Source organism: Gardnerella pickettii (genome assembly GCF_029226345.1).
Lineage (GTDB): Bacteria > Actinomycetota > Actinomycetes > Actinomycetales > Bifidobacteriaceae > Bifidobacterium > Bifidobacterium piotii.
On record NZ_JAKNCU010000001.1, the window covers coordinates 576,715 to 634,385 of the forward strand.

Annotated in this window: 43 protein-coding genes and 2 pseudogenes (2 of these 45 only partly in view); 14 read left to right on the plus strand and 31 right to left on the minus strand. The window is 39.0% G+C overall.

Translation table 11 applies throughout. From position 1 onward, the window contains the following. The 7 genes from MAF46_RS02230 to uvrA form a co-directional block, all read right to left on the minus strand. Positions 1 to 1,213, minus strand: partial view of a tetratricopeptide repeat protein gene (locus tag MAF46_RS02230; protein WP_060785970.1) — the 5' portion only. It extends 2,084 nt beyond the left edge of the window; 1,213 of the gene's 3,297 nt are visible here — the first part of the coding sequence; its start codon is at positions 1,211 to 1,213; the stop codon falls past the left edge of the window. A 219-nt stretch (positions 1,214 to 1,432) separates the two neighbouring features. Continuing rightward, a complete protein-coding gene (locus tag MAF46_RS02235; RefSeq protein WP_004130897.1) occupies positions 1,433 to 2,335 on the minus strand; it encodes a LysR substrate-binding domain-containing protein in 903 nt (300 codons plus the stop codon). 78 nt (positions 2,336 to 2,413) lie between these two features. Then, entirely contained in the window at positions 2,414 to 4,051 is a 1,638-nt protein-coding gene (gene ahpF, locus MAF46_RS02240; RefSeq protein WP_004130899.1) for an alkyl hydroperoxide reductase subunit F, read from the minus strand. Between the two features lie 101 nt (positions 4,052 to 4,152). Further along, a complete protein-coding gene (gene ahpC, locus MAF46_RS02245) occupies positions 4,153 to 4,716 on the minus strand; it encodes an alkyl hydroperoxide reductase subunit C (protein WP_004130901.1) in 564 nt (187 codons plus the stop codon). 426 nt (positions 4,717 to 5,142) lie between these two features. Next, positions 5,143 to 6,273, minus strand: coding sequence for a GuaB3 family IMP dehydrogenase-related protein (locus MAF46_RS02250; protein WP_004130903.1), 1,131 nt, complete (start codon positions 6,271 to 6,273; stop codon positions 5,143 to 5,145). Positions 6,274 to 6,330: 57 nt separating this feature from the next. Next, positions 6,331 to 8,625: an excinuclease ABC subunit UvrC gene (gene uvrC / locus MAF46_RS02255; RefSeq protein WP_414101687.1), complete on the minus strand. Its 2,295-nt coding sequence runs from the start codon at positions 8,623 to 8,625 to the stop codon at positions 6,331 to 6,333. A gap of 28 nt (positions 8,626 to 8,653) precedes the next feature. Further along, complete coding sequence (gene uvrA / locus MAF46_RS02260) at positions 8,654 to 11,632, minus strand: excinuclease ABC subunit UvrA (protein ID WP_414101733.1); 2,979 nt, start codon at positions 11,630 to 11,632, stop codon at positions 8,654 to 8,656. A gap of 295 nt (positions 11,633 to 11,927) precedes the next feature. On the opposite strand from uvrA, the gene MAF46_RS02265 reads away from it, so the two are divergent. After that, positions 11,928 to 13,529 (plus strand): ABC-F family ATP-binding cassette domain-containing protein, encoded by a 1,602-nt coding sequence (locus MAF46_RS02265; protein ID WP_060785967.1) that lies wholly within the window; start codon positions 11,928 to 11,930, stop codon positions 13,527 to 13,529. Between the two features lie 14 nt (positions 13,530 to 13,543). After that, positions 13,544 to 15,772 (plus strand): hypothetical protein, encoded by a 2,229-nt coding sequence (locus MAF46_RS02270; protein WP_060785966.1) that lies wholly within the window; start codon positions 13,544 to 13,546, stop codon positions 15,770 to 15,772. A gap of 42 nt (positions 15,773 to 15,814) precedes the next feature. Here MAF46_RS02270 and MAF46_RS02275 read toward each other — a convergent pair whose 3' ends face one another. The 3 genes from MAF46_RS02275 to MAF46_RS02285 all read right to left on the minus strand — a co-directional run bounded on the left by MAF46_RS02275 (position 15,815) and on the right by MAF46_RS02285 (position 18,938). Beyond that, entirely contained in the window at positions 15,815 to 17,041 is a 1,227-nt protein-coding gene (locus MAF46_RS02275) for a pyridoxal phosphate-dependent aminotransferase (RefSeq protein ID WP_060785965.1), read from the minus strand. A 103-nt stretch (positions 17,042 to 17,144) separates the two neighbouring features. After that, positions 17,145 to 17,915 carry a polyphosphate--glucose phosphotransferase gene (ppgK, locus tag MAF46_RS02280; RefSeq protein WP_004130916.1) on the minus strand — a complete coding sequence of 257 codons (771 nt, stop codon included), beginning with the start codon at positions 17,913 to 17,915 and terminating at the stop codon, positions 17,145 to 17,147. 180 nt (positions 17,916 to 18,095) lie between these two features. Further along, positions 18,096 to 18,938 (minus strand): inositol monophosphatase family protein, encoded by an 843-nt coding sequence (locus MAF46_RS02285; RefSeq protein ID WP_016635339.1) that lies wholly within the window; start codon positions 18,936 to 18,938, stop codon positions 18,096 to 18,098. A 294-nt stretch (positions 18,939 to 19,232) separates the two neighbouring features. Between MAF46_RS02285 and serB the strand changes: the two genes are divergently transcribed. Then, positions 19,233 to 19,940: a phosphoserine phosphatase SerB gene (gene serB, locus MAF46_RS02290; RefSeq protein WP_060786032.1), complete on the plus strand. Its 708-nt coding sequence runs from the start codon at positions 19,233 to 19,235 to the stop codon at positions 19,938 to 19,940. A gap of 17 nt (positions 19,941 to 19,957) precedes the next feature. On the opposite strand, the gene fmt is transcribed toward serB, so the two are convergent. From fmt to hrcA, 3 genes are all read right to left on the minus strand, one after another. Further along, the gene (gene fmt / locus MAF46_RS02295) at positions 19,958 to 20,938 is read right to left on the minus strand and encodes a methionyl-tRNA formyltransferase (protein ID WP_060785964.1); all 981 of its coding nucleotides are present in this window, start codon (positions 20,936 to 20,938) and stop codon (positions 19,958 to 19,960) included. Positions 20,939 to 20,982: 44 nt separating this feature from the next. Continuing rightward, positions 20,983 to 22,140, minus strand: a complete 1,158-nt coding sequence (locus tag MAF46_RS02300) for a DnaJ C-terminal domain-containing protein (RefSeq protein ID WP_060785963.1) — start codon at positions 22,138 to 22,140, stop codon at positions 20,983 to 20,985. A gap of 71 nt (positions 22,141 to 22,211) precedes the next feature. Continuing rightward, positions 22,212 to 23,228 carry a heat-inducible transcriptional repressor HrcA gene (gene hrcA / locus MAF46_RS02305; protein ID WP_060786031.1) on the minus strand — a complete coding sequence of 339 codons (1,017 nt, stop codon included), beginning with the start codon at positions 23,226 to 23,228 and terminating at the stop codon, positions 22,212 to 22,214. 343 nt (positions 23,229 to 23,571) lie between these two features. On the opposite strand from hrcA, the gene tkt reads away from it, so the two are divergent. The 3 genes from tkt to MAF46_RS02325 all read left to right on the plus strand — a co-directional run bounded on the left by tkt (position 23,572) and on the right by MAF46_RS02325 (position 27,889). Then, on the plus strand, positions 23,572 to 25,671 hold the full coding sequence (gene tkt, locus MAF46_RS02310) for a transketolase (protein ID WP_060785962.1): 2,100 nt from the start codon (positions 23,572 to 23,574) through the stop codon (positions 25,669 to 25,671). A gap of 210 nt (positions 25,672 to 25,881) precedes the next feature. Next, positions 25,882 to 26,985 (plus strand): transaldolase, encoded by a 1,104-nt coding sequence (gene tal, locus MAF46_RS02315; RefSeq protein WP_016798447.1) that lies wholly within the window; start codon positions 25,882 to 25,884, stop codon positions 26,983 to 26,985. Positions 26,986 to 27,667: 682 nt separating this feature from the next. Next, complete coding sequence (locus MAF46_RS02325; RefSeq protein WP_004111696.1) at positions 27,668 to 27,889, plus strand: hypothetical protein; 222 nt, start codon at positions 27,668 to 27,670, stop codon at positions 27,887 to 27,889. 78 nt (positions 27,890 to 27,967) lie between these two features. Here the strand turns inward: MAF46_RS02325 and MAF46_RS02330 are convergent, their stop codons facing one another. From MAF46_RS02330 to MAF46_RS02345, 4 genes and pseudogenes are all read right to left on the minus strand, one after another. Further along, positions 27,968 to 28,243, minus strand: a complete 276-nt coding sequence (locus tag MAF46_RS02330) for a recombinase family protein (RefSeq protein WP_004111697.1) — start codon at positions 28,241 to 28,243, stop codon at positions 27,968 to 27,970. Between the two features lie 241 nt (positions 28,244 to 28,484). Next, positions 28,485 to 29,381: an AbiTii domain-containing protein gene (locus MAF46_RS02335; RefSeq protein ID WP_004122116.1), complete on the minus strand. Its 897-nt coding sequence runs from the start codon at positions 29,379 to 29,381 to the stop codon at positions 28,485 to 28,487. A gap of 92 nt (positions 29,382 to 29,473) precedes the next feature. After that, on the minus strand, positions 29,474 to 31,207 hold the full coding sequence (locus MAF46_RS02340; RefSeq protein ID WP_338029800.1) for a type I restriction enzyme endonuclease domain-containing protein: 1,734 nt from the start codon (positions 31,205 to 31,207) through the stop codon (positions 29,474 to 29,476). A 63-nt stretch (positions 31,208 to 31,270) separates the two neighbouring features. Then, positions 31,271 to 31,441 (minus strand): annotated as a pseudogene (locus tag MAF46_RS02345) (hypothetical protein); the annotation flags it as partial. Between the two features lie 1,116 nt (positions 31,442 to 32,557). Here MAF46_RS02345 and mef(A) point away from each other — a divergent pair. Both mef(A) and msr(D) read left to right on the plus strand, forming a co-directional pair. Further along, positions 32,558 to 33,776: pseudogene (mef(A), locus tag MAF46_RS02355) on the plus strand (macrolide efflux MFS transporter Mef(A)). Positions 33,777 to 33,895: 119 nt separating this feature from the next. Next, positions 33,896 to 35,359: an ABC-F type ribosomal protection protein Msr(D) gene (gene msr(D) / locus MAF46_RS02360; protein WP_000420313.1), complete on the plus strand. Its 1,464-nt coding sequence runs from the start codon at positions 33,896 to 33,898 to the stop codon at positions 35,357 to 35,359. 117 nt (positions 35,360 to 35,476) lie between these two features. Here the strand turns inward: msr(D) and MAF46_RS02365 are convergent, their stop codons facing one another. Next, positions 35,477 to 35,767, minus strand: coding sequence for a DUF5960 family protein (locus MAF46_RS02365; RefSeq protein WP_004121959.1), 291 nt, complete (start codon positions 35,765 to 35,767; stop codon positions 35,477 to 35,479). Beyond that, positions 35,767 to 35,979 (minus strand): helix-turn-helix domain-containing protein, encoded by a 213-nt coding sequence (locus MAF46_RS02370; RefSeq protein WP_004121956.1) that lies wholly within the window; start codon positions 35,977 to 35,979, stop codon positions 35,767 to 35,769. The genes MAF46_RS02365 and MAF46_RS02370 overlap by 1 nt, the downstream gene beginning before the upstream one ends. A 311-nt stretch (positions 35,980 to 36,290) precedes the next feature. On the opposite strand from MAF46_RS02370, the gene MAF46_RS02375 reads away from it, so the two are divergent. The 4 genes from MAF46_RS02375 (at position 36,291) to MAF46_RS02390 (ending at position 41,890) form a co-directional block, all read left to right on the plus strand. Then, positions 36,291 to 38,615, plus strand: coding sequence for a phage/plasmid primase, P4 family (locus MAF46_RS02375; RefSeq protein ID WP_004121944.1), 2,325 nt, complete (start codon positions 36,291 to 36,293; stop codon positions 38,613 to 38,615). A 417-nt stretch (positions 38,616 to 39,032) separates the two neighbouring features. Further along, positions 39,033 to 39,980, plus strand: coding sequence for a phage major capsid protein (locus MAF46_RS02380; RefSeq protein WP_004121942.1), 948 nt, complete (start codon positions 39,033 to 39,035; stop codon positions 39,978 to 39,980). Positions 39,981 to 39,998: 18 nt separating this feature from the next. Continuing rightward, complete coding sequence (locus MAF46_RS02385) at positions 39,999 to 40,166, plus strand: hypothetical protein (RefSeq protein WP_004121940.1); 168 nt, start codon at positions 39,999 to 40,001, stop codon at positions 40,164 to 40,166. A 71-nt stretch (positions 40,167 to 40,237) separates the two neighbouring features. Continuing rightward, a complete protein-coding gene (locus MAF46_RS02390; protein WP_050567752.1) occupies positions 40,238 to 41,890 on the plus strand; it encodes a recombinase family protein in 1,653 nt (550 codons plus the stop codon). Positions 41,891 to 42,413: 523 nt separating this feature from the next. On the opposite strand, the gene MAF46_RS02395 is transcribed toward MAF46_RS02390, so the two are convergent. The 3 genes from MAF46_RS02395 to MAF46_RS02405 all read right to left on the minus strand — a co-directional run bounded on the left by MAF46_RS02395 (position 42,414) and on the right by MAF46_RS02405 (position 45,619). Further along, positions 42,414 to 43,448: an alpha/beta fold hydrolase gene (locus MAF46_RS02395; protein ID WP_004130938.1), complete on the minus strand. Its 1,035-nt coding sequence runs from the start codon at positions 43,446 to 43,448 to the stop codon at positions 42,414 to 42,416. A 500-nt stretch (positions 43,449 to 43,948) separates the two neighbouring features. Next, the gene (locus MAF46_RS02400; RefSeq protein WP_060785960.1) at positions 43,949 to 44,674 is read right to left on the minus strand and encodes a MerR family transcriptional regulator; all 726 of its coding nucleotides are present in this window, start codon (positions 44,672 to 44,674) and stop codon (positions 43,949 to 43,951) included. Between the two features lie 345 nt (positions 44,675 to 45,019). Next, positions 45,020 to 45,619 (minus strand): recombinase zinc ribbon domain-containing protein, encoded by a 600-nt coding sequence (locus MAF46_RS02405; RefSeq protein ID WP_230953894.1) that lies wholly within the window; start codon positions 45,617 to 45,619, stop codon positions 45,020 to 45,022. Between the two features lie 241 nt (positions 45,620 to 45,860). Here MAF46_RS02405 and MAF46_RS02410 point away from each other — a divergent pair, with 241 nt between their 5' ends. Both MAF46_RS02410 and MAF46_RS02415 read left to right on the plus strand, forming a co-directional pair. Further along, a complete protein-coding gene (locus MAF46_RS02410) occupies positions 45,861 to 46,061 on the plus strand; it encodes a helix-turn-helix transcriptional regulator (protein WP_018615718.1) in 201 nt (66 codons plus the stop codon). A gap of 1 nt (position 46,062) precedes the next feature. Then, a complete protein-coding gene (locus MAF46_RS02415; RefSeq protein ID WP_060785959.1) occupies positions 46,063 to 46,512 on the plus strand; it encodes a hypothetical protein in 450 nt (149 codons plus the stop codon). A gap of 586 nt (positions 46,513 to 47,098) precedes the next feature. Here the strand turns inward: MAF46_RS02415 and MAF46_RS02420 are convergent. The 9 genes from MAF46_RS02420 to metK form a co-directional block, all read right to left on the minus strand. Further along, complete coding sequence (locus tag MAF46_RS02420; protein WP_060785958.1) at positions 47,099 to 47,935, minus strand: HAD hydrolase family protein; 837 nt, start codon at positions 47,933 to 47,935, stop codon at positions 47,099 to 47,101. 93 nt (positions 47,936 to 48,028) lie between these two features. Next, on the minus strand, positions 48,029 to 48,277 hold the full coding sequence (gene secG / locus MAF46_RS02425) for a preprotein translocase subunit SecG (RefSeq protein WP_004115170.1): 249 nt from the start codon (positions 48,275 to 48,277) through the stop codon (positions 48,029 to 48,031). A 97-nt stretch (positions 48,278 to 48,374) separates the two neighbouring features. Further along, positions 48,375 to 49,172 carry a triose-phosphate isomerase gene (tpiA, locus tag MAF46_RS02430; RefSeq protein ID WP_016829597.1) on the minus strand — a complete coding sequence of 266 codons (798 nt, stop codon included), beginning with the start codon at positions 49,170 to 49,172 and terminating at the stop codon, positions 48,375 to 48,377. Between the two features lie 104 nt (positions 49,173 to 49,276). Continuing rightward, positions 49,277 to 50,482, minus strand: coding sequence for a phosphoglycerate kinase (locus MAF46_RS02435; protein WP_060785957.1), 1,206 nt, complete (start codon positions 50,480 to 50,482; stop codon positions 49,277 to 49,279). A gap of 255 nt (positions 50,483 to 50,737) precedes the next feature. Beyond that, entirely contained in the window at positions 50,738 to 51,676 is a 939-nt protein-coding gene (gene whiA, locus MAF46_RS02440) for a DNA-binding protein WhiA (protein WP_004130980.1), read from the minus strand. 184 nt (positions 51,677 to 51,860) lie between these two features. Further along, entirely contained in the window at positions 51,861 to 52,760 is a 900-nt protein-coding gene (rapZ, locus tag MAF46_RS02445) for an RNase adapter RapZ (protein ID WP_016785003.1), read from the minus strand. Next, positions 52,757 to 53,881, minus strand: a complete 1,125-nt coding sequence (locus MAF46_RS02450) for a shikimate dehydrogenase (RefSeq protein ID WP_060785956.1) — start codon at positions 53,879 to 53,881, stop codon at positions 52,757 to 52,759. The genes rapZ and MAF46_RS02450 overlap by 4 nt, the downstream gene beginning before the upstream one ends. 101 nt (positions 53,882 to 53,982) lie before the next feature. Then, a complete protein-coding gene (locus tag MAF46_RS02455; protein ID WP_060785955.1) occupies positions 53,983 to 56,463 on the minus strand; it encodes a primosomal protein N' family DNA-binding protein in 2,481 nt (826 codons plus the stop codon). 39 nt (positions 56,464 to 56,502) lie between these two features. Further along, a protein-coding gene (gene metK / locus MAF46_RS02460) for a methionine adenosyltransferase (protein WP_060785954.1) crosses the window boundary here: on the minus strand, positions 56,503 to 57,671 show its 3' portion. The gene runs 58 nt beyond the window's last position; 1,169 of the gene's 1,227 nt are visible here — the last part of the coding sequence; its start codon lies beyond the right edge, outside the window — the gene reads right to left on this strand; its stop codon occupies positions 56,503 to 56,505.

Here is a 57,671-nt window from a genome sequence, read left to right on the forward strand (position 1 = left end):
AATTCATGTCAATTTCGCCACTTGCGCAAAAAGCTGGATCGTTTATAAAAGCCATATCCATTGCGCAAACTTGATTATAAGTTGCGTTATTTTCTGTTAAATCACCGCCATTAGAGCAGTTTTCTTCTAAGCAATTGCTAATAGACTGGAATCTATTTATTGCTCCTTCTATACGCAAAGCTTTTAACGCGGATTTTGCTTCCAAAGAATCATCCCAAACTAAAAAGTTTGCGTCTGAACATTTAGATTTTTGCAAGTGCAATCTTTCAGCGGCGTGTTCAGCCTCTAATGCCCCAGCATCCTCTAATGCTCCAGCGTCTGCCATTAAGTACGTAAAATATTTCTCCATTGCAGAAACGCGTAAACCAGCTCTTTCTGCTGTGTTTGCATCGCAAACGCTTCTCCTAATAGCGCTCAAAGGTGCTTCTTTTGTAAGATGCCTAAATATGTTTCCAGACCCAAATCCACTAAAAGCTAACAACATATCTGGCACAAAGAATGATGCAAAATAGGATATAGCGATTGCGTCAAAATAACTAAGATTGCAACGCAAATTATTAGGCAAATCTACACGCGTTTCTTCTAGCGTATAAGTTTCTTTTTTAGTATTTGCTTTGCGAATCCAAGACGACACCCATTGAATTCCGTCATCTTTAGAAGTCTGAACAACAACATCTCCCTTAATAACAACTAAATCATTATTTGACTTATTCTTAAAACAACTTTTTTTGATATGGCTTGCGCTATGGCTCGCTTTATGGCTTTCTCGAGTAGTTTTTTTATCAATGCAACCGTAGAATCTATGTGAGTTAGAAAGAGTCATAGAGTTTTGCTCAACAAAAGACAATTCGGGTATATTTTCCGTTGTATCTTCAATTGTTACAGTGTGCCCTTCGTAAACTCTGCCTTCTAAATCAGCAACAGCAACTTGGTAAAAACGTTTGCAATCTTTGCTAAACAATCCAATTGAAATACCTTGTTTTTTGCCATAAATCTTAATCCAACCAAGTTTTGTTGAGCTAGGCATAAAAGGAAAATCGTTAAAAATATGTTTTTTTGAAAATAGCTTAACAGGAATTGAGTTTTTGCTTTCCCAAAGCGTATCGATTGTACGTAGCGCAATCTGCATGCTTCTATCTGCGTCATAATTGCAATTTTTTGCATCATGGCAGATTGAATCAGCGTTATTGCTAGATTGCACTTGGTTTTGCATAATCCCCATTCTTTCTTATTGCACAACTTTAACGTAAGACAATAAAATTCTACACAATTGATTTATACGTATCTTATTGATTCTTACTAAACATTCTAAGTATAGCGAATATTCTAAATATAAATGATTGTTGAATCGCAAGCATGCAATCAAATTTTATCGAAAATCTTACTAAGATTCTGCTAAATCATGTTAAATATGCAAATAATATAATCGCAACTATTTTTTATGCAAATTCGCGCAAGTTCCATAAATAATCGTGCATAATCCTTCCATAATCTTGTCTACTGGAGAAGCAGCTCGCCAATTTAAGTACAGTGAGCGGTAGGGCTTTGGACTATTAAACTCGCGAATTGTTAAACCAGCTGGCTGAACAATAGGAGGGAGAGTTGCAAGACGTGGCAGCAATGTTACATCTTTGCTTCCAACAACCATGTATCGTAAGGTTTCCAAAGATGTTGCACAAAATTCGGACTGTTTTGCTCCAACCTTTTGACAAACATCAATCATACTTCGTCTCATACAATGTCCATCTTCCAAAAGAAGTATTTTTTGACTAGATAATTGAGACAAGTCGATTGGAGATTTTTGGTTTCCCAATTGCGAATTTGTTGACGCTGCTAAAACAAAATCTTCATCAAAAATGTGATTAACCTTTATTGACGATTCGTCTAACTTTTCGCTCAATATTGCTGCATCGATTTGACCATTATTTAGCAATTCGATTAAAGTTGCAGACTTTTCTTCAACAAAACGAATAGTAAAATTCGGCTTAATCTTACGCAAAACAGGTATTATTCTAGGCAAAAGATATGGGCATAATGTTGGGAAAATGCCCAAAACTATTGTAGAAGACCAAGGATCTTCTAGGCGCCTTGCTGCTTGATAAATGTTAGAAACATCCGAATGAATACGCTTTGCATAATACACTACTTCTCTTCCTGCAGGAGTTAGAATCTGCTTTCCAGGAGTTCGCTCAATAAGACAAACTCCAAGCGTGTCTTCTAGCTTTTTAATCTGCGTAGATAAAGTTGGCTGAGAAACGTGCATGCGCTCGGCAGCTTTTGTAAAGCTTTCTTCTTTTGCAAAAGCAATTAAGTATTCAAGCGATTTAATGTTCAAGTATTTATCTTTCTATGCGTTTATAGGCGTGCTATATGCGTATTCTACGCGCGTTCTATGAATGTTCCAGGCATGATTTTAATTATGTGGGTCTCTAATTAAATAGTCGAAAGCGCTAAGAGCTGCATTTGCGCCAGACCCGTATGCTGTAACAATCTGCTTATAAGGCTCATCCGAGCAATCGCCAGCAGCAAAAATGCCAGGAATACTCGTGCATCCTTTTCTATCTGTTACTATTTCTGCCCGATTGTTTAAGCTTAGTTTATTTGCCACCCACTTTGTATTTGGCATTAAACCAATTTGAACAAACACTCCGTCTGTGTGCAAAATTTTCTCACGATTTTCCGCATTATTCTCATTGCGATCCATATAATGCACTGCGCTAACTTTTTTGTTATCTCCTTCTATTTTGCTAAGAGATGCACTTGTTATTACATTCGTATTAGAAAGAGAATGCAAAGTGTTTAGCAATATTTGATCCGCTTTAAGAGAATCCATAAACTCTATAACAGTAACGTGATTTGCAATTCCTGCTAAGTCTATTGCAGCTTCGACTCCAGAATTTCCTCCACCAACAACTACAACATTCTTGTTCTTAAACAAAGGGCCATCGCAATGCGGGCAGAACGACACTCCCCTGTTTCTGTATTCATCTTCTCCAGGAACGCCAAGTGTTCTCCACGTAGCGCCTGTTGCAATAATCACCGCTTTAGCTTTTAGACTTCCGCCAGATTTAGTGTTAATCGTGTGTAATCCGTAAGGTTCTTCTGCAACGTCTAAAGACGTAGCCCAATCGGGAGTAAATACGTCAATATTGTATTGAGCAATGTGGTTTGTTAAATCGTTAGCAAGTTTTGCGCCTGTTGTGTGCGTTTGAGAAATGTGGTTTTCAATGCTTTCTGTTTCAACAACCTGACCGCCTCTGTGGTCCATAATCATTGCTGTTTTAAGACCTTTTCTAGCTGTGTAAATCGCAGCAGCGCTCGCAGCAGGACCTCCGCCTACAATAAGAACGTCGTATGGGTTTTTAGCGTTCATTTTTTGCGCTAGTGAAGAATCGCTAGCCTCCGTAGAATCGCTAGAATCGCTCGAATCGCTAGAATCCCCATTTTCTTCTTGTCTTAAAAGCATCGCAACTAATTCGTCTATAGATGACCTTCCAGAAGAAATCATCTTTCCGTTTTCAAAAACAGCAGGAACACTCATTACGCCAAGAGCATCTACCTCGTCTTTGAAAGCGCTTCCTTCTACAGCAATATGCTTTACTTTTGGATTGATAATCGAAATTGTATTAAGTGACTGAACAACCTCTGGGCAATTAATGCAAGTAACAGACATGTATGTAGTAATATCATGACTTCCAAGTTGCAAAATTGCTTTGCGCTGGTCTTCGCTTATTTTGGGAGCATAACCACTTACTTGTAAAATAGCCAAAACTAAAGAGCTAAACTCGTGACCAAGTGGCAAACCTGCAAAACTTACAGAAACGTTATTTTGCGGATTAGTAATTGAAAAACTTGGGATTCGCTTCGTGCTACTTTTATCATCTTTTATAACAGTGATTTTGTTGCTTTGATTTGCTACTTCTTGCAAAAGCTCAATAACTTTTTGAGAATTTTCACTGCTATCAACGTACGCAACAAGATTAATCGGATTAACCATTTTTTCTAACAATCCAGCAAGTTGAGTAGTTAAATTTGAATCTAATAAAGTCATTATTTTCACTTTCTGTAGCAATCAAAGCAACGTGTAAATTGTGTTAAAATCAGTCGATAAAATCAGCAGTTAAAATAAGCAAATAAAATCAACTGTTAAAATCAGATTTTCCCAACTAAGTCAATAGATGGAGCAAGTGTTTCTTCTCCCTGCTCCCACTTTGCTGGGCATACTTCTCCTGGATGGGCTGCAATAAATTGAGCAGCTTTAACTTTGCGAAGCATCTCGTCGGCGTTTCTGCCGATTCCATCTGCTGTCATCTCATAGAATTGAATATTGCCTTGAGGATCCACCAAAAAAGTTGCGCGATGAGCTAAACCAGATTCCTCATTTAGCGCATTAAAGTTTCTAGAAAGCGCGCCATTTGGGTCTCCAAGCATTGTGTATTGAACTTTTGCAATAGCTTTAGAATCATCGTGCCAAGCTTTGTGAACAAAGTGTGTGTCTGTTGAAACAGAATAAACTTCTACACCTAACTTTTGAAGCTCTTCATAGTGGTTTGCAAGATCTTCAAGCTCTGTTGGGCACACGAATGAAAAGTCTGCTGGATAGAAGAAGAAAATAGCCCATTTTCCAAGAACGTCATTGTCGCTTACTTCTACAAAATTGCCATTCTTGTATCCATTTACCTTAAATGGAAGAATATGCGTACCAATAAGGCTCATAATAACTCCAATCTTTACTTGTTTGCTAAAATCTTTTATTGCTTTTGCAATATTTTTAGTTAAACGTGTTAAATAGTTTGCTTAGGAATCTAGATTTAACCGTATTTTTATAATAGATTATTTATATTAATAATCCTATATATATAGATAATCTCTATAGACTTACACATGTTATATCAATAATGGCGTTGAAAACTAACTTGACTTTACAAAATTCTGGAATATTAAGTTTGTTAGCAAAAACAAAACAAAACTATCAAAAATGGGATTATGAGCCAAAAGCTAACTTACTAATTCTATTTTAAGAACATTCATCATCTTAGCTTTACGCACTTTTAGCCTATAAACAAGAATTGCGCACTCAAAATTGAATCAAGCGCGCAATTCTATTAATCATTAATAAGATAATAATAGGATTTTAATGATTTACCTTATATCTTGATGGAATGGGTTAAAAACAACACTACAACGCTGGAAACTCTTAACATCAACATATCCAGTAGATGCCATAGTGCGTCTTAAAGCACCAATAAGGTTAGTCTTTCCATCTGCCATATGACTTGGTCCAAACAAGATATTCTCAAGAGGAGCAACAGTTCCAACATTCGTGCGCATACCGCGCGGCAAAGAAGGATGACGAGCTTCTGCTCCCCAATGCATTCCGCGTCCTGGAGCCTCAGTTGCACGCGCTAAAGGAGTTCCAAGCATTACTGCATCTGCTCCCATAGCAAGCGCCTTAATAAAGTTTCCAGACGTCCCCATTCCGCCATCTGCAATAATTTGAACGTATCGTCCGCCAGACTCGTCCATATAATCTCTGCGAGCTTCTGCAACGTCTGCAATAGCAGTTGCCATAGGCGCTTGAACTCCGAGCGTATTCATTGTTGCAGAAACTGCTCCACCGCCAAAACCAACAAGGATTCCAGCAGCACCAGTTCGCATAAGATGCAATGCGGAAGTGTAGTCTGCACAACCTCCAACAATAACTGGAACGTCTAAATCGTAAATAAACTTCTTTAAGTCAAGAGGCTCATGGTCTTTAGAAACGTGTTCTGCACTAACAGCAGTTCCGCGAATAACAAATAAATCAACGCCTGCTTCTAGAACAGTAGAATAAAATTCTTGAGTGCGTTGCGGAGAAAGAGCACCTGCAACCGTAACACCTGCATCGCGAATTGTGTGCAAGCGCTTAACAATAAGTTCTGGCTTGATTGGCTCCGAATAAATCTCCTGTATGCGCTTAGTTGCAACTTCGTCTTTAAGCTCTGAGATTTCTTTAAGAAGTGGTTCTGGATTCTCGTAACGAGTCCACAATCCTTCCAAATCTAGCACGCCCAACGCTCCCATTTGGCCCATTGCAATAGCCGTATCTGGGCTTGTAACAGAATCCATTGGCGCAGCAATCACTGGTACGTCAAAACTATAAGCGTCGACTTGCCATGATGTAGATACAGCCTTTGGGTCGCGAGAACGACGAGAAGGAAGTATAGCAATATCGTCTAGTGAGTAAGCAACTCGGGCTTTTTTGCCCAAACCTATTTCGATTTCTTGAGACATACTTATAAGGCTAGTTGCTTATCATGACTAATCAACATGCCATAGAATTGTTTAGATTTATTGAGAGTGCAAAAACTCATAAATAGTTTTAGCTTTTAACAAACCTATTCCAGGAACTTTTTGCAACTCTTCTATGCTTGCTTCTTTTAGATTTTTAACACTACCAAATGCGCAAAGCAAACGTTTTTTATAAGATTCGCCAATTCCAGGAATTGAGTCAATAGATGAATACAACATTGCCTTTGCACGTTTTTTCCTATGATAAGCAATCGCAAAGCGATGAGATTCATCTCTAGCTCTTTGAAGCAAATACAATCCTTCGGAGCTTCTTTTTAGAATAATTGGGTATTGACTATTAGGTAACCAAACTTCTTCTAATTTTTTAGACAATCCACATACTGTTATGTCTTTAACATTGCAATCAATCATTGCTTTTTGAGCTGCTTTTGCTTGCTCAATACCGCCATCGACGATTACAAGATTAGGCTTGTACGCAAATTTTTTAGAGTACGATTGTGGAGGATTTTCTACGCTATCATCATCCACATCGCTATTACTTTCATCTTTATGCTTAAAACGTCTAGAAATAGTTTCATATAATGCGCTTAAATCGTCTAGTTGGCCAATGCCATTAGGGCCTTTTATAGAAAATCTTCTATATTCACTAGGCTTAGCAATTCCATCTTCAAAAACAACCATTGATGCAACTTGATATCTTCCATCAGCCGAGTTTGAAATATCGTAGCATTCAATTCGCAATGGAGCTTCACTCATTGAAAGAGCTGCAGCAACTTGATTCATAGCATTAGTTCTAGATTCTAAAGTAGAAATCCTACTTGTTTTCATCTGTTTAAGAGACTGCTCAGCATTCAAGTTTGCTTTATCCATAAGCGAGCGCTTATCTCCACGTTCTGCAACTTTAATAGTTACTTTCGCGCCTCTTAAACCACTAAGCCAGCTTTCAAGATTTTCTTTATGAGATTTTTCTAATTCAATAGGAACAATAATCTCTCTAGGAATAGGGCAAATTGGGTCAAGCAAATCCCCTCTTCCAGTTGTTTCTTGGCGCTTTTTGCGTTCTTTTGTTTCTTTAGCTCTATACGACGAATTTATATTTTGGCCACTAGAATAGTCGATTTGTAACGCATTCCTGGATTGCTCTATTTTTAAAGAGTTTTCATATTGCAAATCATTATTTGATTCATATTCACAATAAACTCGTATAAGCAAATTTGCGATTATATCTGCATCACTAATGTCTTCGCTTCTTTCGACTTGCCAATTTTTTTCTCCGCGAATCAGTCCTTCTCTAACAAAAAACGCGTGAACGCATGCATCAATCGAATCTGCACTAAATCCAAAAACATCAGCTTCTACTTGATCGTTAAAAACAACAGAATTTTGTTGAATAACAGTTCTAAAAATATTGATTTTGTCTCTTATTTTTGCAGCATTTTCAAAATCTAAATTATCGCTTAACTCCTTCATTTTTCTAGTTAAATCGTTAATGTAGGAATCTCCAATAGCGCCAGTTAAAATGCCAACTAATTGTTCAACATTGTTTCTATGCGTTTTTTTGTCTACTTTTTGAACGCAAGGTGCAGAGCATTTTCCAATAGACGCAAGAAGACAAGGTCTTCCTGTTTTTTGTGCTTTATTAAAAACAGATTGTCTGCATGTTCTTACAGGAAAAGTTTTTAGCAAAGAATCCAAACTGTGTTTTAATTGCCAAACTTTTGCATACGGTCCAAAATATTGCGTTGACTTTGAGTTTCGATTTCTAGTAATCCAAACTCTTGGAAAATCATCGTTTACCGATACAGCAATATATGGGTATGTTTTATCATCTTTAAAAACAATGTTGAATTTTGGATTAAACTCTTTAATCCAAGTATATTCAAGAGTTAAAGCCTCAAGCTCTGTGTTTACAACAGTCCATTCTAAACTTCTAGCTGTTAATACCATTGATTGCGTTCTAGGATGAAGCTGATTTAATGGCTGAAAATAATTCGATAGCCTGTTTCTTAAACTTTTTGCTTTTCCAACGTATATTACTTTTCCACGCTCATCTCTCCACTTGTATACTCCAGGCTGATTTGGAATATCGGAAGTTTTTGGCCTAAATAAATCACGACTATCTCCTAAAAGAGGAGCACCAAAGTCATTTTTAGATGAATTTTCAAAGTAGTTAGCATTATTTTCATCATATTTAGATAGGTGAGTTTTCTTCCATTCTCCCCTGCTAGTTTCTCTATCTTCTATATTTTCTCTAGTTTCTCTATCTTCTCTAATATTTGATTCTTTAGAATTTAGAATATTCATTATCTCACCTCCTTTCATAAAATTATTCATAAATTTTTACTTATAACTTCTGATTTTGTTACTCTTTGAGCATTGACTTTAAGAATTTACCCGTCCAGCTGTATTGCACTTTTGCAACATCTTCTGGAGTTCCAGTTGCTACGATTTCGCCGCCTTTATCTCCTCCTTCTGGGCCTAAATCTATAATCCAATCTGCGCATTTTACAACATCAAGATTGTGCTCAATAACTATTACACTATTGCCTTTATCTACTAAAGATTGAAGAACACTTAAAAGCTTACGAACATCTTCAAAATGCAAGCCCGTAGTAGGTTCATCTAGAATATAAACGGTTTTTCCAGTAGAACGCTTTTGTAGTTCCGTAGCAAGCTTTACTCTTTGCGACTCTCCGCCAGAAAGAGTTGGCGCACTTTGACCAAGCCGAATATAGCCTAAGCCAACTTTAACTAAAGTCTCTAAGTATCTAGAAATAGACGGATATGCTTTAAAGAACACAGCAGCTTGCGATATTGGCATATCTAGCACGTCTGAAATAGTTTTACCATTGTACTTTACTTCTAGAGTGTCTCGATTATACCTTTTTCCGTGGCATTCTTCGCATTGCACGTATACGTCTGGCAAAAAATTCATCTCGATTTTAAGCGTTCCGTCTCCGCTACAAGCCTCGCACCTTCCGCCTTTTACGTTAAACGAGAATCTTCCAGGGCCGTACCCTCTAACTTTTGCTTCTGGAGTTTGAGCAAAAAGCGAACGGATCTTATCCCAAACTCCAGTATATGTAGCAGGATTTGATCTTGGTGTTCTACCAATAGGATTTTGATCTACGTGAACAACCTTATCGCAATTGTCTACTCCATCAACGCGCTTATGCAATCCTGGAACAATGCGAGCGCCGTTTAGCTTATCTGCCAAAACTGGGTAAAGTATTGAGTTTATTAAGCTTGACTTTCCAGATCCAGAAACTCCTGTTATGCAAGTAAATACGCCTAAAGGTATTTCTACATCTATGTTTTTAAGATTGTGCTCTTTTGCACCAACAATAGTTAACATACGACTTTTGTTGATTTTACGGCGCTTTTTAGGAACATCTATTGTGCGTCTTTTTGCAATATAGTCTCCTGTGATTGATCGCTTTGCCTCTGTTATGTGTTTTGCAGGGCCGCAATATACAACTTCTCCGCCGTTTTCTCCAGCTTCTGGACCAATGTCTACAAGCCAGTCTGACTTTCGTATTGTATCTTCGTCGTGTTCTACAACTATAAGCGTATTTCCAAGATCTCTAAGATTGTGCAACGTAGATATAAGCTTTTCGTTGTCTCTTTGATGAAGACCAATAGACGGTTCGTCAAGAACGTACATAACTCCAACTAGTCCAGACCCTATTTGCGTTGCAAGCCTTATTCTTTGAGCTTCTCCGCCAGAAAGAGTTTTTGCTGCTCTAGAAAGAGTTAAGTAGTTTAAGCCAACGTCATTTAAGAATCCTAATCTTGCTTTGATTTCTTTTACAATCTCTTTAGCAATTATCTTTTTTGCGCCTTCTAGATTTAACGAATTAATCCACTCAAGACTTTTTTCAATAGGCATATCGCATACATCTGCGATTGAGCACGAGCCAACTTTAATAGACAAGACTTCTGGATTAAGTCTTTTTCCTTTGCATGTTAAACATGGCACTTCTCGCATGTATGACTCGTAGTATTGACGCATTTGATCTGAGTCTGTTTCGTCATGCTTGCGCATAAGAGTACGCACTACGCCCTCAAATCCTGTTGAATACTCTCTCTGCCTACCCCATCGATTTTTATACGATACTTTTACTTCAAAATCATGGCCATAAAGTATTGAATCTTGCACATCTTTTGGAAGATTTTCCCACGGCGTATCCATACTAAAGCCAAGCTCTACACTTAAGCCTTTTAACACGTGCCTGTAGTATTCTCCAGCTGCTTTATTCAAAGCCCAAGGTTCTATAGCGCCTTCGTTAAGTGATTTTTCTGTATTTGGAACAACAAGAGCAGGGTCAATCTCTAGATTGTAACCAATTCCAGAGCAATCATGGCATGCTCCATACGGAGCATTGAATGAGAACGTTCTTGGCTCTATCTCTAATAGATTAAATTGATGACTATTAGGGCACGCCATATTCTCGGAAAAACTTTGACGCCTGTTTTTAGAAGAAGCATCTTCGTCTACAAAATCCGCAACAACAATACCTTTAGAAAGCTTTAGCGCTGTTTCTATAGAATCTGTAAGACGTGTACGTATACCATCTTTTATAACTAATCTATCTACAATAACTTCGATTGTGTGTTTCTTTTGCTTTTCTAAAATAATATCTTCGGAAAGCTCTCGCATTTGCCCATCTATAAGCGCTCTAGAATAGCCGTCTGACCTAAGAAGAGTAATAGTATCTTTAAACTCACCTTTTCTGCCGTTAACAATAGGAGCCAGTAATTGCAACCTTGTTTTTTGCGGCAAAGAAAGCAATACGTTAGCTATTTGTTGAGGGGTTTGCGCACTAACGATTTCGCCACATTTAGGGCAATGTGGAACACCTACGCGAGCAAAAAGAAGCCTTAAATAGTCATAAATCTCCGTAATCGTACCAACAGTAGAACGAGGATTGCGATTAGTGGTTTTTTGGTCAATAGACACTGCTGGGCTTAAGCCTTCAATAAAGTCTACGTCTGGCTTATCCATTCTTCCAAGGAATTGCCTTGCATACGCGCTTAAGGATTCCACATAACGCCTTTGACCTTCTGCAAAAAGAGTGTCGAAAGCAAGAGAAGATTTACCAGAACCAGATAATCCAGTAAAAACAATCATCCTATTTCTAGGCAATTGCAAATTAACGTTCTTTAGATTATGCTCTCTTGCACCTTGAACAGTTATTTTTAAGTCGGAAGGAACATTACTTAAGTCGTATATTAAATTACCATTATTTTTTATAATTGGCGCCGAATCAATAAACGATTGAAGTACATTGTTTTTTTGATTATTATTTCCATCTTTAGTATTCATGCTTGTAGCGCTCATGTTTGCATCTTTTATTGAAAGCGACTGCTTACTTTGTAAAGAATCCAAGTGTTTTTGCATTCTGTCTCCTTAAGATGCTTTAGCGTATATGAATCAAAATTGCAAAACTAAATCTTGATTACGTGCCTGTTTTATAATATCATTCATTATAGAACACATGTTCGAAATATGTTGCTTGCTGCGTGTTGCTAATCCTATGCAAGCCTAACGGTATAATCGGGAGTTTGGTTAACATATTTCAATTAATATCTTAATTACGATTTTGCAAGAATAGAACTTAAGGGGTGGGTAAAAAATGGCCATTGACGCACAAGGACTTACTATACAAATTGGTGCGCGCACGCTATTAAACCCAACAGATTTTCACGTTACAAAAGGCGACAAAATAGGCTTAGTCGGAAGGAATGGCGCCGGAAAAACAACACTTACGCGCGTAATTACTGGAGAAACACTTCCGGCTGGAGGAAGCGTAAAAGTAAGCGGCTCGTTAGGATATCTTCCACAAGACACACATGCAGCAGATCCAGAGCAAAGCGCGCTAGATAGGATTATGAGCGCTCGCGATATTTCGTCAATCGTATCTCGTATACGAAAAGCAGAAAAAGACATGACGAATCCAGATCCAGACATTATGACAAAAGCCATGAATCGCTACGATAAAGCAATTAATGACTTTGAAAAAGCTGGTGGGTACGCTGTTCAATCAGAAGCAATATCAATGGCAAATAGCCTTGGACTCCCACAAGAAGTTATGAAACAAGCTCTTGGAACACTTTCTGGTGGACAACGCAGACGAATCGAACTTGCGCGAATACTTTTTTCTAATGCAGATACGCTGATTTTAGATGAGCCTACTAACCACTTAGACGCAGATTCCATAATATGGTTGCGAAACTATCTGAAAAAATTCTCTGGTGGATTCCTTGTTATATCTCACTCAACAGAGTTGCTAGACGAAGTTGTTAATAAAGTTTGGCATTTAGATGCACAATTGGCTCAAATAGACATGTATTCAATGGGCTGGAAAGCATACTTGCATCAGCGCGTTGTAGACGAAGAGCGAAGACGAAGAGAGCGCGAAGTTGCAGAAAAGAAGGCGGAGCGACTTATGAAGCAAGGAATCCGACTTCACGCAAAAGCGACTAAAGCAGTAGCAGCTCAAAACATGATGCGTAGAGCCGAACGCTTATTGAACGAAACAAGCGAAGCTCAAAGCCGCGAAAAAGTAGCAGATATTAGATTCCCAGAGCCTGCTCCTTGCGGACGCACTCCTATTATGGCTAAAGATATTTCAAAAGCTTATGGTTCAAACATCGTATTTGCTGGAATAAATTTGGCTATAGATAAAGGCTCGAGAGTTGTTATTCTTGGGTACAACGGCGCTGGAAAAACTACCACTTTGCGCATTCTAGCTGGCGAAGAAAGCGCAGACACTGGCGTTGTTGAATATGGGCACGGATGCAAAATAGGCTATTTTGCGCAAGAGCACGATACTTTAGACTTAGATGCAACTGTTTTAGAAAATCTTCAACACGTTGCGCCAGAATTAAACGACACTCAAGCAAGATCAATGCTTGGAAGCTTCCTGTTTTCGGGAGACGACGCCATGAAACCCGCTAAAGTGCTTTCTGGCGGAGAAAAAACTCGCCTAGCATTGGCAACTCTTGTAACTTCTAAAGCAAACGTTCTTTTGCTTGATGAGCCTACTAATAACTTAGACCCAGCTTCTCGCGAAGAAATTCTTAAAGCTATTTCTAAGTACGAAGGCGCAATTGTGTTGGTCACTCACGACGAAGGAGCGGTTCTTGCGCTAAACCCAGAAAGAGTTCTTCTTATGCCAGACGGCGACGAAGACTTGTGGAGCGACGACTACCTTGATTTGGTTGCGGAAGAATAGGATTTTAGGTTGCTATGAAAAAAACAGCTAATTTTGCCAATTGCGCGTTACGCAACATTTTTCGCGTTCTTCGCGCGCCTTTAGCAATCTTGCTGTTAATAGCATTGTTTGAATGCACTGTTGGGAATATTCCATTTTGGAATAGCGTTACTGGCAGCACAGATAGCATGTTTGCTCACAATCTTACTGGCCCTGGAATTAAAAGACTTTCTTCTGGAGGACTTTTAATTACAGACCCTTCGGAATCTTATTTAGAAGTTAATTCCGACGGATCTTCGCCGTACATTCAGCTTAAGCCTTCACTAATTACGCCGAAAAAAATTGGCAAAAGTCCTGTTAAAACAGACGTGCATGTACGCATTGATGTTAATAAAATCGCAGGAAATCCTTTAAGCACAAACCCAAGAGCTATTAATTTTGCTATGCTTCCTATTCCAGATCAAGCGGTTGGAGTTAAAAGCACGCTTAGATTATGGATACAACACCCTAAAGGAGACGTTGTAGACGTTGAGGACGCAAAAGCAAATGTTAGAGCACCTTTTAGCTGGAATTGGGGTCGCGTTCTTCTTCTTATAGTCGTTTCAATTTTGATTGCATTGTGGAATCCTTGGTCTAAATTGTGGAAAATAAAACTTAATACAAAAAGTGTTAATCAAAGACTTTTACTCGTTTTATCTTGGACTCCATTTATAGCTATAGCTGTTGTTGCAATCGTTTGGAATGTTTTTAACGGTATTCCAATGCATTTTGACGTTGCTGGAAACTACACGTACGATTTTGATCAATATGCGCACACAGCAGACGCTCTTATTAAAGGCAAAACATATCTTGACTTGCCTGTTCCTAAGCAAATGCAAACTCTTGAAAATCCTTACGATCCAATTGCAAGAAACAAGCTTCTTTCTAATTTAGTGCACAATATTTATTGGGATCACGCATACTACAACGGTCATTGGTACTCGTATTTTGGCGTAATTCCAGCTGTTTTATTCTTTATGCCTTATAGACTTATATCGAGTTTGTGGATTAATGGCGGAGCAATGCTTCCAACAACAATCGCAACTCTTATATGCCTAGTGGGATTCTTAATTTCGGGCTCTCTTCTAGTGATTAGACTTATTGAACGAATAAACAAACGAGCGTCTCTTGCTTGCGTGTCTATTTGCTTAGCATTGTTCTTTATTACATCTAACACGGTTTACTTGTGGTTTAGAACATCATTCTATAGTGTTCCAATGGCAGCTTCGCTATTCTTTACATCTTTAGGATTATGGTTTTATCTTGGCGCTGCTAAAAATGGCATTGCAAAAGATGAAAATCAAGCACAAGAATCCAACGAATCTTACAATTCTATTTATCAAATATCTGCTAAGCACATTGCATTAGGATCTTTGTTTATATCTCTAAATCTAGGATGCAGACCAACATTTATAATCGCGTTTTTGCTTGCAATACCGCTTTTTTACAACAATATTTACTTCTATTTTAAGCATTTAATTTCTAGCAAGAAAATTATAAAAGAAGACTTAAAGCAAATAATAAAGCTAGTTTTAAGCGTGATTGTGCCGTTTGTAATAGTTGCAATACCAATCGGGTTGTATAACGCTTTAAGATTTGGGTCGCCATTTAACTTTGGTAACGAATATCAAATTACTATTACAGACATGACTACAATGCGGCTTCCTGTGCAAAACATCATTCCTTCAATTTTAAGTTATTTAGCTTTGCCATTACGCTTTACGCCAGTTTTCCCTTGGATTTCGATTAATCCTATTGCTTTCAATAGATGGCAATACGCAGAGCCAATGATTGGCGGAATGTTTACTCTTGCTCCATTGGCATTTATTGGCGTTATTTGTTCTTTGTTAATGATTAAAAAAATGAGCAAATTTGCATCAAGACTTACTATATGTGCTTTGATTCTTGCAATGATTGTTGTTGTTTTCAACAGCTTAAAAGCAGGAATTGGATGGCGTTATATTGCTGACTTTGGATGGGCGTTCTCACTAAGCGCAATAATCGGAATTACTGTTTTTCTAGAAAAATACGCAAACGTAGAAGATTGTACAACTTTGCGCACAAAAGTTATGTGTTACACAATACGCATTGCAGTTTTAGCAATGCTATTCTTCTCTATTGCAATCGCATTCTTAGGTTGGTTTGTTCCAGGAAGAGAAGACTCAGTTTTGCGATTCAATCCTGGGCTTTGGCATTACGTTAGATGCTGGTTTACTCTAATCTAGTCTAAAGTTTAAGAACATGAGTCTTCAAAATTCTAGATTTTTCTACATCTCTTCTAGTATTTTATGAACAGTATTCAGCAATAAAGTAACGCCATTTTCAAATTGATCTTCTTTAGGAAGTAAAGATAGCGCTAAGTAGCCATTAGTTGGCATGTCAAAATAATATCCAGGTTGAGAAACCAGCTTGTAGTCTTTAATCAAGCGTAAAGCTAATAAATCATCATCTATACAAGAAGGAACTCGCAACAAAATATTCCATCCGCCTTCTGCACGCAATGCACTAACGCAACAATTTGGGTAGTTTGCAAGCATTTTTCTAAGCGTTTTAAGATTAGAGCGTACTCGACTTTGAACAATCGCAGTCTGCTCTTTAGCGCATTGCAATAATTCTGGAATTCTTTCCGATACAGTTGCGCCAATTGGAAGAAAATCATCCGCAATAACGTCAAGTCGTTTCATTGCTTCTTGCACATCTTGACTTGGTCCCGAAACCTCAATCCACCCAACTTTTGCGTGCGGAGCTGCAAGCATTTTTGAAAATCCATCTAAAGCAAAAACAAGTGTTGATTGTTCTCCTGCAAGTCTTGAATTTTCGGCAAATGGTTCTAAAGAGTAATCGTAGAAAACTTCATCTGCAATAATCGCAACATTATTTTTATTGCACAAACTCAACAATTGCGCTCTTTCTTCTGGCTTAACATAAGAGCCTGTTGGATTATTTGGGTTTATTAAAACAAGAGCACGAATGCGATTATTTGCGTTTTGCAAAAGTTCTTTAACTCTTGGAATATCAATAGTCCAAGAACCATCGTAAACAAGCGGATATGGTATAGATTTTACGCCTTGCAGTCTTGCAATAGATTCAATAAGAGGATACCCAGGAGTTGGAGCTAAAACTGAATCGCCGCAATCGCACAGAAGCATCATAAGCCATGCGTATGCTTGAGAAGTAGACGATAATACGTATAGATTATTTGGATTAAGAGCTTTTAGAGAATTACTTTTTTGATCTACGATATTTTGACTTGCAATATTTTGATCTACGCGATTATCTCTAGCATTTATAAAATCAGCAAGAATGCGCCTAACTTCGATTGGTCCTCTAGGATCTGCTGTATATTTTGCGCTTAAACATTTTGGAGCAAGACCATGCACTGTTGGGTTTGAATCATTAAGTTTTGTGAGTTTAATACCTTTAGACATAGCAACGCGTTGAGCCAGAATAATTGGATTTGGCTCACTTACATCAACTCTAGAAGAAAATCGCACTCGACTACACTAGCGCATTGCATAACCAAATATAAAAAAATGCGCTGAACGCAAAAGCATCCAGCGCAAATAAAGTAAATAAAACAAATAAAATATTAAAACTTTACTTGTTTCTTTGTTGCATTGCATAGTAAGCTGCGCCAATAATACCAGCTTCGTTATGCAAAGACGCAACAACAATAGGAGTCTTAATATCGATATGAGGCAAGAACTTCTCGCTCACACGGCTAACGCCACCGCCAACAACAAACAAGTCTGGATTAAAGTACTTTTCCATTAATCCGTAATACTTAGTTAAGCGCTTAGCCCACTTTTTATAACCCATATCCAACTTTTCGCGAACAGAAGAAGCAGCATACTTTTCTGCATCTCCCTTTCCTTTTTCTAGCTGAATATGACCAAGCTCTGTGTTTGGAATAAGAACGCCATTGTAAATCAAAGCGGTTCCAATTCCAGTGCCTAATGTTGTTGCAATAACTAAGCCATCTTTATCTTTTGCAGCACCAAAATGCTGTTCTGCAAGACCCGCAGCGTCGGCATCGTTAACAACTGTAACAGGACGACCGCAAGCTTCGCTAAACACTTCTGTAACATCCACACCAATCCAAGATTGATCAAGATTTGCCATAAACTCAAGCTTCTTGCCTGGCTTAATAGGCGCTGGGAAAGCAATACCAACAGGAACATCTTCAGGCACATCAAAATGCTCGAGCTGCTGACGAACAATATCTGCAACAGCTTGAGGTGTGGAAACCGCTGGAGTTAGAATCTTATAACGAGGTTCAGCAAACTCGCCTTTTTCCAAATTAACTGGTGCAGCCTTAATACCAGAGCCACCAATATCTACGCCAAATGCTTGTGCAGTGTCAATCATCGTTAACACTCCCCTCTGAATGTCGGACAATGGGATATCATGTTCATTCTACAATATTGCTAAAGCGACACGCTTATATATTGTCTATTTAATGATAACGATTGCATAAATGTTTTTCTCAAAATTAAAGCTTTAATATTAAAAATCATGCAAACAATTGCTAAGATTTTTAACTCTAATCTATCGCAAATAGTTTTGAAGCTCCTTGTTTATTAAACCATTTGAAGCAATAACGTCGTTTTCGCGTCTCCAGTGGATTGAGTCACCATTCCATTGTCGAACATGACCTTGAGCCTCTTTAACAACAACAGCACCAGCGGAAACGCCTGGAATATCCCACTCGTGAAGATGCGGCTCAAAATAAGCGTCGTAAGTGCCATCAGCAACCTTGCATAAATCGAGAGAAGCAGGGCCAATGCGCTTAATATCTGCTGGACATTCTTCCTCAAGCGAAGAAACAACATCCAATGCTCTTTTAGATTCGCCTGGAATATAAGACATTCCGTAGCAAACAACAGAACCGTGCAATGTTGATGTAGTAGAAGGCGTGATTTTCTCTCGCTTTTCTCCATTAGGAGTTTTGCGAATACGAATAGCACCCTGACCTTTAGCTGCTAGATAGGTAAGCCCTAAAGCTGGAGCATGAACAACTCCAAGAACAGGCCTTGCGGAGCCTTGATCATTAAACTCAAAAAGCGAAACAGTTAAAGTCCACTCTGCCATATCTCGATTAAAGTTAATAGCTCCGTCAATATTTCCAACGCACCAAAAACGATCACCAATATTGCAATTTTCTGGGCGATTACGCCAAAATCCTTGGAAAGTATTTATGTACGTAAGACGATTTTCAATAAATCGTACGAGCTTATCTCCAAAACCAGAATCTGCTTGATTCGGATCCCCCAAAACCATCATGCTTGCCATATCTCTAGGATTTAATTGGTCTTGATACGCATGCTTACCAACATCTTCCAAAATTCTAGCGACTTCAAGAGCAACATCGCGTAAATTCATACTTGCCATACTTTACTCACCTCTTTAATTTCCCCACATCTTATTACGTTTTTATCTATTTCAAAAATCTTGCAACTATCCATAAAATCTGCAACTATTTTACTCAACTAATCAAATTAAACCAAACTTCCACACGCAAAATTCCAATAAAATCAATAAACTTTCACATTTAATACAAGTTCTATAAAAAGTCTTACAATGCAAAACGCATAATAAAACAAATTCTTAAATTTCTTAAACCAGCCTTAGAATTAATTAATAAACCTAACATCTCTCTTAGAAGATTATAACATGACTTATAACATGACTAAAGTATCAGACTTAAAAACACAGAACTTAATTAATATTCATTCAAATAATCCTTCAAATAATCCTTCACTAAAAAAACCAGGACTTCTTGTTTTAGATGTAGACGCCACTCTTATTGAAGAAGAAGTTATAGATTTATTAGGAGACATTGCTGGAGTTGGCTGCGATTTGGCATACATAACGTCTAGAGCAATGCAAGGAAAAATGGACTTTAATACGTCGCTAAAGCTAAGAGTTTCTATGCTTAAAGGACTTGACTATTCTTGCGTTAGACAAGTTGCGCAAAATATTCATGTAACAAATGGAGCTAAAAAACTTATAAGCACATTGCACTCTTTTGGATGGAAAGTTGGAGCTGTTAGCGGCGGATTCAAGCAAGTTTTAGACGATTTTTTGCCAAAACTAAACATAGACTTTTGGGTTGCAAACAATCTAGAAGTCGTAGATTCTAAACTAAGTGGAAAAGTTATTGATCCAATAGTAAATCGTCAATATAAAGCAAAAGCATTGACTAATTGGGCGCGCAAGAACAATATTGATATTGCTCAAAGCGTTGCTATTGGAGACGGCGCTAACGATATAGATATGATTAAAACAGCAGGATTAGGCGTAGCATTTTGCGCAAAACAGTTATTAAAAAGTCAAGCTAAAGCAAGCATAGATACACGAGACCTAAGCCTAGTTTTAGATTTACTAAATTAACGTTTACTCACTAACTTTTAATCCAAGTAGGATTCGCTACTTAAGTGCGCTCCTCTTGCCCAATCTGCAGCATTCATAGCTTTTTTACCTTGCGATTTAACTTCTAAAAGCTCAATAGCTCCACTTGCACATTCAACCCAAACATTGTGCTTTTTTGCAAGAATCTGCCCATGTTTAAGCTCGTTTAGACTATGTAATTCAATATCTTCATCTTTTGCTAATGCGCAAGCAAGAACGTGCAAAGTGATTGTTTGCAAATCACTAGAATCAACATGAAGATTGCACCAAGCTCCAGGATTTGGCGTGCAAGCGCGAATCTGCCTATCGATTGCAAACGCTGGAATATCAAAACGAATATGAGCATCTTCAACAGTGATTTTTTGAGCGATTTGGCAAGGCGTAGAGTCTTGCTCAACAGGAACAATTTGACCAGATTCCAAGCCAACAAGAGCAGAGCAAAGAAGATTTGCGCCATCATTGCTTAATCGCGTAAGCAAATCGCCAGCTGTTTCATGAGCGCCAATCTCGGTAGTCATTTGTGCAAGAATCGGACCTTCATCCATTCCGCGCGTAATCTTAAAAACTGTTGCACCTGTAATATCGTCCCCAGCCCATATTGCGCGCTGAACAGGAGCAGCACCTCGCCACTGCGGAAGAAGCGAAAAATGCAAGTTGTACCATCCTAAAGGAAGAGCATCTAAAACCGATTGGCGAAGAATCTTTCCGTACGCAACTACGGCTGCAAGCCTTGCGCCAGTAGCTTTTAGAGCACTCACGCACTCTTGCTCATTGCTAGGATTAACCTCTAGAACAGGAATCCCAAGCTCAATCGCAGCTTTTTTAACAGCACTAGGAACAAGCTTTCTACCTCTGCCAGTCGGAGCGTCTGGACGAGTAAGAACAGCTCGAACATCAAAATGCTCTTTGTCTTGAGCGAGCGCGCGCAAAGGAGCAACAGCAACATCTGGAGTTCCAGCAAATAAAATAGGCAATACCATAAGTCAACTCCTTAAAATACTAAGAATCATTAAAATCCTAAATCCTAGCAAAATGCATCTTTTAGCTTGCTAAAGAATCCCTTTTTATTGCCCACTGGCTCCGCAATAGCATGTTGCTTTACTTCGCTAACTTTTTCATCGTGCAAGTTTGCAAACTTTTCAATCAAACTACGCTCTTCTTCGCTAAGCTTTGTTGGAATATTAACAAGAATGTGAACAATAAGATTTCCTCTATCTTTACTTCCAAAAACAGTAACACCCAAATCGTAAAGAGGAATCGTGTCTTCGTTTTGCGTTCCAGCAGGAATTTCAACACTCTTTTTGCCATCAAAAGTATCAATATCTACTTTGTGACCAAGCACAGCCCAGCTCATTGGAACGTCAATCCAGCAATGTAAATCGTTTAAGTCTCTAGTAAATTGCTCGTCTTTGCGAATACGAACGTCAACATACAAATCGCCAGCTGGACCGCCACATTCGCCTATTGCTCCTTGAGACGCAAGTCGCAAGCGAGAGTTGTCTTTAATTCCAGCAGGAATCGTGATTCCAACTTCTCGAGAAGTACGAACGCGACCATGGCCGTGGCAATTTGGGCAAACATTTTTAATAATCGTTCCGTGGCCTTCACATGCACGGCACGGCTCCGAAGACATCATTTGACCAAACATTGTGCGAGTAACTCGTTGCACAAAACCAGCACCATTGCACTCTGAGCAAGTTACAGGATCTGTTTTATCTGCCGAACCTTTTCCAGCACAATCTTGGCAAAGACCGAAAGTTGAAACATGAACCTTAGCGTTTCCGCCAAAAACAACAGTTTTAAGGTCAACCTTAACTTCTGTTAGCGAATCTTCACCGCGATTAACGCGCGGAATAGGAGATCCAGCATTAGCACCAAAAGACCCAGAGAAGAACTGGTTTAGAATATCTCCCATATCCATATTCATATTGGCATACGCGCCAGCGCCAGCACCAGCACCCGATGCCGATAAATTGTTTGGATCTACGCCCATATCTACCATTTTGCGTTTTTCTGGATTAGACAAAACGTCGTATGCAGCGTTAACTTCCTTGAACTTGTCTTCAAACTCAGGACCTGCAATATCTGGATGATACTTTCGACTTAACTTTCTATAAGCTTTGCGAATCTCATCGTCGCTAGCGTTAGAATCAACACCTAAAATCTTGTAATAGTCAGTCACTTAACTCCCCTTTTATGTTCTAAAATTATTTTTGCATAAGGCACAGCCAGCTAGTTTTTATGAATTTGCTTTTATGAATTTTCAGATATAAACGTATTAAGATATTTTGCTACAGCTTTAACAGCCGTCATTGTTGCAGCATAATCCATGTGCGTAGGTCCGATTGAGCCAATAAACGCCGAATCGGAATCTGAATTGTAGCCATAAGCGCTTGTTACAACAGAAGCATTTAGAAGACCAGGCGTGTGAGTTTCCGAACCTATTGCAACGCTAACGCCACTTGCGCAATCGTTTGCTTCTTCGCTTAGCGAAGTCATAAGTCGCATAATAACAGCTTGCTCTTCTAGAGCGTCAAAAAGAGACGCAAAATCGCCAATATTTTGCCTATGCGCAAGTTGAGAAGCTCCAGCCATGTACAAATCGTGGGAATGCTCGCCATCGTGCATATCTTCTAACGCGTTAGCAAGTTGACTAATAACTTGCAAAGCAGAAGCTAAATCCTGGCGATTTGCTAGAGAATAAACACGTTTTGAAGCATCAAGAAGAGATAATCCAATGCAATCATCGTTAACCATATTAGTTAGATGCAACAAATCATCTGCATCTATGTTTGATGCTTGAATAATGTGTTGCGCAACGCCTCCAGCGTCTGTAATCACAACAACCAAAAGCGTAGAAGACGATACTTGAACAATCTCAATTCTTTTTACTTTTGACTTCGACAATGCAGGAGATGCAACCAGTGCCACTTGACCAGTTATGCTTGCAAGAAGTCGCGCTGAGCGTTGTAGAGTGTCTTGTAAACTTACAGATCCACTTAAAAACGTGCGAATCCCTCGCCTTTGCGCATTAGAAAGCGGGATTAGCGCCGCCATTCCGTCAACGAAATATCTGTATCCTTTTTCTGTAGGGATTCTTCCAGCAGAAGTATGTGGTTGAATCAAGTAGCCTTCTTCTTCTAGAAGAGACATATCGTTGCGAATCGTTGCAGAACTAACGCCTAATTTGTGATTTTTAGCTAAAGATGCAGATCCAACAGGCTCATGCGAACGAATATAATCTTCAACAACCGCACGCAATATCATCATGCGTCGTGATTGCATTGATTCTCCTTTATTAAAACGTCAAACTCGATTAAATAGCGCTAATAATTTTTATAAATAGCACTAATCGTTTCTTAATTCACTGCTAACTATTATATATGCCAAAATAATATGTGATAACAATATGTGATTAAGTATTATTAAGTATTTTTAATAAATCACTTTTACAGAATAACAGCTAACTATAAATATAAACTTTTGTTATGTTTTGACACACTTTGTTAGAAATTCGTCTGATATAAAAGATAGGATTAAAGGGCAATGTGAGGGTAATGGCCAGCGTAAGCTGTGCGCAAAAACCCGAATTATTGGAAGGAAAGTAGATCACATGACCGATTTCAACTGGTCTGCATTAGACGAGCGCGCCGTAAAGATGGCGAAGGTTCTCTCGGCTGATGCTGTTGAGCGAGCAGGACACGGACATCCTGGCTCCCCTGTTTCATTGGCACCAATTGCGTACACCTTGTACCAGCACTTCATTAAGCACGATCCTGCTGACCCAAAGTGGGCTGGCCGCGATCGTTTTATTCTTTCTGGCGGTCACGCTTCGCTTACGCAATACGTGCAATTGTTCTTCTCTGGTTACGGCTTAACTCTTGACGATCTTAAGTATTTCCGTGGCGGTGCAGACACGCGTACTCCTGGTCACCCAGAATATGGCTTAACTCCAGGCATTGAAATGACTACTGGCCCACTTGGTCAGGGTCTTGCTTCTGCTGTTGGTTTCGCTTATGGCCAGCGCTTTGAGCGCGGTCTTCTTGACCCAGAAGCTCCAGCTGGAACTTCACCATTCGATCACAAAGTGTGGGTTATTTGCGGTGAAGGCGACGTTGAGGAAGGCGTTTCTTCTGAAGCTGCTTCCTTGGCTGGAAACCAAAAGCTTGGCAATTTGACTGTAATCTTCGATGCAAACCACATTCAGATTGAAGGCGATACTAAGCTCACCTTCTCTGAAGATATTCTTGCTCGTTACCGTGCATACGGTTGGTACACCGACGAAGTTAGCTTCATTCAGCCAGACGGTTCCTACAAGGAAGACGTTCAGGCTTTGGCTGCAGCTATCGAAAAGGCTCAGGAAGTTACCGATAAGCCTCACTTCATTAAGGTTAATACTTTGATTGCTTGGCCAACCCCAGGTAAGACCGACAACGAAGCTTCTCACGGCTCTAAGCTTGGTGAAGAAGCTGTTAAGGGCTTGAAGGAGCTTTGCGGTTTCGATCCAGAAGTTTCGTTCCCAATCGACGAGGAAGCTTTGGCTCATGCCCGTAAGGTTGCCGAGCGCGGTTTGGCTGCTCACAAGGCTTGGGATGAAGCTCTTGCAAAGTGGGCTTCTGCCAACCCAGATAAGGCTGCTCTTTACGATCGTCTTAAGGCTGGCAAGCTTCCAGAAGGCTTCGACAAGGCTATTGACGACTTGGTTGCTGGCTTCGAAGTCGGTTCTAAGGTTGCTACCCGTAAGGCTTCTGGCGCAGTTCTTAACGCAATTGCTGCTGTTATGCCAGAACTTTGGGGCGGTTCTGCTGATTTGGGTGGCTCCAACAACACCAACATTAAGGGCGCTGACTCCTTCGGCCCATCCGAGGACGCAACTCGCACTTGGCCAAACGTTTCCGAGTACGGCCGTCAGCTTCACTTTGGTGTGCGTGAGTTTGCAATGGGTGCTATTACCAACGGTATTTTGCTTGGTTCTAACACTCGCCCATTCAACGGCACATTCTTCCAGTTCTCTGACTACGAGCGCCCAGCAGTTCGCTTGGCTGCTTTGATGGAGATTCCAAACCTCTACGTTTGGACTCACGATTCCGTAGCTTTGGGCGAAGATGGTCCAACTCACCAGCCAATCGAACACTTGGCTGCTTTCCGCGCTATTCCTCAGCTTGAGGTTGTGCGCCCTGCAGATGAGTACGAGACTGCTGAAGCTTACCGCTACTTCTTCGAGAAGAAGAACAACTACCCAACCGCTATGATTTTGACTCGCCAAGGCGTTCCAACTCTCGCAGAAACTGCTCAGAAGGCTCGCGAAGGCGTAAAGCACGGCGCTTACGTTTTGGTTGATTGCGAAGGCACTCCAGACGTAATCATCATGGCTACTGGCTCCGAAGTTCAGTGGGCTGTTGCTGGTGCCAAGACTTTGGCAGCTGAAGGCATTAAGGCTCGCGTTCTTTCCATGCCATCTCTAGAATGGTTCGAAGAGCAAGACGAAGAGTACAAGGAAGCAATCCTTCCAAAGTCTGTTAAGGCTCGCGTTTCCATCGAAGCTGGCTTGGCATTGCCTTGGTACAAGTATCTTGGCGATTGCGGCAAGGCTGTTTCTATCGAACAGTACGGCTTGCAGGGTGACGGCGGTCAGAACATGATCGACTTGGGCATTACTGCTGAGCATGTAGTAGAAGCTGCTAAGGCTTCTATCGAAGAAGCACGCGCTTAAGATAGCAAGTAATCAAAATAAAACTTGATGTGTCAAAATAAAATTGATTCATCACAAAAACTCGAAGTGCTAATTTAGCAACTTCACTGGAAACAGCAAAGGCGTGTTGATGTTAAGCTACAAATTGTTTAACATCAACCGCTGTTTCCTGTAAAACGCCAACACTACCAACGTGTTCCAATTGGTGGAGCACAGTGTTAAGGAGATAACATGACTGAAGCAACGCAGCGCACTAGCGATTCCGGCGTTTCTATTTGGTTGGACGATTTGTCCCGTACCCGCATTGAGTCTGGCTCTTTGCAAGATTTGATTGCTAACAAGAATGTTGTTGGTGTTACTACCAACCCATCTATCTTCCAGAAGGCTTTGAGCCAGGTTGGCCCATACGACGCACAGCTTAAGGAACTCGGCAAGGTTGACGTTGAGACCGCTATTCGCGAGTTGACAACCACCGACGTTCGTAACGCAACTGATATCTTCCGTGAGATTGCAGAAAAGACCGACTTTGTTGACGGCCGCGTCTCCATCGAAGTTGACCCACGCTTGGCTCACGATACTGCTAACACCGAAAAGCAGGCTGAAGAGCTTTGGGCAAAGGTTGATCGTCCAAACGTTATGATCAAGATTCCTGCAACTTTGGAAGGTCTTCCAGCTATCACCGCTACCCTCGCTAAGGGTATCTCCGTGAACGTAACCTTGATCTTCTCCCTCGAGCGCTACGAGCAGGTTATCGACGCCTTCATCGAAGGTATTGCTCAAGCTGCTGCTAACGGCCACGACTTGAAGCACATTGGTTCCGTAGCTTCCTTCTTCGTCTCCCGCGTTGATAGCGCTGTTGACAAGCTCCTCGAAGCTAACGGTTCTGCTGAAGCTAAGGCTCTTGAAGGCAAGGCTGCTGTTGCTAACGCTCGCTTGGCTTACGAACTCTTCGAGAAGAAGTTCGCTGCCGACCCACGTTGGGCTGAGCTTGAAGCCAAGGGCGCTAAGAAGCAGCGTCCACTTTGGGCTTCCACTGGCACCAAGAACGCAGCTTACTCCGATTGCAAGTACGTTGACGAGTTGGTTGCTGAGCATGTTGTTAACACCATGCCAGAGAAGACTTTGAACGCTCTTGCTGATCACGGCAACGGTGCTGCTTCCATTAAGGGCACTTACGAAGAGAGCCACGCTGTTATGAACAAGCTTGCTGAGCTTGGCATTAACATTAAGGACGTTACCGACAAGCTTGAGGCCGACGGTGTTGCCGCCTTCATCAAGTCTTGGGATTCCGTGATTGCAGACGTACAGTCTGGCATCGATCGCGTAAACGCCTGATTTGATTAATCAGTAATAGCTAAACATAAACCGCACATGAACGTGGATTAGTTCACACATGTGCGGTTTTGTTTTGCATTTTTATCAATCGCAATAAAAAAGCTACCCAGTGTTATTTTCTAAGCTAAGTAATTGAAAAGAGACAGACAGTGTAGTTCTGTCTCTTTTCACGTAGAATTTTTTAATTGGCAGAAATATATACCTGATGGATAGGTATGTGTTCCTGCCTATTTTTATGCAATTTTTCAAAACAATAAAAAGAACATCATTAGATTAATAAGGAGGAAAATATGAAAACATTAGTAAAAAAGACAATGGGTCTATTGATGGCAACATTAGTAGCATTTGGTGTAATGGCTGGAACTACACAGGCATTTGCGAACGAAGGGCAACCTGTATATAACAGCTAAGAGGAGTAAGACCTTTTTTGTCTGATAAATTCGATATTACGAAGTATAAGAATTATAAGTTATTGGAAGATTATGATAAGAAGAACTTGTTTGATGTGGAAGAGTATTTGAAGAATAGGGAGAAGGTAAAAATAAACAAAAACAGTGTGATTATAAGAATATAGTTGAATATTATTACAAATTATTTTCGGGTATAATTTATTTATAAACCACTAACAAGGATATGGAGCTTGGTTATATTGATCCTGTGATGTAAATAAAAAGGAGGATTTATGAAAAATACGAAAAAATGTCCAAAGTGTGGGGGAAGTGAAATTATATTTGTGCCTGGATCTGCTGGTGCTTATGGGACTGGAAATAATGTTATGACTGGCCATACAATTATGTCGGCAGTACCTGTTGATAGGTATATTTGCACTGCCTGTGGTTTTAGCGAGGAGTGGATTGACCTTGATAATATGGATAAATTAAAAAAGAAATATGATGAGATTTAAATGAGAGTTACTTTTATATGGGGGTGGGATAGATGATTAATAAACCAAATGTGCCAATTTGCTTTGTAAATCTTTATTTCAGCTGCCTTTCTCACACTCATCAATCATTCGGTTAAATTCAGATCTTGATGAACCAACCTTAGCTGAAGCAACATCAAGAAAAATATCTGCAACAAACCAAGTCATGTGAGCAGCAGCAAGACGAGTAAGACCAGACACCTGAACAGCAAGACTATCCAGCTGCTCTTTACGATTTGTGCTCACACGAGCATAAACCCCAACCGCATAATCCTTAATTACACGCTGAGGATGGATGACTATCACATCTTTATTTAGCTCATCTATCTTATCCATAGCCATCTCTCCTTATTATTAGACTAACGAAACTTAGATTTCTTCTCCATGATAATTAGCCTAAACCTTATTTTCCCACTCCACAAGGTGGGTGCAAAAGGAGTGTTCAGTAAGGGATTAAAAGAAAACCAACTGAAAGCCTTTAAGCGGGAACATAAGAAATAAAACGACCATACAAGAGTAGAGATACTCTGTGTGGCCGTTTTCTTATACTCAGATACCGAAATAGTATTTGAGATTTTTAGAACAAACCTTGTATTTGAGCTTGTATTAACACTGCAGTAACGCTGGCACCTGTATTAATTAAAAAGTCTTTTAGTCCAACCAATGCTGATTTTAAAATATGCGGTTTCTTCTCTTCTTCAATTTTTAATTTGATGTCAGCTAATAATTCTGTTGCGGTTTCTATATCCTCTTTTGATAAATCAGATTCACTAATACTTTTTTCAACGGCATCAACTACATCCTTAACTTTATCATAGGAAAATGTAACTGTATTCTCACTTCCAGACACTATCTGTACATTATCGGATGGCGAATTGATCACACTTGTATTCCCGTAATAATTATTCACGGTTTGCGGCATGTTCACTGCGGATTCTTTTTCAGTCTCAGAGAAAACCATATTTTCCCCTACAATACCTTCCGATTCTAATTTCAATGTCCATTCTAAAATAGTATTTTTGACTTTTTCTTCAATGTCTTTAACTGCAGTTGTAGGTACATGTAATGCATAATCCATTGGAAGTAGCGAATCAGCCATTTTATCAAACAATGCAAGTTGTTCGCCTGAAAAATCTAAAGTTAATACATTTCCTGAGGACTGACATAAAGAAATGATTTCAGAAATTGAATTTACTAACTTTCTTTCACAAATCTTTTTTTCGTATTCATTATCCTGTATTGAGGTTGGAATCCAACCGCGATAAGGATTGAAAGTTTTTAAACTTCCACGAACCTTTCTATACTCAGGGCAAGATTCTGGGTCAGGATAACCATTTAATTCGTGTTGAATCCATTGATCAAAATCAGCAAGCTTTAATTTTGATGCAATCAAATGTGCTTTGCGTAATATATTAACAACATCGCAATTTGATGACACAATTTCATTCTGTAATTCTAAAACAATACTTCCCATGTTATTCACCATCCTTCTTTCTACCATATAGGGCACTATTCTCAGCAAACATCATAGTTCTTCACATAGAAGCAATAAGGAAAAGGAATAATCTAACTTTCTGAAGTTGTTTCAGAATGCTCCTCAAAATTTTCTACCTGCTCCATCACCTTTGTGAACACTTCAGGACTATACTGTGGCGGATAGCCGTTCTTAACCAAACAAATCTTTATCTTCAATTTTAACTGATTACGCACATTCTGATTGTTGAGCCAGTCCACAAATGAAGACTCGGTATCTATTATTTCCTTAACTTTTTTAGCAAGTGTCTTGCATTTATCGTTTATCACAACACCGTTAACTTCTTTGTCAATGCCATATTCAAACTTATACTGGTCACGAAGAGCAATCAAAATATCATAGAATGCCTTTTCTTCAAAGGTTAATCCTATTTTACGGAAACTCTCACGATTTTCGTTCATCTGACGAAGTATCACTAAAGCTTGTTCAGTTGCAGCCTTAATAATATCTTCTGAGGCAGCTTCCTGTGTTGCCCCGGCTTCTTCAGCAGTAAGGTGCTTACGTCTTTCATGGTACTCATCAATAGTCTTTTCAATCATTTCTTGGAAAGATTTCGCTGCTAATTGGTTAACCCTGCCATATTCCTTTATTTGCTTACGGAGCATTTTGATAAGTAATTCTAACTTTGTAGCAGGCATTTCTACATCTGATAATTTTTCAAAGTATTCAGGAGAGAAGATATCTTCTTCCTCGCCACTTTCAAGAACACTTTCTACCTTATTGTATTTTAATGCCTCTTCAACCATCTTTGATACCACAAGATTCATAGTTTCAGCATCAACATCGCTGGTTCCACTCATTTTACGAACGAAGCCTGCTATAGCCATAAAGCACTGTGCAAGCGCAGATTCTTCTTCGCCCAGATTTCCAGAAGGTTGGCAAATATCAAAAGCACTTCTCATTCTCTTAACAGACTTTAAGAAATATGTCTTAAATGAGACCTGATTAGTTTTTCCGTTTCCTTCTGTCTGCAAGACCTGTGCTGATGTAAAGACATACTCAGCCGCTTTGGAAAGTAATTTATATCTTTCAACAGGGTCACATTTCGTATTAAGGAATGGAGCTAAGTCATAATCTGTAAACAGTGCTTTAAGTATTTCAATCTCCTCCCTGAATGCAGAGGTAGCCTGCTCAACGTCATCCGATGTGGGAGCAACTGATGTATCACCACCGTAAACCTTCATGGCCTCACGCATATTATCGCGAATGCCAATATAGTCGATAACCATACCATATTCTTTGCCGGGATATTTTCTGTTTACACGACTGATAGTTTGAATCAGCAAGTGCTTCTTCAAAGGCTTATCGTTATATAAATATGTAAGTGACGGAACATCAAATCCCGTAATCCACATATCAACTACGATAACAATATGGAAATTAGACTTTTCCAGTTTAAAGGCTGCATCCAGTTCTTCGCAACGTTTATCATTTTTAACTCCACCAAGATAGTTATACATCTCAGCTTCATCATTACTTCCAACACTCGATACCATAGCCATAAATGGCATAGGCTTTAATTCTTTAAGTTCTTCATCTGTTGCAGTAACTCCGTCAGGAGTTTTCTTTTCTTCAAACCATTCCGGATATTTATCCTTGAATTTCAAAAGAAGTGAATATGCAATTTTTCTGCTAGAGCAGACAATCATTGCTTTCTGAATTCTATCTGGGTCACTATCACAAGATGAAATATAATGGTCATGAATATCTATAGCAAGCCTCTCCAAGCGAGAAGGCTCGCCAAGGATAACTTCCATAGAACTCATTGCACGTTTACTGGCTTCAATATCATCATACGTTGCACCATCATCGGCACACTTTTTATAGTAATTTTCAATTTCTTTAGCTTTGGTCTTATCAAGTAACACCTTGGCAATACGAGGATGATACTTAATAGAAACAGTTAGTCCATCTGCGACCGCCTGATCCATAGTGTATCTATCAATTTCCTGACCAAAGGTCTGATATGTTTCGGCAATAGGAGTTCCTGTGAAACCTACAAACGTAGCATGTTGAGGCGGTAAGTTTGCTAGTCAAGGAGTAAAACGACGAAGATTAGCATTTACTTCCGCCCATGCGATAGCTGTCCGTGATTGACAAGTGCTAGCACGCAGACAGAACGGAGATAGCGAACCGCTGAGTGTGTCGCTCTGCTCGTAAAAGCTTAGAAACCTTTGAACGAAAGGGATAATGAAAGCCTTGATTGCAAGGCTTTTTGCTTTATGGTGGGTAAGTATCAGAGTGAGAAAATTTTTGGAATGAGTAGAAGTGATAGCTAGAAATTATCAGTTTCTATTTCCATTTACCCTGTGGGTACGTGTTTGTTTCCATTGACAAGGAGTTTGTGGGAATAGAAATGTACCCACCTTGTTTGAATCAAGTGAAGTGTAGTTGAAGGAAATCTGTTGAAAGCAATACTTCATTTTACCGAATAAGTAATAATTTAGGCAACTTCAAATCGATTAAAAAAAAAACTATTTTAAAGGTTAAGAGTAGACAAAAATTGTCCACTCTTTTTTGCAAACTCAATTTATCAATAAATGAAATGAGGGAATGTAAAATGAAATATTTTGAGGTTGAGTTAGAAAATCCTGATGAATTTTTAAAACTACAAACAGAAGATTTTGTGAAAGCTAATCGCTTGCTACTAAGGAAGATAATCCAGAGCGTTACAGTCTATGAAGAAAACTTCGTCATATCCTTTAAATCTGGCATCGAATTGGAAGTATGAGTCTCATTCCATAACTTTTATATTGAACATATCATCTTGTTGTGTTATACTATAAATTGATATAAACAAAGATGTAGGAGGAACCGAAACTATGACAGCCTCAATGCGTTTAAGATAAGCTGGCAATAAAAAAAGCAGAATCTATACCCGATGATAGGCTTTTTTGTTGTGCTTATTTATACGATATTGAGCATTCATTAGTTACGGTGAGGATATTGGTTATTTAACTATACCTTTATTTAACTATGTCTTTAATATGAATGTTTCCAAATTGTATGTATGCAGACCAAAAGCCACATTGTGGGGTTTGGCCTGCATTTTTTATTGCCTAGAATGCTATTCAAAATAGAAATTCAAGCAAAATAATATGCAGGAGATAATATAAATGGAAAAATACAACAATTGGAAACGAAAATTTTATGCAATATGGGCAGGGCAAGCAGTATCATTAATCACTAGTGCCATCCTGCAAATGGCGATTATTTTTTACCTTACAGAAAAAACAGGATCTGCGATGGTCTTGTCTATGGCTTCATTAGTAGGTTTTTTACCCTATGCGATTTTGGGACCTGCCATTGGTGTGCTAGTGGATCGTCATGATAGGAAGAAGATAATGATTGGTGCCGATTTAATTATCGCAGCAGCTGGTGCAGTGCTTGCTATTGTTGCATTCTGTATGGAGCTACCTGTCTGGATGATTATGATAGTATTGTTTATCCGTAGCATTGGAACAGCTTTTCATACCCCAGCACTCAATGCGGTTACACCACTTTTAGTACCAGAAGAACAGCTAACGAAATGCGCAGGCTATAGTCAGTCTTTGCAGTCTATAAGCTATATTGTTAGTCCGGCAGTTGCAGCACTCTTATACTCCGTTTGGGATTTAAATGCTATTATTGCCATCGACGTATTGGGTGCTGTGATTGCATCTATTACGGTAGCAATTGTACGTATACCTAAGCTGGGTAATCAAGTGCAAAGTTTAGAACCAAATTTCATAAGGGAGATGAAAGAAGGAGTTGTGGTTCTGAGACAAAACAAAGGATTGTTTGCCTTATTACTCTTAGGAACACTATATACTTTTGTTTATATGCCAATCAATGCACTATTTCCTTTTAATAAGCATGGAACACTTTAATGGAACGCCTGTGCATATTTCTATTACGGAAATTTCCTTTGCATTTGGGATGCTAGCAGGAGGCTTATTATTAGGAAGATTAGGGGGCTTCGAAAAGCATGTATTACTAATAACAAGTTCATTTTTTATAATGGGGACCAGTTTAGCCGTTTCGGGAATACTTCCTCCAAATGGATTTGTAATATTCGTAGTTTGCTGTGCAATAATGGGGCTTTCGGTGCCATTTTATAGCGGTGTGCAAACAGCTCTTTTTCAGGAGAAAATTAAGCCTGAATATTTAGGACGTGTATTTTCTTTGATCGGAAGTATCATGTCACTTGCTATGCCAATTGGGTTAATTCTTTCTGGATTCTTTGCTGATAAAATCGGTGTAAATCATTGGTTTTTACTATCAGGTATTTTAATTATTGGCATTGCTATAGTTTGCCAAATGATAACTGAGGTTAGAAAATTAGATTTAAAATAAACAATATTGGAGGAATATTTATGTATCTTATTTTCATGTAACTCTTCCTGCTAAAATCGCAGGGTTTTCCCTGCATACAAGCAAATGAAAGCATGCGATTATAGACAGGAGGAAATGTTATGGAATTAATATTAAAAGCAAAAGACATTCGTGTGGAATTCAAAGGACGCGATGTTTTAGATATAAATGAATTAGAAGTATATGATTATGACCGTATTGGTTTAGTAGGAGCAAATGGTGCTGGAAAAAGCACTTTACTCAGGGTACTTTTAGGAGAATTAACTCCCCCAGGATGTAAAATGAATCGTCTGGGTGAACTTGCCTATATTCCCCAGTTGGACGAAGTAACTCTGCAGGAGGAAAAAGATTTTGCACTTGTAGGCAAGCTAGGTGTTGAGCAATTAAATATACAGACTATGAGCGGTGGTGAAGAAACAAGGCTTAAAATAGCACAGGCCTTATCGGCACAGGTTCATGGTATTTTAGCGGATGAACCTACGAGCCATTTAGACCGTGAAGGAATTGATTTTCTAATAGGACAGCTAAAATATTTTACAGGTGCACTGTTAGTTATTAGCCATGACCGCTATTTTCTTGATGAAATAGTAGATAAAATATGGGAACTGAAAGATGGCAAAATCACTGAGTATTGGGGAAACTATTCTGATTATCTTCGTCAGAAAGAGGAAGAACGTAAGAGCCAAGCTGCAGAATACGAACAATTTATTGCGGAACGTGCCCGATTGGAAAGGGCTGCGGAGGAAAAGCGAAAACAGGCTCGTAAAATAGAACAGAAGGCAAAAGGTTCTTCAAAGAAAAAAAGTACTGAAGACGGAGGGCGTTTAGCTCATCAAAAATCAATAGGAAGTAAGGAAAAAAAGATGTATAATGCTGCTAAAACCCTAGAGCACAGGATTGCGGCCTTAGGAAAAGTAGAAGCTCCGGAAGGCATTCGCAGAATTCGTTTCAGGCAAAGTAAAGCATTGGAGCTCCATAATCCATACCCTATAGTCGGTGCAGAAATTAATAAAGTATTTGGGGATAAGGCTCTGTTTGAAAATGCATCTTTTCAAATTCCGTTAGGAGCAAAAGTGGCGTTAACTGGTGGTAATGGAATCGGAAAAACAACTTTAATCCAAATGATCTTAAACCATGAAGAAGGAATTTCTATTTCGCCTAAGGCAAAAATAGGTTACTTTGCACAGAATGGTTACAAGTACAACAGTAATCAGAATGTTATGGAGTTTATGCAGAAGGATTGTGACTACAATATATCAGAAATTCGTTCAGTGCTAGCATCTATGGGGTTCAAACAGAACGATATTGGAAAAAGTTTATCTGTTTTAAGCGGTGGAGAAATTATAAAATTGTTGCTTGCTAAAATGCTCATGGGTAGATATAACATCCTAATAATGGATGAACCCAGTAACTTCCTTGACATACCAAGTTTAGAGGCTTTGGAAATACTAATGAAGGAGTACACCGGAACTATCGTGTTTATCACCCACGATAAACGATTACTCGAAAATGTAGCAGATGTAGTTTATGAAATTAGAGATAAGAAAATAAATCTGAAACATTAAATTTAAGGTAGTCGCTGGTCAGTATAGTCTGTTCTGGTTGGCGACTCCATTGTTAAAGAGTATAAAGACTTTAGATTTTATGAATATTAAAAATAGGAACAGTCAATTGAACTGCTCCTATTTTTCTGCTAAATATATTGTAGTTTTCTTATATGTATAATGATAGATTAGCGGATTCTCATCTACGGTACTTACTTCAAATATGAAGAAGTGATCGCGGTTACCTGCATATTTGTTTTCTAACGCTTTTAGTGCGAGTAGGTTATCTCCATGTATGAGCATGTTTTCTGTATTAGGATCATTTTTGCAGTTTGATTTTTCTTTATCCTCAACTAGAATCCTAGGCTCTATTTTGATTTCTTTATCCTTACCAAGCCACGTAAGTTCCAGTTTTTGATTATTAGCCATTACTTTTCATCCTCCGCTATAAATTCCAAAATATCGTTGGGCGTGCAGTGTAAAGCTGTGCAGATACCTTCCACTTTTTCCAGTGATATATATTGCCCAGTGCGTAGTTTCGTAATAATGTTGGCGGAAATATTGCTCATTCTCATTAAGTCCTGATTGGAAATATCTTCTTCAATCATGCGATGTAATAGTTTTTTATAACTAACAGCCATAATTCCCTCCTTATTTTAATAGTTAAATATTATCACGATTCTGTGAGTATATCAACGATATAAAGAGCTAGCCACTCCGGAATATAGCAGATTAAAAAAGTCTCCTTTGCTATTCATTCAAGGCAAATGCCTAATGAATGCTTAGGAGATTTTTATTGTCAAAAATTTTTTCTAAAACCGTCAGATTACACCCTCTTTCATGGCTACCAAGTAGAAGACCAAAAAAACTTTTTAAGACAGGTTAAAAAGTCGGCTTTTTCTTTTGCCTGTGATGTAGAAGGGATAAGCCTTCTAGAAAAGGAGGATCAAATATGGATCTAGAGAAACTGCCAAAAGCACTAAAGAACAAGAATATCTTTTGTTCATGGAAGTACGAGCAGCAAGAAAACGGTAGGCTCACTAAGCCGCCTTATAACCCCATAACGGGAAAGAAAGCAGCTACAGACAACTTAAGCGATTTCACCTCGCTTGATGATGCCATGAAAGTAAAAGACCAATACGACGGAATTGGTATAAAGCTTGTTGATAACCTCTTAGGCATCGATTTAGACCACTGCATCGATAATGGCATCATTAAAGACTGGGCAAAAGAGATTATTGCCCATTTCAAGCACGCTTATATCGAATACAGCCCAAGTAAGCATGGCTTTCATATCTTGCTTCTGTTTAACGGCGCATACGATAAAAAGTCTTATTACATCAAGCATGGGGATATTGAGGTTTACAGCGCTCTAGCTACGAATCGCTATCTAACAGTTACGGGCGACGTGTATCAGGAAGGCGAGCTTTTAGAAGACGATGAAGCCATCATGTGGCTTTTAGACACGTACATGAAGCGAAACATAAACACTCATGAAAAAGAAAATAACGCGTGTACAAGGTCATATTTAAGCGATACATCTGTTATTGAAAAAGCTGGCAACGCCATAAATGGAGCTAAATTTACAGCACTTTGGCATGGTGACATTTCGGCTTACCCTTCTCATAGCGAAGCAGATGCCGCGCTTGTGTCTATTCTTGCCTTTTACTGTGGCGGTAACAAGGAGCAAATAGACCGACTTTTTCGTAAGTCTGCTTTATTCCGTCCTAAGTGGGATGAACACCGTGGCGCGGATACTTATGGCAACACAACCATTCAGAAAGCTGTTTCTAAATGTCATACCTTCTATGAGCCTTTCCATAATGCAAGTGCTGAGGAAGACTTTGATGATCTCTTATCTAAATTACAGGAACTAAAGCCTGATGAAAATATACGATATCGCAACGGTGATTTAGGTAATGGCAGATTGTTTGCTGATATTTTCCAAAACATTCTGCACTATGTACCGGAGCGCAAAATGTGGTTCATCTTCGATGGTGTACGTTGGACTTGCGATATTGGAACGCTTAAAACGATGGAACTATGCAAGGATTTAGCTCTTTCTCTTATACGTTATGCTGGTGTCATTAAAGACGAGAGAACCCGTTCCATGCTTGTTGAGTATTGGAACAAATGGAGCAGCCGTCGTAACCGTGAGATTTATATCAAGGAAGCTCAAAGCGTTTACCCCATTTCGATGGAAGCGTTCGATAAGAACATTTATCTATTTAACTGCCAAAACGGAACTTTAGACCTTCAGCACGGTGTATTTCGCAAGCACTTAGCAACAGATCTTATTACCAAAGTATCACCTGTGTTTTATGACCCGAAGGCAAGAAGTGAACGTTTTCGCCAGTTTGTCGATGAAATTATGAGCGGAGATTGTGAGAAAGCCTTGTATCTTCAAAAGTCATTAGGCTATGCGTTAAGCGGTGATACACGCTATGAGTGCATGTTCTTTCTTTTTGGAGAAAGCACAAGAAACGGTAAAGGCACACTCATGGAAAGCGTTCTGTCTGTGATGGGCGATTACGGAAAAGCGGTACGCGCGGAAACCATTGCTCTAAAGAAGAACCCTAATAGCTCACAGCCGACCGAGGATGTAGCACGCCTTGCCGGTGTTCGCTTTGCCAATATATCTGAGCCGAGCCGAGGACTATTCCTTAATTCAGCCCAAGTTAAATACATGACGGGAAGTGATACCTTAAACGCTCGATTCCTGCATGAGAACAGTTTTGACTTTAAACCACAGTTCAAACTGTACGTGAACACCAATTATCTGCCCGTCATCAGCGATATGACAGTGTTTAGTAGCGACCGCATGCAGATTATTCCCTTTAACAGGCATTTTGAAGCGTGGGAACAGGATAAAACCTTAAAGGCGGAGTTTTCTAAAAAAGAGGTGCAAAGTGCCATTTTAAACTGGCTTCTTGAAGGCTTTACCCACCTCCGAGATGAAGGCTTTAAGCCGCCTAATAGCGTTCTTGATGCCATTTTTAGTTATGCCCACGACAGTGACAAGATGGCACAGTTTGCTGAAGATGTACTCGTTAAAGACCAGAGCTCTGAGATTCGAACGGCAGTTGTATACGACCACTACAAGAAGTGGTGCATTGATAACGGCTGTTTTTCTGAGAACAGCAGAAACTTCAATCAGGAATTAAGAAAATTTGCCGAGGTTGTAAGAAAGCGTCCCAAGACAGGCGGAGAAAAAACCACGCTTCTTAAAGGCTACAGGCTTAAAAGTGAGTTTAGCGATTTTTTAAGTGGCAACTAGTGGCAGTTAATAACCTATATCCCCATATAACCCTATAAGGCAATAACGAAATTTAACTGCCACATCATGCCACGTTTAAGGAGGTGGTGCCTATGATTGCGTAATTCGTATCGCAAACCTGTGTTGAACATGAAGAAGAAATACTATCATGCACAAATCAAAATACTGAAATGATTTCAGCTTTTTGACAACATTGAAGAAAGAAAACCTGCCTAGGTACTGTGCTGTTAGAAATTTATTCGCATACTACTTTCTGAACCTAACCCCCTAGGGGGGTCAAATCTCTAAAGAGTACCCCTTCGGGAACGGGCGCAGGGTCTTGCGTGCAAAAACAGCGAATTCAAAAGGGTAAATGGGCAAAATCAAGCAAATTACTGCAGTAATTGCAGAAAACAGTAATGAAAGGAACTAACAATTATGATTAACAGAGATATTGAAAAAGAAATGAAACTAGCAAGTCAGGACTACCACAACACGTTTTGGAACGTACTGCGCGACGCAAATGGTAATGCGAACAATATTGCAGGAAAACTGCGCCACATTCATACAGGTGCCTATGATTTGCCGACTTCTTCTCTAGCAAAACTCGAAGCAAAACTTGCAAACAAAAGTAATCTTAGAAAACTGTGTACAGTGGTAAAAGCACACTCGCAATCAAGCAAATTGTTCATCTATGAAGGTACACCGTTCACTAAATGGATGAAAGATTATGATGCGAATATCATTACACATATGCCTATTAAAGATGGCTTTAAGCGTATTGATGTAACGGATTATACCCTAGTTAACCTTATTCGTTTGGGTACGGATTTTACAGCTGATCTTGACTTTGATATCGAAGAGTTCATCACAAGCGAACTGACAAAGCAATTTACATTGAGTGAGTCGGAAGCTTTTATAAATGGCGATGGGATAACTAAGCCGACAGGAATTTTATCAGATACATCAGGTGCTGAGGTTGCTGTGCAAGCAAAAGAGATTTCCGCAGATACCATCAAACATTTATTCTTCTCGCTAGATAGTAAGTATCGAGAAAATGCCACGTGGCTTATGAATGATGAAACTGCTCTTTATCTTCAAACCTTAAAGGACACTACCGGAGCATACATCCTACCTGATTTTGATGGCAACTTAATGGGCAGACCTGTGGTCATTGACAATGCCATGCCTTCTTCGCAAAAGGGAGCAAAAGTTATCGCCTTTGGTGATTTTTCCAACTATTGGATTATCGAACGCCATAACCCAACCATCAAGGTTCTAAACGAAATATTTTCTCTTATAGACCAGATAGGTTACCTCTCTTTTGAGTATTTGGATGGGAAACTGGTACATCCTGAAGCAATTAAAGTATTGCAACTTTCTTAAACAAGGAGGTCAAAATGCATGGATGAACAAATTAAGGATACACCGGTAAAAACCGAAGTGTTAAGAATCGGAAATACTGAATTTACGGTTAACTCTCTTGAAAGCAAGAGTGCTCAGAAAGGTGTCAAAGACCTAATCAAACACCTTATTTTAAGCAATTTAAACCATGTAATAGAAGCTAAATAACTTGATAAATTCTGAGTTATACGGGAATATATACTGACCGCTTGAAGGCTGTCGGAAAGGAGGAAAAACAGATGAATAAACTAAATAGACAGCCTTCTTATACTCTAGATAATGTAGGCAAGATAACGGCACTTTACTGCCGTTTATCCAAAGACGATGAATTACAAGGTGACAGCAATTCCATTATCAATCAAAAGAGCATGCTGAAAAAGTATGCCGAGGATAATCATTTCAACAATCTTATGTTCTTTGTAGACGATGGCTACTCGGGTACTAATTTCCAGCGACCTGATTGGCTTAAATTAACTGCTCTCATTGACGAAGGAAAGATTGGAACCATTATCGTCAAGGACATGTCACGCTTGGGTAGAGATTATCTGCAAGTTGGTATGTATACAGAGATGGTATTCCCTAACGCTGATATTCGCTTTATTGCAATAAATAACGGCGTAGATAGCAATAATCAGTCAGACAACGACATGACACCTTTCATCAACATCTTCAATGAGTTTTATGCTAAAGACACAAGCAGAAAAATAAAAGCTGTGTTTAAAGCAAAAGGACAAAGTGGGAAGCCGCTCTGCATCAATCCTCCTTACGGATATCTTAAGGATCCTGAAGATAAAAATCATTGGATTGTAGATGAAGAAGCTGCCAGTGTAGTGCGTGAAATCTTTAGACTCTGCGTTAATGGGTATGGGCCTAGCCAGATTGCCAATGAGCTAATCAAAAGGAATATTCCAACACCTTCTGAGCATTTTTTCTCTCTTGGTATTAAAATTCCTTCCGCGAAATCGGAGATTAAGGGAGTCTGGAATCAAAAAACTATCTCTAATATGCTTGAAAAGCAAGAATATCTTGGGCATACGGTCAATTTCAAAACAAGAAAGAAATCGTACAAGTGCAAGAAAACATTATTGAATCCCAAAGAAGACTGGCTAATTTTCAAAAACACACACGAAGCAATTATTGACCAGGAAACTTTTGATATTGTTCAACGTATAAGAGATGGTAGACGAGTGCGTACCAATCTTGGAGAGATGCCGGTGTTATCGGGAATGCTATTTTGTGCGGATTGTGGTAACAAGCTTTATCAGGTTCGAGGAAAAGGTTGGAGCCATGATAAAGAATACTTTGTCTGTGCTACATATCGTAAGCAAAAAGGCAAATGCTCATCACATCAAATTAGAAATATTCAGATCGAAGCAATACTGCTTCACGAGCTACGAATGATTACTTCATTTGCCAAACAGCACGAAGAAGAGTTCGTGGGACTTGTGATGAAGAAAAGCGAGAAAGAACTAACCCAAAAGTTAAAGTCCTCTAATAGGGAACTCGAGCAAGCAAAAGCAAGAATTAGCAAACTTGACACAATTGTTCAGCATCTCTATGAAGACAACTTAGACGGTAAAATTTCTGATGAACGATTTAAGAGCATGTCTGAGTCCTACGACAAGGAACAAGCTGAACTGAAAAGCAAGATTGAATCCCTTGAAGCCTTTATTTCTAAAGCGCAAGAGGAATGTCTCAACGTGGATTCTTTCTTGAAATTAGTACGACAATACACAGATATACAAGAACTTAATGCAGAGATCATTCGAACCTTTGTAGATAAGATTTATGTTGAAAAATCTGAAAAGGTAGCAGGTACAAGAACCAAGAAACAAACCATATGGATACAGTGGAATTACATAGGTGCAGTTGATATTCCACTCCATAAGTAAAATCGGCGTAGCCGGTAGTAATACCGATTACGCCGATAATTTTTTAGGAATTAAATCCCTAAGTGAATGCCCCTAAAGGGGTGCACTTTTTAACGTTAACATCCTGCGCACTCGACCCTAGAGCGTCGATATCTTCCCTCAAACAGCCAAAACACGTTCAAAAACCGCGAGAACCCAGCCTAAAGCAGCTTCGCATTAAACCTTTTAACGATAGCCCTCGCTAAGCCCTGTTACACAAGGGCAAACTTGCACCCACCTATTAAGCTCTTGATGCTATTAATCTATGATAATTTCACCCCTGTAACTAACCAATTAAAATTTCACCCCCGTGTAACAAACAATTGCCGGGAAGGATTAGAAACAAATTAGTTAGTTAGATTAAAATACAAGGATGGAAAGATTATCCTATGTCTCAAAAAGAATTAACTCGTTTGCATGTCCTTAAATCCTGCCTGCCAACCTTATTCATAATATCCTTGCCATAAGAGCTCTTGACCTTTACTTTGAACACACAAGTAATTACCTATTTATGATTTTCTTTTAAGAAAGCATCAATAGTTTTTCTTGATTCACTTCTTGCTTTATCATTGCTTTCAATTGTTCCACCTGTTGCAATTCTAATTCTTCCTAGATTTAAAACACCATTGCCTGCAAATATATGTCCTGCTCCTTTATAAGAATAAATCTTTGCATTAGGGTTTTGCTCTTTTATTTTTTTTGCCATGGCAAAGCTATCCCACATCAAATCATCTTCGCCAGCCATCATTAATATATTTGCCTTAACATTTTTGACTGGTATTAGTTTTTCTTGGCTTGAGGAGTCTTGTTCTATTGCACTTTCATAAGTTTCTTTATAACTAATAGGACTTTTAATTATAGTTGGAACAATAATATTCTTTAGAAATGAGCTAAATGATGATTTTTTTATATCTATATATGGAAGTTGCTCTCCTTTATATGTCCATGATGAACCATAATCTTTAAAATCTAGGCCAGCAAAATTATAAGACGAAGGCGATATTAAAATCAGATTATCTATTTCAGGATATTTGCAAGCCAAATTAAGTGCATATTCTGCCCCTTTTGACGCTCCCAAAACACTTATCGGTTTATTGTCTTTTATATTTTTATTTATATAATTGATAACATCATCAAATTGTTCTAAGGGAATTTTTGTCAAAGTCGATTCTTGATTTTTCATACCAAACATAAATAGAGCAAAGGTTTCATAGCCTTCTTTTGCTAATATCTTAGCATTTTCAAAATTTGGACTTCCTTCAGAACCTCCAAAACAAATTACAAGACCCTTATGTGATTTTTCTTTAGGTACAAATCTAAATCCTTGCATTCTACCCTCATCTACATAAGTTACATCAACTCCATCAATATCTGTAGGGTATAGACTTATATTAGTAACATCCTTATAATATTCAGGAAAATTTAAAGCATTGATATCTTTATACTTATGGTCGTTATATATCCTAAGACTAAAAACTAAAACTACTAAAATAATAATAACTGAAAAGATTCCAAAAAATATTTTCTTCATTTTCTTCATTTTATTAGCTTCCTTTAAAATAGTATGCAGAGTCTAATAGTATATAAAAAAATCTGTTTGTTGTTATTATATAATCTTTAGAGTATTCATTACATTAATCTACATTAAAACATCCACCACAATAGAATTGCCGGCCTGTTTTGACGCATCCTTCTTCATCTTTTTCAAATACAAAATGCTTATAAAACTGCTTAAATGCAGGATTTTTAAATTTACATCTTTTGTATCAACGCTATAGCTTCCACGTGGATTGAGAGAACTCCAAGTATAGCTACACTTTTTTGAGTGCACACTATTGATAGTGGGTGTACTTTTTAACGATAGAAGCGAGCTATCGTTAAAAGGTTTGAGAATCTATTTTCTACAAAACAATTTTTTATTCTGGTAGAAAATTAAAGCACCTTTTTGTAATGATCCCAAAAGTTAGATTTTTGGTCCAACTTTTGGGAGCACTACATTAGTTAATTAGGTGTTTTTAATCAATAACTCGATTATAAAACTTACTTGCAATAATATTCGATTGCCTTGTTGACAAATACTGATGTCCCTTCGCCTGCAAACGCATCTATATTTTTCGTAAAATCATCACCAGAAGCATACATCTTGCCAAGTCCGGATAAAATCTCATTCGAGCACTTATAGAAATTAGCTGTAATAAAGTCCTGCAGTTTCTTTACCAAAGCCTGAACTTCAACCGAATCGCTGGGTTGTGATTTTACCTTGCCAAATTCTGCAAAAATCAGCATGAGTTGTTGATGGAGCATTTTTGTTTCCTCGCTGTTTCTCCTTTTTTCTTTAGCTTCAAATTCCTTGAATTCCGGTATATCTCCCCAATACTCTTTTGCCTGTTTGGCATACTCATCAATTTTGCTTGTGTCAAATGCTGTAAAGTTCATATAGTTACCTCCTAATGCTTTTAATCCCTTTGCAAAAAGAATTAAATTTTCCAAATGCTCTTTTTTCAGGATTAATAATTTGATTTGTTGTTCCAGCGCTAAATCTTTGTCGAAATGCTCACTGGTTATTATTTCTTTAATTTCTTTGAGCGGAAATTCCAAAGCTTTAAACAGCAAAATGGATTGTAGTACCTTTAGATCCTCATCACCATACAACCTATACCCTGACTCCGAATAAGCGGACGGTTTTAACAAACCGATTTTGTCGTAATACTGAAGAGTACGAATACTAATTCCTGCTATCTTGCTGACTTCATTCACTGTTTTCACTATCTCACCTCCTTCCTTATCACTAGAATAAAGTATTACGCAACGTCATAGTCAAGTATTTTTTCTAGCGTTGTCGTCTAATGCTCAACTCTGCGCTAAAAACTCCACTACAGACTTACATTCGAGCTGTATTTTCCAACTTCGCACCTGAATGCAAAGTGGGTGCACTTTTTAACGATAGAAAAAGCTATCGTTAAAAGGTTTAAGATTGGCTTAATAGCTTGATTTCTGAGCATAAAAACAGCCTAGAGATGATGCCCACTAGGCTGACTTTTGTAACATTTCAAACACTCACATTCTTTTGGCTTTTACGATGCCCTTTCAATATTCACACTAATCTCTGATTTAAAACTTATCCTCGTAAACTTTTATTTTCTTGATGTACTTTCTTACCAGCTTCTCGTCATACTCACTAATATCGTGACGCTCACTTTTCAGAAAATCTTCCATTTCTCTGGTTCGTCTTTTAGCATCTTCTTGACCTGCTTTTTCTATAAGAAGCTGCTGTTTCTTACCTTTAAGCTCATCAATCTCATCAGCAGTTTTCGTGTAGTCTTTTTTAGCTTTAAGCAAGGTTAGTAGTATCGCTTGTTTATCTGCAATTCTTTTATCAACCGTTTCAATCTCGTTTAAGTTATTGCCCGCGATAATTTCTCTAATATTATTCTTCAACGTATCCAATACTTCATCCGATATACTAAACACCTTGTTTATGGCTTTCACTATGGCAGATTGCAGTTCGTTCTCTTGTACTGTCGGAGCATCGCAAGCACTAGGACCATTTTCCACTCTGGTGCAACAACGCCAGACAATAGATCGTACTCCTCGGTTGTTCCAAGCAATTCTTCTGTAAATATCCCCGCATTTAGAACAAACACATAAACTGGATAAAGCGTACTTACTGGAATAAACTCTCCTTTTTTTATTCTCCTCACCACTAAACATGTTAGCTCGTCTTACCATTTCTTCTTGAACTTTAAAGAAAATATCTCTTGGAATAATAGACGCGTGGCTATCTTTTACATAATACTGTGGTTCTGTTCCATCATTTTTTATACGAACATGGTTGATAAAATCTGTCGTCTTTTTAGTTTAAGAAATTATAAAAAAGCAAAGTACGCTTGACAAAAAAAGCAAAGCGAGCTATACATTATATGTAAAGTTAACTTGCTGTTGAAGGAGGAAAATGAAAAATACAATTTTTCGATTAAGAAAACAGCATAAAATAACTCAAGAAGAATTAGCAAATGAAGTTGGAGTTACAAGGCAGACCATAACTTCCATTGAAACTGGAAAATATATAGCATCACTGCCGTTGGCTTTTAGAATTGCTAAGTTTTTTGATACAAGTATTGAAGAAATATTTAGCATAGAGGAGGACGATTAATATGAACAAATTAGAAAAATATAAAAAAGAAATAGGATTTAGAATTAGTATTTTAGTCTTATTATGTATGGTTGCCTTACTCGCAGTTATTATTGGAAATTTTTACTTAAAATATAAATTTCCATTAAAAGAAGATGTGACATATTATGTAGCAGTATTTTTTATTGGACTTGAACTTGTATCTGTATTCTACATGTCGATGCTTGGTAGAGCATATAGAAATAGAGATATATTGGAGAAGATGCATACTAAAGAAACAGATGAAAGAATGATATTAATAAAGATGAAGTCAGGATCAAATATAATACCTATATTCTCAATGGTTATTGTAATAGTTTCTTTAATTGTAGCATATGTAAGTTATGAAGCCTTTTTAGCGTTAATAATAGTTGCATTTGTACAATTAATATTTTCTAAATTATTAAAAGTATATTGGTCAAAAAAGATTTAAAAATATCATAGTAAAGGTATTAGACGATAGACAGTTAAAACTCTATCGTCTTTTTTATACTCAAAATTAGGAGGTAAAAATGGTAAGGATAAGAAGCCACACTTAAAACAATTTAATATATAAGACATTTAGCGATTGAAATATAAGTTCAGTCGCTTTTTAATTGAAATTTATAGATTAAGGAGAAGAAATTAATGGATAGAGAAATGATAATTTAGCTGCCTAATCTTGGATTGCCGCTTGCCCGTTCATGAGCTAGGTAAAAGCCAATCACGGAGAGCTATCAAAGCTCTATTTTCGCGTTGATTAGACGATACAGTCGTATAAGCAGGCATAGTAATGCTATTAAACACCTTAAGTTCAATCTCATTTGGAATATAAATGAGTCGATTATTAACTAGTGGTTTATCACAAGAAAGTACAGCATCACCACTAATGAAAAATGGGTATTCTCCATTGAGATCTTTAGCTGCTCCGACTTTAATGGTAGATTTCTTCTCTTCACTGATAATGTCACCAAGCTTTCGTTTGACTCTCTACGAAAGAATTCGTCACACAACTTCGCCGGTAACGAAAGGTGGGTTATTCACAATCTAGTAAAAAGATTTGAATTAAGCCAGGTAGCAACGCCGTCGTTGTTGTTGGAGTCGCAAACCTCGTCTGCAATCGCAAGCAACCGAGGATTACTATTTGATACAGCTACTCCGTATCCCCCCGCGCGGAACATGTCTATATCTATAATATCGTCTCCAAAAACAACTGTGCGGCTCGCCTTTACGCCCAAGCGATTACAAATAACGTTCAGCGCGTGCCCTTTGTTTGCAAGAGGATTCGTAATCATCCACAAAACATCTTCGCTAATGTGTAACGAAAAATCGCTCGGAAGAATGCGCTGAAGATGCTCTTTCTCGCAATCTTGCGGCACAATAATAATTTTGTCTGCTATGCCACTTGGAACATTAGAAAAATCTGTAATAATAAAATCCTGCTTGCTCCAAAGCATACGAACATCAAAATTAGTGTAACGAACATCGTTCATAACAATGCCAATGCGAAGCGTAGGAATCTCATTAAGCAAACGCAAACACACGCTACACGCAAGCTTAGAATCAAAACCAAAGCGCGTAAGAGTATCAATGCTTCTTTGCGAAGTAAGATCGCTAATAGTACTATGCGCGCAATCAAAATCAATAAGAGCGCCATTAAGATATGCGCAAACTTGAGCTTGCAAATCGTGGATAAAATCAAAAGCACTACCAACAGGGCGAGCTGTAATAATCGCAAGCGGTATTCCGCATTCGCTCAAACGCTTAGCAGCGCTAACAGTTTCTTGGCTTAAATATCTGCCTTCAAAAGTTTGTGAATCATGAAGCATAGTGCCATCAAGATCGGCAATAATAAGCGATGGAGAAAAACGAAGCATACGTACCCAAATTTTAACGCGCGCGCAAGCAACACAATGCGCTTTAATAAAACAAAAGCGCGCAATCTTTCGACTACGCGCTTAAAAGAATACTTAGATAAGTGAGAACTTAGTCATAAGGTTCAAGGCAACAATAACAGCCACCCAAATCAAAGCTATAATAACAGTCCAACGATTCAAGTTCTTTTCTGCAACACCAGAGCTACCAGCGTTCTTCGTTAAACCGCCGCCGAACATATCGGAAAGGCCGCCGCCCTTGCCCTTGTGCATCAAAATCAACAATGTTAACAAAATGCTGGTGAGCACAAGCAACACTTGCAAAACAATTTTCACAGCGGACACAAGTAACCTCCTGTTTTTGGTACTCTGTAAAGCATAGTAAAAGCCATTGACCTATAAGCTAAATATATGTTAAATCAGCACTAAATCTTTCGCTAAATCATTCGCGATTTTTATAAGACGCGAGTTTAACAATAGAAGCAAGCTCTTCAACATCTAAAGACGCTCCTCCAATAAGGAATCCATCCACATCTGGCTCACTAATTAAGCTTGACGCATTAGAAGACGTTACAGATCCGCCATAAAGAATACGCACGGAATTTGCAACATTATCGTCAAAAGTGCGGCGCAAATCGTCTCTAATCGCAAAAGCTGCTTCTTGAGCAGATTGCGCTGTAGCAACCATGCCAGTTCCAATAGCCCAAACTGGTTCGTACGCAATAATCAAACGCTCTGCTTGCTTAGAATCTAAGTCACGAGTAACGTCGTGAACTTGACCAACGGCAAAATCAAGCTCTATACCTTGCTTGCGCTCCTCGAAGCTTTCGCCAACGCATAAAATTGGTTGCATTCCAGCTGCAAGAACAGCGCGCACTTGGTCAACAATATTCGCATCGTCTTCTGGATGATACTTTCTACGCTCGGAATGGCCTACAATCACCATTGAGCAGCCAAGACTTGCAAGCATATCTGCAGAAACGTCTCCAGTAAACGCGCCTTGAGTTGTAACGGAAACAGCTTGCGCTCCGTAAAGAATAGGAATATTGCTGGATTCAACTAAAACTTGTACGCTTCTTAAGGATGTAAACGATGGCATAAGCGCAATATCGCATTTTTTGCAATCGAAGTGAGAATCGCAAAGCATCCACCAGAATTTTTGAATAAAATGAGTGGCTTCGAGGTGATTGAAATTCATCTTCCAATTGCCTGCAACTAGCGGTTTTCTATTCACACCCATAATCACCCTTAAGAATTGTTATAAAGATAAAATTAACATTATGCCGACCTCGATTTACAAAATGAATTCATAAAATCGAAGTCGGCATAATATCTTAAAGTTATTTACTCAAGCACGCTCAAGCCTGGAAGAGTCTTACCTTCCAAGAACTCGAGAGAAGCGCCGCCACCAGTGGAGATGTGAGAGAAGCCATCTTCCGCAAATCCAAGGTTACGAACTGCAGAAGCGGAATCACCACCGCCAACAATAGTGAAAGTACCATTCTTAGTGGCGTCAACCAAGCCCTGAGCCACAGCGCGAGTACCAGCAGCAAACTCTGGAACCTCAAACACGCCCATTGGTCCATTCCAAACAACAGTCTTGGAATCAACAATCTTGTCGTGGAAAAGCTTTTGAGAATCAGGGCCAATATCTAAGCCCATCTTGTCTGCTGGAATAGCATCCGCTGGAACAACTTCTGGAGCAACTGGAGTATCTCCTGCTGGGAAACCAGCGTTAACAACAATATCGGTTGGAAGAACAAGCTCAACGCCGTTCTTCTTAGCGGTTTCAATGTATCCCTTAACCTTCTCAAGCTGATCTTCCTCAAGCAAAGAAGTACCGACTTCGTGACCCAAAGCCTTGAGGAAAGTGAACACCATACCGCCGCCAATAACAAGGCGATTTGCCTTAGAAAGCAAGTTTTCAATAACGCCAAGCTTATCGGAAACCTTAGAGCCACCAAGAACTACTGTCAAAGGACGCTCTGGATTTTCGGTTGCACGAGAAAGTGCCTTAACTTCCTTTTCAACAAGCAAGCCTGCAGCAGCTGGAAGATCGGCAGCAACATCGTAATTTGAACCCTGGGCGCGGTGAACAACACCGAAACCATCGGAAACAAAAACTTCTCCAAGAGCAGCAATCTTCTTAGCGTATTCAGCGCGCTCAGAAGCATCCTTGCTGGTTTCTTCGGCGTTAAAGCGCACGTTTTCAAGCAAAACAACGTCGCCATTGTTCATTGCAGCAACCTTAGCTTGAGCATCTTCGCCGTAAGTATCTGCAGCCAAAGCAACATTTACACCAAGAAGTTCACCTAAGCGAGCTGCCACTGGAGCCAAAGAAAGCTCTGGAACAACTTGACCCTTTGGACGGCCAAGATGAGCCATTAAAATAACCTTGGCGCCCTGCTCGCGCAAAGCTTTAATCGTTGGCAAAGCAGCCTTAATACGACCGTCGTCTGTGATAGTCGTGCCCTTAAGAGGAACATTAAAATCTGCACGAACGAGTACGCGCTTGCCGCTCAAATCTCCCAAATCTTTAAGTGTCTTCATTGGTATCCTTTCCAAACCATGATTCAACCAATCATGATGGCGAATTTAACAAGAAAAAAGACGAAAGCAAAGCTAAAACGTCTATAAATTCCACAAACGATTATACCGCATATGCGCAACAAGCACGCACAAAATCAACAGAAAGATGTACATAAAAATCAACAACAAAATCGCGCGATACAAAAATGCCGCATACTTTGTGTATACGGCATTTAATCAAAGTTAGTAGCTACAAAAGTTAATCCTAGAATCAACTCACATTCTAGATTTTTCGACTTTAGCGCAAAGTTGCAAAAGTCTACGAATACGACCAGCAACAGCATCTTTTGTGATTGGAGGATCTGCCAAATGGCCAAGCTCTTCCAAGCTTGCATCACTGTGCTTAAGTCGCAACTTGCCTGCCATCAAAAGATTTTCTGGAATATCGTCTCCAAGAACGTCGAAAGCGTGACGAACCTTTTCGCAAGCTTCTGCAGCAGCCTTAGCACTTCTGCGCATATTTGCATCGTCGAAGTTTGCTAAACGATTAGCTTTTCCTCTTGCTTCGCCATCAGAACGCTTACCAGTCCATTCTCTAGAAGACCTTGGAGCGCCAATCAAATTAAGCATACGCTCAATTGCGTCTGAATCACGCAAAGTAACGCGCTCGGAGCTTTTAACTTTACGAGCCTTTGCGCTTACACCCAAACGTGCAGCCATAGCTTGCAAAGCTGTTGCAGCCTCGTGAGTTGGGCAAACAATCTCTAGATAACTAGCTTTTCCAGGATCCGATATAGCACCATGAGCTATAAACGCTCCCCTCCACGCGGCTTTAATTTGCGCAATGCTTCCACTAACAATCTCTGGAGCTAAGCCTGCAACAATGTGCATACGGCGATCCAAAAGACCAGATTGCAATGCTAAAGCTGCGGCTCCTCGATCAACAAGAACCTCGTAACGAGTAACAACACCCGTAGGGGTTTGACGAGAAGCTTGAGAAATCTTCGCTTCCCGCTGGAAATAAGTCTCAAGCACATCTACGAGCCATTGTGCTGCATTTTGCGAATCAAACTGTGCTCTAATTACAGCTTGATTATTAACTGGCCTTAAACCTCCAGCAAAACGCATCATCGCTGCAGCTTGAGCCATAATAACCGCTGGTTGGTCACTATTATTTGCGACGAGTTCGTTCTTTACGTCGTCAAGAAGAGCCAAGGGAAACCTCCTATTTTGTTCTTCTTAAAGTATGCGTTGGGATTCTTGCAAGATGCCATTGCACGATGCTAAAAACATCTACATGCTCGGCTTTCTGTAGTACCCAATGACTTGGACATTTTACCTTTTAATATTGCTTTTTATATTACATAACACCGTAGGAGAAAATGCATTATTTGTTAAATCATGCTCTAGATCTCATCTCTCTAGCAGACACTGTAACCTGTAATCCTCTAGATTTTAATCGTTTTGCAAGCTCTATGCTAATAGCTACAGACCTATGCTGGCCTCCTGTGCATCCAATTGCAATAGTTACATAGTGCTTATCTTCTTTTGCAAAACCATCGATTGCTGTAAGAAGAGCTTTCTCGTAGGAATCTAAGAATTCCATTGCGGCTGGGTTTTTAAGAACATAATCGCTAACAGCTTTATCTTTGCCTGTTAAATCTCTAAGTTCTGGAACCCAAAATGGATTTGGCAAAAATCGCATATCTGCCACAAAATCGGCATCCATAGGCATTCCATACTTAAATCCAAAACTAAAAATATGCACAGATACAGTAGAAGATCCTTTTCCAAGCAAGCCTTCGTAAAGCTTAGTTGAAAGTTGATGAATACTAAGAGTAGAAGTATCGATAATAATATCCGCGCAATCTTTAAGATGACTTAAAAGCTCGCGTTCTTCTAAAATGCCATCAATAAGTCTTCCGCCGCGTTGCAAAGGATGCGGCCTGCGCACAGACTCGTATCGCTTAATAAGCACAGAATCGGAAGCATCTAAAAATAGTATTCGAGTTTTTACGCCCAAATCATCTATATGACCTAAAACAGCAAAAAGGTCGTCAAAATATCCGCGCGATCTTACATCAATCACTGCTGCAAGCTTATGAACTTTAGATCCAGAAGACGTCATCATGTCTACAAGCGGAATAAGCAGCTTTGGAGGAAGATTATCAATAACATACCAGCCCATGTCTTCCAAAGCATTTGCTGCATGAGATCTGCCAGCGCCGCTCATGCCAGTAATGAGCATTACTTCAAAATCGCTTGCCACCTGCGAGAATTCACTATTTTCAGTTCTCATAACGCCTCCTGCAATGCTTTTTCCATGCAACTTCTTATGTAATCGTAATCTGGAGCCTTGTCAGATTGGTGTTTGTTTGTGCAAGAATCATCACTCGAATCATCACTCGCATATCTATATTCAAAAGTCATGAGTTTTACTTGATCTAATGCCTGGTGTAAAAGCATTTCTTCTCCGCCAATACCAATGCCGTATTTTCTCCAAACTTTAAGTATCTGGCTTGGTCGAGGATCATATACAACGTCTAGCAAAGCTCCTAAATGTTTTATTGACTTTTCTTGGCAATATTCACACAAAGCTAGCGCTAATCCGTCTGCTACATGAGCTGGAACAGTGCTTATAACAATATCTGCGTTTGCAATTGCTTCAATTGCATCCAATGAAGAAATAGATTCTAGAATGTGAGATTTATCACATTTTTCTATATCTTGCGATATTTTTATAAATTCAGGATCAATAGTAGGGAATTCTATACCGCAAACAGGCTTGTAATCGCCCTTGTTTTTAAGCTCTAAATTCTCTGGCTCTATTCTTCTGCTATTTGGAAAATCCGAGTTATATTTATCTACTAAATCGTTAAATTTGCTAACGCTTTTAACAGTTTTTCCATCGCTTTGCAATCTTGCAACAACACTAACTTTGCTCAATTTTGAGCCTTGCGCAATTTCTATTAAAGCTGCCATTGCAGAAGACGCTGTGTTTCCGCTGCCAATAATAACCGCACTTTTTGCGTTTAATATTTTAGATTTTAGAGCGAGCATTAACGCCATTACAATCCCATTTACATCTGTATTACAAAGCTCAATCGTCTCAGGATTTTCTATGCATGGCTTTTTACTAAACACAGCAGTATTTGCAACTCCAAGAGTTTTTGCCCAATAATCGCAAGCTACACCTAGGCTCATAATCGTTTTTTTAAGTGGCATTGTAAGGCTTAAGCCTTTCCAAGAATCGTCAAGATTTGCAATAAAATCTTTTAAGTCTTCTTCGCTAACTTTTTCTTTACTATAATGCCAATTATCTAAGCCCAATGCCTTATATGCAGCGTTGTGTAAAACTGGAGATAATGAGTGCGATATTGGATTGCCCAAAACCGCGCAATTGTAGCATTTTTCAACCATTTTGACCTCTTTTTTATAAGTTTTTATTCATAAGTTTTTATCCATAAATCGCTATTCATAAATCGCTATTTATAAGTCTTTATTTGTGAGCCTATGCGATTTTACAAATCCTTAGGATCTACACTAAATTTTAATTCGCCACTTTTTCGCATTGCAAAATGCTTTGCGCATTCTTTTTTCAAACGATTAACTAATTCATCTCTATATTCTAATGGCACTCTTACAACTGCTTTAACTCTGTCGTTTAATTCTTCAAATCGTTGAGAATTTTGCTCGCGCAATGTTGAAGGAGGCTTCATTGAAACAATTCCAAGTAAAGGTGGAAGATATTCGGACTCACTCGAATAGCCAGAATCTTCGCTCGGATCGCCAGAAACCACAGAGCTATTATTTTTAGTTTCGACTTTTAACATTGGAAGATTGCTAGAACTATCTAAATCGCCATTTTTGCTTGCGACTTTTGCAATGTCTTCACTCTCACAATCACCCATTGCACCAATCGCGTTAAGCGTATCTACAACAGCTTGCCTAAAACCCCATATTCTTGCAACGCAAACAGATGGAGGCAAAAGCGCATCTTCTCTTTCTTTAAGCTCTTGTTTAGAAAGAATCGAAGAATCCCACTCCTCTAACGATTTAGCGAGAACATCATAAGTTTCTCCCAAAATAAGCACGCTTCCGTCTCTGCTTTTTGGAGCACACATAGAAGCCGCCTTCATCCATGCGTTCAAAGTGTCTATTCGAGCATCTAATCCCGTGCTATAAAGACTCGTCCACGCGTCTAAAATCGCAACAAGACCATATTCCCCGCAAGAATCTTTAGAATTGCTTAAAACACGCGGCTGCGATCCAAGCGCGCTAATAACAATCATCGGATTTTGCTCAACCCACTCAACAACACCGCTTTTTTGTTTTGCAGAAGAAACAATAATTGGAACATCCTTAAAAAACTTAAACACTTCTTTAGCTGTAAAATTAACGCCTATATGAACAGCTTCAATCGCTCCAGAATTACTAGAACAATTCGAGCATTTCCAACCTATTGCAATACTTCCACACCACGCGCATTTAGGAGCAGAACCGTCTAAGGGCAAGTCAAGCGGGCCAGTGCAACGTTTGCAACGAGCAATACAATGGCACTTTTTACACGCAGCTTTTTGAATAGCGCTATCTTGGCATGTGGCAAGCAAAACAGGCATTTTAGCGTCTAAAGCTTGCCTAATCGAAGCTAGCGCAGTGTACGGTATTCTAGAACCTACACTCGGGTCATTTATTTTAGTCAAATTATTTGAATTTAAAAGACGAACCCAAGGACTTGCATTTTGAACAACAGACTTAAAAGGCGTAACCTCTACTAAATGACCACTAACCAAAGGAGCTAATTTTTTGTTTTCAACTTCACTTTGACTAATAACGCTTCTTGCAAAAGACATTGAAACAAATACGCCATTATGATTTTTTGCGCGCAATCGCATAACGCCTCTAGCTTGTGCGTAAGGCATCATGCCGTCTGCATACTGATATGCGCTATCTTCTACAATCACAAAAAGCGCTTGCGACTCAACTGGCGCATACATTGCAGACCTTGTTCCTAAAACACACGGAACAATGCCCTTTTCTATAGCTCTCCACGCTCTATACCTATCTGCTGGAGAATCATAAGCGCAAAGACGAGCAACATCTCCACTTAAAGCGCCATTAGAATTTTGTGACTTTTTATAAGGCTTAAGACCGTAAACCATAAGCGAGCGCATAACATCGCTCACTTCTCGAATCGTAGGCAAAACAACAGCAACTTGGCGACCCGCGCTTATAGCATTTGCAATAATCCACGCTAAATCTTGCGCCCATCTAAACGCGCCTGGCAATGCATCTACAAGAAAAGCTTTGTAATTATTCGTAGTATTTAACGTAAAATCATCTTTAGAATGCAAATAATAAGGCTTTTGAACGTTTTCTAGAGCTTGTTTTAACAAGTCCGCGTTTTTGTAAGACGCAAACATGCGAGCATCGGTTGTTTTTATAAGATTTTCCGATCCGCTATATTGATCCTGTTGCCAGTCATCTTTTGATTTTAAGCTTTTGCGAAAATCGCTAGTCCATTTTTGCCTTTTAGACATGTGAATATCGTCTAAAAAATTCTCTTTATCTACGCCAGCGATTCTTTTGGGCAAAGCGAGCCGAATAATATTCGCTCTAGTTCCACCATAAGCTTCTGCAATTGACGAAATATCTTGCATAAAAGATTTAGACGCAACTTTTTCGCTAGAAATAATTTTTTCAATAAACTTTAGGGAAGATTTTGGCGTTTCACTAGAATCGCTTCTACTCCATATAATTCCGTTAACTCGTCTTGCGCCGAATTTTACGCGAACCATAACCCCTGGCTTTGCGTCTTCATCTTGCGATTGGCTAACAATGTAGTCGAAAGTTTTTCCAAGATGAGGTGCTTGAACGTCTAAAACAACATGCGCAATCGCACAGTTACTCGCTTTACTTGGTGTTGAATCACCCTTTTTGCGCCTGCGCGATTTTTTCGCTAAACCTTCTAAAGAAGGCTGCAACGAAGACTGTTCAAGCATTAATAATCCTTATAAAATCAATCCTTATAAAATTTCAAATCATTTTTTTAATGATTTTACCTCATTTTTAATCTGTTCAACACGATTCAACTTTTCCCAAGGAAAATCAACATCACTTCTGCCAAAATGACCATAAGCAGAAGTCTTTGAGTAAATTGGGCGTAGCAAATCAAGCTCGTCTATAATCGCAGCTGGTCGCAAATCAAAGACTTTGCGAACTATTGCAGAAATATCCGAACGCGTAATTCCGTTGGCTTCTGTTCCAAAAGTTTCTACATTTACGCTAACAGGCTCCGCAATACCAATCGCGTACGCGACTTGCACTTCTACTTTATGAGCCAAACCTGCAGCAACAAGATTCTTAGCAACCCAGCGCGCAGCGTACGCTGCAGAACGATCTACCTTACTAGGGTCTTTTCCAGAAAAAGCTCCGCCACCATGATGAGCGGCTCCACCATAAGTGTCTACAATAATCTTTCTGCCAGTCAATCCAGAATCTGCAGCAGGACCGCCTAAAACAAACGACCCTGTAGGATTTACAAGCATTCTATAATCGCTATAATCAACGCGATTTTCTAAGACTTTACTAAGAACAGGCTCTACAACGTTTTTAACAAGCTGTTCTCTAAGCCAATCAACGCTTACATTAGGGCTATGTTGAGTGGAAATCAAAACAGTATCTAAGCGAATAGGCTCTAACTTTTCGTTATACTCGATTGTTACTTGCGTTTTTCCATCTGGTCTAAGATTTGGCACAATACCAGATTTTCTAACGTAAGATAAGCGTTGAGCCAGACGATGAGCAAGATAGATTGGAAGAGGCATATAAGTGTCTGTTTCGTCGCTAGCATAGCCAAACATAACGCCTTGGTCGCCTGCTCCTTGATTTTTGTAGCGTTCTTCTTTAGACGCAATACTTTCGGATTCTAAATCTAATCTAGAAACACCTTGATTTATCTCCGCGCTTTGCTCAGTTAGAGAAACCATTACGCCACAAGAATCAGCGTCTAAGCCAACAGAAGAACTGTTGTATCCAACTTCGCGCACTACTTTTCTTACGATTCCAGGAATATCTGTGTAAACTTCTCCCCTAACTTCGCCAAAAACAACAAATTGTCCTACACAAGCGCAAACTTCAACAGCAACATGCGCATGGGGATCTTGACGAAGCATGTCGTCTAAAATTGCATCCGCAATCTGATCACAAA

Excerpts from the sequence above, each read along its gene's own strand:
- ahpF (WP_004130899.1), bottom strand. The coding sequence starts at position 4,051 with ATGACTTTATTAGATTCAAATTTAACTACTCAACTTGCTGGATTGTTA.
- ahpC (WP_004130901.1), bottom strand. The coding sequence starts at position 4,716 with ATGAGCCTTATTGGTACGCATATTCTTCCATTTAAGGTAAATGGATAC.
- MAF46_RS02250 (WP_004130903.1), bottom strand. The coding sequence starts at position 6,273 with ATGTCTCAAGAAATCGAAATAGGTTTGGGCAAAAAAGCCCGAGTTGCT.
- uvrC (WP_414101687.1), bottom strand. The coding sequence starts at position 8,625 with ATGAATAATTTTATGAAAGGAGGTGAGATAATGAATATTCTAAATTCT.
- uvrA (WP_414101733.1), bottom strand. The coding sequence starts at position 11,632 with ATGAGCGCTACAAGCATGAATACTAAAGATGGAAATAATAATCAAAAA.
- MAF46_RS02265 (WP_060785967.1), top strand. The coding sequence starts at position 11,928 with ATGGCCATTGACGCACAAGGACTTACTATACAAATTGGTGCGCGCACG.
- MAF46_RS02270 (WP_060785966.1), top strand. The coding sequence starts at position 13,544 with ATGAAAAAAACAGCTAATTTTGCCAATTGCGCGTTACGCAACATTTTT.
- ppgK (WP_004130916.1), bottom strand. The coding sequence starts at position 17,915 with ATGATTGACACTGCACAAGCATTTGGCGTAGATATTGGTGGCTCTGGT.
- MAF46_RS02285 (WP_016635339.1), bottom strand. The coding sequence starts at position 18,938 with ATGGCAAGTATGAATTTACGCGATGTTGCTCTTGAAGTCGCTAGAATT.
- serB (WP_060786032.1), top strand. The coding sequence starts at position 19,233 with ATGACTAAAGTATCAGACTTAAAAACACAGAACTTAATTAATATTCAT.
- fmt (WP_060785964.1), bottom strand. The coding sequence starts at position 20,938 with ATGGTATTGCCTATTTTATTTGCTGGAACTCCAGATGTTGCTGTTGCT.
- hrcA (WP_060786031.1), bottom strand. The coding sequence starts at position 23,228 with ATGATGATATTGCGTGCGGTTGTTGAAGATTATATTCGTTCGCATGAG.
- tkt (WP_060785962.1), top strand. The coding sequence starts at position 23,572 with ATGACCGATTTCAACTGGTCTGCATTAGACGAGCGCGCCGTAAAGATG.
- tal (WP_016798447.1), top strand. The coding sequence starts at position 25,882 with ATGACTGAAGCAACGCAGCGCACTAGCGATTCCGGCGTTTCTATTTGG.
- MAF46_RS02325 (WP_004111696.1), top strand. The coding sequence starts at position 27,668 with ATGAAAAATACGAAAAAATGTCCAAAGTGTGGGGGAAGTGAAATTATA.
- MAF46_RS02330 (WP_004111697.1), bottom strand. The coding sequence starts at position 28,243 with ATGGATAAGATAGATGAGCTAAATAAAGATGTGATAGTCATCCATCCT.
- MAF46_RS02335 (WP_004122116.1), bottom strand. The coding sequence starts at position 29,381 with ATGGGAAGTATTGTTTTAGAATTACAGAATGAAATTGTGTCATCAAAT.
- MAF46_RS02340 (WP_338029800.1), bottom strand. The coding sequence starts at position 31,207 with ATGAGTTCTATGGAAGTTATCCTTGGCGAGCCTTCTCGCTTGGAGAGG.
- MAF46_RS02365 (WP_004121959.1), bottom strand. The coding sequence starts at position 35,767 with ATGGCTAATAATCAAAAACTGGAACTTACGTGGCTTGGTAAGGATAAA.
- MAF46_RS02370 (WP_004121956.1), bottom strand. The coding sequence starts at position 35,979 with ATGGCTGTTAGTTATAAAAAACTATTACATCGCATGATTGAAGAAGAT.
- MAF46_RS02375 (WP_004121944.1), top strand. The coding sequence starts at position 36,291 with ATGGATCTAGAGAAACTGCCAAAAGCACTAAAGAACAAGAATATCTTT.
- MAF46_RS02380 (WP_004121942.1), top strand. The coding sequence starts at position 39,033 with ATGATTAACAGAGATATTGAAAAAGAAATGAAACTAGCAAGTCAGGAC.
- MAF46_RS02385 (WP_004121940.1), top strand. The coding sequence starts at position 39,999 with ATGGATGAACAAATTAAGGATACACCGGTAAAAACCGAAGTGTTAAGA.
- MAF46_RS02390 (WP_050567752.1), top strand. The coding sequence starts at position 40,238 with ATGAATAAACTAAATAGACAGCCTTCTTATACTCTAGATAATGTAGGC.
- MAF46_RS02395 (WP_004130938.1), bottom strand. The coding sequence starts at position 43,448 with ATGAAGAAAATGAAGAAAATATTTTTTGGAATCTTTTCAGTTATTATT.
- MAF46_RS02405 (WP_230953894.1), bottom strand. The coding sequence starts at position 45,619 with ATGTTTAGTGGTGAGGAGAATAAAAAAAGGAGAGTTTATTCCAGTAAG.
- MAF46_RS02410 (WP_018615718.1), top strand. The coding sequence starts at position 45,861 with ATGAAAAATACAATTTTTCGATTAAGAAAACAGCATAAAATAACTCAA.
- MAF46_RS02415 (WP_060785959.1), top strand. The coding sequence starts at position 46,063 with ATGAACAAATTAGAAAAATATAAAAAAGAAATAGGATTTAGAATTAGT.
- MAF46_RS02420 (WP_060785958.1), bottom strand. The coding sequence starts at position 47,935 with ATGCTTCGTTTTTCTCCATCGCTTATTATTGCCGATCTTGATGGCACT.
- tpiA (WP_016829597.1), bottom strand. The coding sequence starts at position 49,172 with ATGGGTGTGAATAGAAAACCGCTAGTTGCAGGCAATTGGAAGATGAAT.
- MAF46_RS02435 (WP_060785957.1), bottom strand. The coding sequence starts at position 50,482 with ATGAAGACACTTAAAGATTTGGGAGATTTGAGCGGCAAGCGCGTACTC.
- rapZ (WP_016785003.1), bottom strand. The coding sequence starts at position 52,760 with ATGAGAACTGAAAATAGTGAATTCTCGCAGGTGGCAAGCGATTTTGAA.
- MAF46_RS02450 (WP_060785956.1), bottom strand. The coding sequence starts at position 53,881 with ATGGTTGAAAAATGCTACAATTGCGCGGTTTTGGGCAATCCAATATCG.
- MAF46_RS02455 (WP_060785955.1), bottom strand. The coding sequence starts at position 56,463 with ATGCTTGAACAGTCTTCGTTGCAGCCTTCTTTAGAAGGTTTAGCGAAA.